Genomic DNA, 56,094 nt, shown 5'->3' with positions numbered 1-56,094 from the left:
CCGAAGCCCGTGCCCGCACCGTGGCCGACTTCCTGGTCGGCAAGGGTCTGCCGGCTGGCAAGGTCGCCATCGAAGGCCATGGCGAAGCCAATCCGGTCACCGGCACCCAGTGTGACGGCGTCAAGGGCAAGAACGAGCTGATCGCCTGCCTGGCGCCGGATCGTCGCGTCGAAGTGCGCGTCACCGGCGTGCAGGAAGTCAAACAGTAAGTTCAGCTGCATGCGGTCAATCCGCACCTGAAAAAAAAGGGGCCGTACGGCCCCTTTTTTTGTTGTCCTCCCCGCCAGCCCAGGGCGGCGTCCAAGGCGCCACTCTTGCCTGCTTCCTCACAAATTCTCCATATAGATGCGCCACTTAAGTGGTTAAACCTCTCATATCGCCTATACATAATGGTGGCTATACATAGCAAAGGGCTGGGAGCCCTATAACACCCAACATCGACGAGGATACGCGATGAACATAAGATTGAAACCCGTGTGGATTGCATTGGCATTGGCGGCGAGTGGCGCCCAGGCGGCGCCTGTTCACGACTGGTATATAGGGGCTGGGGGAGGCTGGGCCATTGCCCACGACATCAATGATTTCAGTCAGGATGTCGACAAGGACGCCACCGCCATCGACGCCTTTGTCGGCTACAACTTCACCGAGAACCTGGGCGCCGAACTCGGCTATCTGTCGACCGGTGACTGGGACATCGCCGGCAACGACTTCAACAGTCAGGGTGCCACCCTGTCGGTGATAGGCAGACTGCCCCTTGGCGACATCTTCTCGGTGTTCGCCGAAGGTGGCGGCTATCTCTACCACGTCGACTCCGTCAACGGCGGCGATGACAACCTGGCCCCGCTGGCAGGTCTGGGGCTGACCGCCAGGCTCACCGACTGGGTCGACATCCAGGCGCGCTACCGCTATCTGGTGCGGGTCGGGGACGATCCTGACAACGACAAACTGGGCAGCGGCACCCAGCGCTGGGTCAGCGACATCAGCACCGCCACCATAGAGCTGGTGCTGCACCCCAACCGCACCGTGGCCGCAGTGCCGGTGGCCGCCCCCCTGGTGGTGACCCCGCCGCCGCCCGAGCCGGTGGATCAGACCTTCAACCTGAGCTCTGATGTGCTGTTTGCCTTTGGCAAGGCCGAGCTCAAGCCGGAAGGCATGGCCGCCCTGGACGACCTCTACCAGCAGATAGTCGACGTCAAGCCCAAGGATGGCAACGCCCTGGTGATGGGCTATACCGACCGCATCGGCTCGGATGCCAACAACCTGACGCTGTCCGAGGCCCGCGCCAGCACGGTCGCCAACTTCCTGATCGGCAAGGGCCTGCCCGCCGACAAGGTGAGCATCCAGGGCAATGGCGAGAGCAATCCGGTCACCGGCACCCAGTGCGATGACGTCAAGGCGAGAGCCGCCCTCATCGACTGCCTGGCCCCGGATCGCCGGGTCGAGATCCGGGTGACCGGCGTGCAGGCCGCCGCACCAGCGGCCACCGAGCCCGTGGCCGAACCCGCTGCCGAGCAACCGGCACAATAACCCCTCATCCGCCTCTGCCGTGCACAAAAAAAGGGATGCTTGCGCATCCCTTCTGCTTTTGCGGCCTCTTCGCTCAGAACGAAGTACGACGATAGCGGCGGTATTCCGGCCGCCAGAAGTTCGCCTCTATGGCCTGGTCTATCACATCATCGGGGGTCTGTACCGCCTTGCCCTGCAGCATGGCGGTCTTGGCCACCATCTTGGCGATGTAGCGGGACACCCGATGGATATCCGCCAGATCCGGCAGTAAGGAGCCCTCCTCTCCCTTCACCAGGGGGGAGCACTCCGCCAGCGCCCGGCTGGCGGACATCAGCATGGCGTCGGTCACCCGGGTGGCGCCCGAAGCGATGACACCAAGGCCTATGCCCGGGAAGATGAAGGAGTTGTTGCACTGGGCGATGACGTAGCGCTTGCCCTTGTACTCCACCGGTGCGAACGGGCTGCCGGTGGCCACCAGCACCTGGCCGTCGGTCCAGCGGATGAGATCCGCCGGTGTCGCCTCCACCCGGGAGGTGGGGTTGGAGAGCGGGAATATGATGGGGCGGCTGCAGTGCTTGTGCATTGTCTTGACCACCTCTTCGGTGAAGAGGCCAGGCTGGCCCGAGACCCCGATCAGGATGTCCGGACGACCGTGCTCCATCACCTCCAGCAGGGAGATGTTGTCCCCCACCGGCCACTCCTTGATCCGCTCCAGCGGCTGGGAGAGCTTGCGCTGGAAGTCGAGCTGGTTGGGGATCTTGTCGGTGATGAGGCCGAACCTGTCCACCATGAAGACCCGGCCGCGAGCTTCGGCATCATTCAGTCCTTCGGCCTTCATCTGCGCCACTATCTGCTCGGCGATGCCGCAACCGGCGCTGCCCGCGCCGAGGAAGGCGACCCGCTTCTCGGAGAGCTTGGCTCCCGAGGCCTTGCAGGCAGCAATCAGGCTGCCGAGCGTAACGGCGGCCGTGCCCTGGATGTCATCGTTGAAGCAGCACAGCTCGTCCTTGTAGCGGTTGAGCAGCGGGGTGGCATTGCCCTGGGCGAAGTCTTCGAACTGCAACAGGATCTCGGGCCAGCGGCGCTTGACCGCCTGGATGAAGGCATCGACGAACTCGTCGTACTCCTCCCCGGAGATGCGCGGATGGCGCCAGCCCATGTAGAAGGGATCGTTGAGCAGTTGCTGGTTGTTGGTGCCCACGTCCAGTACCACCGGCAGGCAGTAGGCGGGGGAGATGCCGCCGCAGGCGGTGTAGAGGGAGAGCTTGCCGATGGGAATGCCCATGCCGCCTATGCCCTGATCCCCCAGTCCCAGGATCCGCTCGCCGTCGGTGACCACTATCACCTTGACGTTCTGCTTGGTGGCGTTTTGCAGCATGTCATCGATCCTGTCCTTGTCCGGATAGGAGATGAAGAGGCCACGGGCACGGCGGTAGATGTTGGAGAACTCCTCGCACGCCTTGCCCACGGTCGGGGTGTAGATGACCGGCAGCATCTCGGTCAGGTGGTTGGTCAGCAGGCGATAGAACAGGGTTTCGTTGGTGTCCTGGATGTTGCGCAGATAGATGTGCTTGTCCATGTCGTTGCCAAACGCCATGAACTGGCGATAGGCGCGTTCCACCTGCTCTTCTATGGTCTCTATGTTCTGGGGCAGCAGGCCTTCCAGATTGAAGCTGCTGCGCTCCTCGCTGGTGAAGGCACTGCCCTTGTTGAGCAGCGGGGTCTCCAGCAGGGCCGGGCCGGCGTAGGGAATGTAGAGGGGACGTTTCTGATTATTATCTTCAAACATGGATCTGTACCTTGACTGTGTGGCCCGCCGATCCTATGGGCTTGGGCCAACAATTTCAAAGGGTTTGCACATCAGTGGCAACAGGTTTGCGACCCAGGCGACGAAAGGCGCCGGGGGTCTGACCAGTGAGGCGGCGAAAACGGTTCGCAAAGTTGGCGCCGTCACTGTATCCGACCCGGGCCGCCAGCTCGCCGAGAGGCCAGTTGGTATAGAGCAGCAACTGGCGCGCCTTGTTCATTCGAAGCCCAGTCAGCCAGGCCATGGGCCCCATGCCGAACACCTGCTGGCAGAGCCGATGCAGATGGGGCACAGAGCAGGCCATCTGGCTGGCGAGCAGGGCCACGCTCCAGGGCTCATCAAGGCGCGCCTCCACCCGGCGAAACAGCGCCTGCAGCCTGAGCTCAGGGGTGCCACGCACCTCCCCCTGCAGGGTTCTGTCCAGCAGGGCCAGCAACAGACTGAGCAACTGGGGCTGCAAGGGAGATCGCACTCCTTCCCCCTGCATCAGGCTGAGCAGATGGTAGAGCTGCTCCCCCTCCTCCCCCTGCCAGATGCGGTGGCCGAGCCGGTGCAGGTGGCGCCAGCGCGGCACATCATCGAGCAAAATCCAGCTGATCTGCCAGCGCTCGCCGATGAGCCTGATCCCCCCCGGCACGGCCGCCGGCAGGAAGATGAGCGAGCCCGCGGGGATGGGCTGCTCCCCCTGATCCGTCAGCAGGGCCCCTCCCTCGTCGTGGCTCACCATCAGGATGTGGAACTCGGGTCTGTTGCGGCGAATGAGGTAGTGATCCCGCAAGCGGGAGAGGCCGGTCAGGAAGATGCCCGCCTCTCCCAGCAGGGGCAAGCCTTCGCGCCCCAGCATCCGCTCCTCGCAGCCGGGAGCTATCTCAAGACACTCGTTGACAAATGTCATAACGCCTCAACATGATAGTTTTGAACAAGAAAGCAGAGAGCTGCTCACAGTGAAGCCTCTCGTATCAGCCCCTATCATACCCATGACAAACCTTGCTTTTCACATACCCGGTTAACATAAATGAATTATTGGCAAGCGATTTTAAAACAAACCACCGATCGTGAGTTCATGACCCGACTGTGGCGACTGGCCCTGCCGGTGTCGCTGCAATCCATGATGTTCTCCCTGCTCGGTCTCATCGACATCATGATGGTGAGCCAGCTTGGCACCACGGCTGTGGCGGCGGTCGGCTTGGGTAACCGGGTCTTCTTCTTCAATCTGCTGGTGATAGCGGGGCTCTCTGGCGGGGTCTCGGTGTTGGCGGCGCAATACTATGGCCGGGGCGAGCTGGCCGGGGTGCGCCGCTCCCTGGCGCTGGCCCTGGTGGGTGCCCTGCTGGTGAGCCTGCCGTTTGCCCTCATCTATGTGCTCTCGCCGGGCAGCGTGCTCGGCTTTGCCAGCCAGGATCCCGAGCTGCGCCTGCTGGCCGACGAGTTTTTGATGATCACAGGTGCCACCATCCTCTGCACCGCCATAGTCGTGCCCCTGGAGGCGGCCCTGCGCTCCGTGGGCAACGCGGCGGCGCCGACCCGGATCGGCATCATTGCCATCATCGCAAACGTCATCCTCAACTACGCCCTCATCTTCGGCAACTTCGGCTTCGAGGCCATGGGGGTCGCGGGATCGGCCTGGGGCACCACGATTTCACGGCTGCTGCAGACGGCGCTGCTGCTTGCCTATGTGTGGCGCCAGGAGCCACGTCTGGTGCCGCGCCTGGCGGACTGGCTGGCGGCCTTCAAGCGCAAGGAGGTGGTGCGCTTCACCCTGATCGCCCTGCCGCTCTTGTTCCATGACGGGCTCTGGGCCTTCGGCATGCTGCTCTACGGCTTCCTCTATGCCCACCTCGGCACGGATTCCCTGGCCATCATGACCACGCTTGGCACCCTGGAGAGCATCCTCATCTCCCTCTTCTTCGGGCTGGCGGTGGCCTGCTCCACCCTGCTCGGCCACCGGCTCGGGGCCGAGGAGTACGAGGCGGCCTGGCAGCACTCCCAGCTGTTCCTGCTGCTCGCCCCCATAGGCGCCCTGCTGGTGGGGATAGCCGTCTGGCTGCTGCAGACCAACCTGCTGCAGTGGGTCGGCAACCTGCCGGGCGAACTGATGGGAGAAGCGGGCCAGGTGCTTGCCATCATGTGCCTCGGCATGTTGCTCAAGGTGTTCAACATGGTGGGCATAGTCGGGGTGCTGCGCTCGGGGGGGGACGTGAACTACAGCATCTTCATCGACATAGTCGCCATGTGGTGCATAGGCCTGCCGCTCGCCTGGGTGGCAGTCAGCCTGCTGGGCTGGCCCCTCTCCTGGGTGGTGGCCGTGGTGCTGCTGGAGGAGCTGTGCAAGGTGCTGCTGGTGCAGCGCAGGATCCGCCAGCGTCACTGGCTCAAGAATCTGGTGATGGGGTGACGGCTGCCCGCAGCCGGGCAAAAAGCGGGGTCATATCAATGACAGAAAATCCCCCCTTGCAGTATGCTAACCGCCTCTTCAATCAGCGGCGGGGCACACCACGCCCTGCCAGTAGTCGTTTAAGGAGACGCACATGCAACCACAAAAAGAGCTGATCACCGAGACGGCTCTGCTGGAGATGGCCAACGGCATCATCAAGAGCCACGAAGACTTCATCCACGGCATGCGTGCCGATTCGGTGGAGCAGAAGGGGGAGATCCTGGTGTTCAAGGGGGAGTTCTTCCTGGCCGAGGATGGCACCCCGACCGGCAAGACAATGGCGGTGTTCAACATGTTCAAGCTGCTGGCCCAGCAGTTGTCAGGCAAGTACCGGCTGAACTGATATAGCCCTCCAGACAAGATGCCGCCCTCAGGCGGCATCCGTCTTTGTGGGCCCGGGCTTGCCCGGCGTCTTCGCCAGCTCGCCCACCACGCAGTTGCGCCCCGCCATCTTGGCCATGTAGAGGCACTCGTCCGCCCGGTTGAGCAGCTCCTCGACGCTCTCCCCGCGCAGGGACAGGGTCAGGCCTATGCTCACAGTCACCTCCAGCAGCTCATCCGACGTCGGGCTCTTCACCAGCCGCGCCTCCACCGCTACCCGCAGTCGCTCGGCGACCCGTTTCGCCTGGGCCAGATCGGCGCAGTTGGGCAGCAGTATGGCAAACTCCTCGCCACCGTAGCGACCGAGCACCATGCCAGGCTCCAGCTGCTCCGCCAGAGTCGCCGCCACCTCTTTGAGCACGGCGTCCCCCGCCAGATGGCCGAAGCTGTCATTGATGCGCTTGAATCTGTCCAGATCCAGCAGCAGCACGGCAAAGGATGCCTGCTTGCGGATCATGGTGACCCTGGCCTTCTCGAGCTGCTTCATCAGCAGGCGGCGGTTCATCATGCCGGTCAGCTCGTCCGTGGTGGACTCCCGATAGAGCTGCAGCAGCATGTTGAGCTGGCCGCACTGCACCCAGGCACTCGCCACCGTGAAGAGCCCCAGCAGCCAGACCTGGTTGAGGGTCTGCACGCTCAGCAGCGGCTGGCCCACCAGCAGCCAGTTGCCCGCCAGCATGGTGATCAGAATGCCCCCCGCCAGTTGCAGGCTGAGAGAGAGCGGTATGGGGAAGATGGCAAACAGGCTGATGAGCAGATAGGGGAAGGCCATGTAGCCCGCCTGCAGCTCCTGATCCGTCCCGAAGCTGTGCAGACAGATGAGGGAGAACAGCATCATCACCGCCATCAGGTAGCCCAGCGCCAGCCTCATGCGCTCGCGCTTGAAGTGGATGAGATACGAAAGAGGGATCAGGGGAGAGAGGGCCAGCAGGCAGAAGATCCTGACCTGAAACAGTTCGTCGAACTGGGTGGCGGGCAGGGTCAGCCAATCCACCAGCGCCCAGGCGGGCAGTCCCACCATCAGCAGGCAGGTGAGCAGGCGCAGACGCACCGTCATAAAGCCCATGCGGGTCAGGGTGAAATCTTCGGAGTGGGCACGGGCACTCCAGAACTCCGACAGCTTCAGCATCCAGAGCCTCCATTTTACAACTGAGGGCTCATTCTACACCGTCCCTCCCTGGATGCATCAGCATGTCCCCTATTTATAACGAGAACTGCCTCACACAAACCGGCGGATCATAATCGCCGCGCGCAAACGTTTCAACCCATCAAAAAATAAACCCTTTATTGCTCCAATTAGCGCTGGTCAGCCCAGACTCAGCCACTAGAATAGCGCCCAATTTTCTCCCCCTCCCCACACTTAGAGGTATTTATGGAACAGGCTGCCGCCGTGCGCGCGACCCCAGAGACCCACCCCCCCAGGCGAGCCCACAGCGAACTCATCTACGGCATTGACGAAGTCCCACCCCTGCCCCAGACCCTGTTCGCCGCCCTTCAGCACATGCTCGCCATGTTTGTCGCCATCATTACCCCGCCCCTCATCATCGCCAATGCCCTGGGCCTCCCGGCCGCCGACACCCGCTACATAGTCTCCATGTCCCTGGTCATGTCCGGCATCGCCTCCTTCATCCAGACCCGCCGCTTCGGCCCCCTCGGCTCCGGCCTGCTCTCGGTGCAGGGCACCAGCTTCAACTTCCTCGGCCCCATCATCGCCTCCGGCCTCGCCCTCAAGCAGGCCGCCATGCCCACCGAGGATCTGCTGGGCACCCTGTTTGGCACCATGCTGGCGGCAGCCCTCACCATAGTGGTGATGAGCCGCTTCCTCCATCTGGTCAAGCGCATCATCACCCCCCTGGTGACCGGCATAGTGGTGCTGCTCATCGGCCTGACCCTGATCAAGGTGGGCCTCATCAGCATGGGGGGCGGTTATGCGGCCCTCTCTGACGGCAGCTTCGCCAGCCACACCAACCTCTTCCTCTCCCTGCTGGTGCTCGGCCTCATCGTACTGCTGCAGCGCAGCCGCAACCCCTGGCTGCGCCTCTCCGCCATCATGATCGCCATGCTGGCGGGCTATGCCGTCGCCCTGCTGCTGGGCAAGGTCAGCCCTCCCACCTTCGAGGGCCCCCTGGTGATGGTGCCCATTCCGCTTCACTACGGCATCGGCTTTGACTGGCAGCTGTTTGTGCCGCTCGCCATCATCTTCGTGGTGACGGCGCTGGAGGCCATAGGCGACATGACAGCCACCTCGGACATCTCGGGCGAGCCGCTGGACGGACCCGTCTACATGGCGCGAATCAAGGGGGGCGTGCTGGCCGATGGCGCCAACTCCATGCTGGCGGCTCTCTTCTCCACCTTCCCCATGTCCACCTTCGCCCAGAACAATGGCGTCATCCAGCTGACCGGGGTCGCCAGCCGCCACGTCGGCCTCTTCATCGCCGCCATGCTGGCCCTGCTCGGCCTCTTCCCGGCGGTCGCAAGCCTGGTGCAGCAGATCCCCGAACCCGTGCTGGGTGGCGCCACCATCGTCATGTTCGGCACCATAGCCGCCGCCGGGGTGCGCATCATCTCCCGCGAGGAGCTGGACCGCCGCGCCCTGATGATACTGGCGGTGTCGCTCGCCATGGGGCTGGGGGTCGCCCAGGTGCCCGAGGTGCTGCAGCACCTGCCGGAGCTGGCCCGAAGCGTGCTCTCCTACGGCGTCGCCACCGGCGGCCTGACCGCCATCATCATGAACCTGCTGCTGCCCAAGCGCGGCGGCGTACAGGCCTGACTCTCTCGTCAACAAACAGGTAGCGCCCCGCCGTGCGGGGGGCTTTACCTTGTTTACCGCCCCGGGTACTGTGCAGGGCAGCCTCTGCTCAGGATGCCCTTGATGCCCTATACCCTGCTTCCCCCCCTGCCCACCCGCCACACCCCGGATCAGATACTGGCCGAGGAGCAGCGCTGGCTGCGGGACTGCGCCCATGACGGCCTGCCCCGCGCCCACCTCTGGCAGGCGCCCCAATGCCTGATTGTCACCCGCAAGGACATGCGTCTGCCCCGCTATCAGGCGGCCTGCGAGCAGCTAACCGCCGAAGGCTGGCCCGTTCATGTGCGTGACAGCGGCGGCACAGCCGTGCCCCACGGGGCCGGCATCCTCAACCTCTCCCTGCTGCTGCCCCGTACCACCACGGATCTGGCCCACTACTACCGACTGCTGGGGGCGCCGCTGCTGGCCCTGCTGGAGGAGCACGGCCTTGAGGGAAACTATGACTTCGTGCCCGGATCCTTTTGCGACGGCCAGTACAATCTGGTGATCGGGGGTCGCAAGGTAACAGGCACCGCCCAGCGCTGGCTGGCGCCGGGCCAGGATCATGGCGGCGCCGTGCTGGCGCAAGCCATGCTGCTGGTGGCGGGGGATGTGGATGAGGGCACCCGGATGGCGAGCCGCTTCTACGAGCTGGCGGGCGGGGAGCTGCGCTTTGCACCCGGCACCTCTACCACCCTGGCGCACTGCATTGGCTGGCAGGAGAGCGATGAAAAGCTGGTAGACAGGGTGCGAGCACGTCTGGATAGCCTGCTGAGCGAGGGACTATCTCCCTCACCCTGACCCTCTCCCGGAGGGAGAGGGAAAACGCCCGTCCATGGAAATAACGCCGCGCACAAAAAAGCCACGACCCGAGTCGTGGCTTGTTCTTTTCAAGGCGAACGTAAAATGAGCTGAGGAGTTCAGGCCGTCTGCGGCTCGGGCTCGGCTTCACTATCCAGATCCCGGTTGAAGTAGGCCCGGGTCTCGGCGATCACCACGTGACGCAGGCCGATGAGGCCGATGAGGTTCGGCACCGCCATCAGGCCGTTGACGATGTCGGCCAATAGCCAAATCATGTCCAGATGGAGGAAGGCACCGCTCGCTACCAGCACCAGATAGATGAGGCGATAGGGCTTGATCGCCTTGACCCCGAACAGATACTCGGTGCAGCGCTCGCCGTAGTAGTTCCAGCCGAGGATGGTGGTAAAGGCGAAGAACAGCAGCCCTATGCTCACCAGATACTGACCTATGTGGGCATCCAGCCCCTGGGCAAAGGCCTGGCTGGTCATGGCGGCGCCGCTCAAGTCCCCGCTCCACACCCCGGTCACCACCAGGGTGAGGCCTGTCATGGTGCAGATGATGATGGTGTCGATGAAGGTGCCCGTCATGGAGACCAGCCCCTGCTCCACGCACGAATCCGTCTTGGCCGCCGCCGCGGCTATGGGGGCCGAGCCCAGCCCGGACTCGTTGGAGAAGACCCCGCGCGCCACCCCGGACTGAATAGCCAGCATGATGCCAGCACCGACGAAGCCGCCGGTGGCCGCATGGCCGGTAAAGGCACTCTCGATCACCAGCATGACGGCATCGGGCAGCGCGCTGGCATTGTTCACCAACACACCGGCGCAGGCGAGTATGTAGAAGATGGCCATGAAGGGCACCACCTTGCTCGACACGCTGGAGATGGACTGGATACCCCCCAGGGTCACCAGGGCCACTATCAGGGTCAGCACCACGGCGGTCGCCTCACGGGGCACCGAGAAGGAGAGGCTCATGGCATCTGAGATGGCGTTGACCTGGGGGAAAGTGCCGATGCCGAAGAAGGCCACACCTATGCCGAACAGGGCAAACAGCTTGGCGAGCGGCTTGGAGCCGAGCCCCTTCTCCAGATAGTACATGGGGCCGCCCGCCATCTGGCCGTTGGCATCCTGCTCGCGATACTTGACCGCCAGCAGGCACTCGGCGTACTTGGTGGCCATGCCGAACAGGGCCGCCATCCACATCCAGAACAGGGCGCCGGGGCCGCCGAGCTTGATGGCGGTGGCAACCCCGACTATGTTGCCGGTACCAATAGTGGCGGAGAGAGCGGTGCAGAGGGCGGCGAAGCTGGAGACATCCCCCTGCTTGCCCTGGCCCTGATCCCGGCCAAAGACCAGCTTGAGGGCGAGCGGCAAGCGCACCACCTGAAGCAGACCCAGACGCAGGGTGAGATAGATACCGGTCCCGACCAGCAGGATCAGCAGGGGCGGCCCCCAGACAAAGCTATCGATGGCGGCGAGCGCCGATTGAATTGATGACATGCATCCTCCTTAAAAAACAACGATTAAGGAGGAGAAGGATGATCTTCCCATAGGTGTCGCGATCCCCAGAGGCGATCGGATGCGGGCCAAGAACGTGTTCACACTCTTACTGCGAGGCCGTGATCAAGGCTCATGCGCTGCTCGGAATCCTCACGTATGTCTATACGCTCCAGTTCCTGCGCTGCTCTTTACCTTGCTGACGGCCTCTCGTTACAGATCGTGAACAGTTCCAAGCTCAGGTACAACCATCCCATCCCCTCTGTCCTTTTGCCTGAGAGTTTCCGGCGCCAACCAGCCCTTGCGGGTCGTCATGGTGCCTTGCTCCTTCGGCGCCCGATCTAACGGGTCTCTCCAGAGTATCGTCCAGTAGCAGTCCACACCGGTTGCCCGGTACCTGAAAGATTCACTTCTTCGGTGGATGGTCCCCCATCGCTCTCCTGCTACCTTCATCCGAACTAGTTTGGATTAGGAAGCGGGCATGTTAATCCAAAAAATGTGAGCTGTCTCCCACTCGGCCAGCCTCAGCGCCGCTTTTTTCTGCCCCGACCATGAGCGGAACACATGTTAAATGTTCGTTAACTATCAATGGCTTATGAGGACTTCTCAGCCAATGGCGCGCACAAGCAGGGACAGGCTGCTCCATATCAAGATGATGTTTCGTCTCGACCAGAAATACTTGCCAACATATCCAATCAAAATGCTTGCACACAAACTCAATAAGTCGATAATCCCGCGCATAACTAAGCACTTTGCAAGGGAGTTATGCATTGTGCCTGGTCGGTCCCTCCGGACCACTCGCCTGAGCCGGCCGTCGCCGGTTCAATCGCATATGGCTTGGGCATATCACGCCCCCTAAGGATGATCAAAAGAGAATGAACGAGACCCTGGTCGCACAAGATTACCGTCAGCTGGTTGAACAATTTGGCTCCCCCCTGCTGCTGCTCGACAAGGCAGCCGTCCGCAAACAGTATCGGGCCCTGGCCGCGGCCCTGCCCGATGTGCGCTTGCATTATGCACTCAAGCCCCTGCCCCATGAGGCTGTGGTCTCTGTCTTGAAGGAAGAGGGGGCCTGTTTCGATCTGGCCACCAATGGCGAAGTGGATCTGGTGCGCAGCCAAGGGGTTCGCCCGGGACGCTGCATTCACACCCATCCCATCAAGCGCGACAGCGACATCCGTTATGCGCTGGAATTCGGCTGCACAGTGTTTGTCTATGACAACCCGCTGGAGCTGGAGAAGTTCCTGCCCTACAAGGACGAGGTCAAGCTGCTGCTGCGCGTCAGCTTCCCGAATCCCGAGACCAAGGTCGATCTCTCCAAGAAGTTCGGCTGCACCCCGGAGCAGGCACTGCCGCTGCTGCAACTGGCGCAGGCCAAGGGGATCAAGGTGATGGGGCTGTCGTTCCACGTCGGCTCCCAGGTGCCCCACGCCCGTCGCCACGTGCAGGCCATCGACGCCTGCCGCGAGATCATGGAGCAGGCCTGGGATCTGGGGCTCAAGCCCTGGGTGCTGGACATCGGTGGTGGTTTCCCGGTGGATTATGACGGCGGCGAGTTCGACATCGACGGCTTCTGCGCCCCGATCCGCGAAGCGCTGGCCAAGCTGCCCGCCACTGTGCAGAAGATTGCCGAGCCGGGCCGCTTCATCAGCGCGCCAGCCATGACTTCTGTCTCCAGCGTGATGGGCAAGGCCCACCGCGGCGACAAGATCTGGTACTACCTGGATGACGGCCTCTACGGCAGCTACAACGGTCAGCTCTATGACCACGTCACCTACCCGGTGAGCACCCCCTACGCCCAAGGCCCGCTGCACAATGCCGTGCTCTCCGGCCCCACCTGCGACAGCGTGGATGTCATTCGCGACGGCATCATGCTGCCGGATCTGGCCATCGGCGAGCTGGTCATAGGCCGGGTGATGGGTGCCTACACCTGGGCGTCGGCCTCCACCTTCAACTTCTTCCCCAAGGCGAGCATCCTCATCCTGGACAGCGCCCAGAAGCAGAAGCTGGTGGCAGTGGCCTGAACGCTTTGACCACGCCAGCAGCATAGAGAAGGGGAGCCATTGGCTCCCCTTCTTGTGTGTATCGTCGTGCCTGAATCAGAACTGGCTGGTCAACAGCCAACCTGTATAGGCGACGAAGATGCAGAGCAAGATGCCCCCTTCCACCCTGTTGATGCGGCCCTGTCCCTTGCGCCCCAGGCACATCACCAGCAGCAGCAGGGTCAGCCCCATCATCAGGCTCCAGTCGCGAGAGAGCACCGCAGGATCCACGTCCAGGGGCGCTATGCCGGCGGCGATACCGACCACAGCCAGGGTGTTGAACAGGTTGGAGCCGAGCACGTTGCCGAGGGCCAAGTCATGTTCCTTCTTCTTGATGGCCATCAGGGAAGAGGCGAGCTCAGGCAGCGAGGTGCCCACCGCCACTATGGTCAGACCGATGACCAGATCGCTGATGCCAAATGCCTGGGCTATGGTCACGGCGCCCCACACCAGCAGGCGTGAAGCGCCGACCAGGAGAACCAGGCCCACGATCAACCAGAAGATGGCCTTCTTGAGCGGCATGGCTTCGCTGTCGATCTCCACATTCACATCGGCGTCCAGGGCGTCTCCCTTGCCCTTGATCCCGGTCCAGATGGACCAGCCCAGCAGTACGATAAAGACGCCACCCAAAATGAGGGCGTCGCCACGCCCCAGGTGACCATCGATGAGCAAGGCACCGGTCAGCAGGGTGATGCCGAGCAGTATGGGGATCTCCTTGCGCACCACCTGGGAGGAGACGGCGATGGGGCTGATGAGGGCTGTCAGACCGAGAATAAGGGCGATGTTGGTGATGTTGGAGCCATAGGCATTGCCCAGGGCCAGGCCCGGGTTACCCTGCATGGATGCCAGGGCCGAGACCACCATTTCGGGAGCCGAGGTACCAAAACCGATGATCACCATGCCGATCAAGAGCGGCGGCATGCCGGCATAACGGGCGGTGGCGGCGGCGCCGTCCACAAATTTATCCGCACTCCAGACCAGCAACGCCAGTCCGGCAATCAGGGCAACAAAAGCCAGGGTCATATTCTTCCATCTCATCGGCTGCAAACACGAGAGCCAGGGGTCAGCCTGGCTCCATCCAAAGGTGGCTCAGTGTAGCGAGCCGCCTTGCTATTTCAAGCTGAAATCAAACGATGATTAACAATTCACAAGGCGGCCAGCAGACTCTGCGCATCAGACACCTCGAACTTGCCGGGGGCCTCCACGAACAGCTGCTCGACCACGCCATCATTGGCAATCAGGGCAAAGCGCTGGGCACGCAGACCGCCAAAGGCGCCTGTCTCCTTTGCAAGGCCCAGTGCCCGGGTCCAGCTGCCGTCGCCATCCGCCAGCATGGTGATGGCGTCGGCATTCTGGGCAGCCTGCCACGCCTTCATCACGAAGGCATCGTTGACCGAGAGACAATAGAGGGCATCGACGCCCTTGGCCTTGAACTGATCCGCCAGCACCACATAGCCCGGCAGATGGGCGTTGGAGCAGGTGGGGGTGAAGGCCCCCGGCACCGCGAACAACACCACCTTCTTGCCCGCAAACAGGGCCTGGCTGTCTTGTACCTGCTTGCCCTCGGCGGTGATGAAGGTAAATTCCCCCGCTGGCAGGGATTGTCCGACCGTGATCATGATGTCTCGTCCTTAAGTGACTGAAAGAGGCCCAGTCTACTCCAACCCGGAAAGAGACGACACCGGCTCCCCTGTCGCCGCCCGCACCTCGCCTTTATTGCGAGCGCCGCGCCTGCCAGGTGGCCATAACGAACAGGGAGTTCAACCTGCATTCGGCGGCCCGCACCTCGCCCTTATTGCGAGCGCCGTGCCTGCCAGGTGGCGATGGCGAGCAGGAAACCCAGGGTGAACTCGACGTCTCACGTCGCTCCCTCACCCGTGCCGCCGTGCCTGCCAGGTTGCGATGGCGAGGAGGGAATCCGGCGTGAACTCGGCGGCCCGTTCGGCTATCTCGGCCAGGCTCATCCAGTGCACCTCGCTCACCTCCTCCGCCTGGAGTTGCAGCGGCCCCTGATATTGGCAGCTGAACAGACCGCCCCAGACCCGATAGCCTCCCCCGCTCGCCTCCCCCTCGGCGTAGAAGGTGCCGAAGTCTTGCAGGGGCACATCAAAGATACCCAGCTCCTCGGCCAGCTCGCGCCGGGCGGAAGGCTCCATCGCCTCCCCAGTTGTCACCACGCCACCGGCGCAGGCGTCCAGCATGCCGGGGCAAAAATCCTTGCTCGGGGTGCGCCGCTGCACCAGGATTCGACCGGCCTCATCGAGCACCAGGATGTAACTGGCGCGATGGCGCAAATTTTCCTGACGCACCCGGGCGCGCTCGGCCACCCCGATCACCCTGTCATGCTCGTCTACTACGTCCACCCACTCCACGTGCGGTCCCTTTGTCCATACAGCGATGGCCGCAGTATATCGGGGCCGAGGCCAGGGGCTGCACTACTTTTTCAACGCCGGGAACAGGACGCCAGCCCGCCATAACAAGGATTCATACAAACCTTTATAAAGTGTCACATCAGTGTCACGGTGAGGCGGCATAGTGTGCCCTGTCCAAACAACAGGGTGTCTTGCCATGAAGGTGTTCAAGCAGTTGTCTCCTCGTCGAATTGCCCGCTATATCAAAAGCTTCCATCACGGCAGCTTCATGATCGAGGCACTGGGACGATTCGAGTTTCAAGGGGGAGTCATCGATGTGAAGACGCTGGACTGCCGTCAGGCGCTAAGCCTGGCCCGGCAGATCAATCTGGCCGTGCGCGATCTGCGCACCACCACCCTGTTGCCGGGCTGACATACTCCTTTCCGTTTGTAGTCTGCTTTCATGCATGTCTTTGCCCGCAGCTCACCGAGCGTGCGGGCTATTTTCCATGGGACGGGCCGCGTCTTATCCGCATCAGTGCTGCAGGATCTGGGAGAGAAACAGCTTGGTCCGCTCCGACTGGGGATGGTCGAAGAACTGGTCCGGCACGTTCTCCTCGATGATCTGGCCGCGGTCCATGAAGATCACCCTGTCCGCCACCTGCTTGGCAAAGCCCATCTCGTGGGTGACGCAGAGCATTGTCATCCCCTCGTGGGCCAGCTCCACCATGACATCCAGCACCTCGCGCACCATCTCGGGATCCAGCGCCGAGGTCGGCTCATCAAACAGCATCACCTGGGGATTCATGCAGAGACTGCGGGCGATGGCGACCCGTTGCTGCTGGCCACCGGAGAGCTGGCCCGGGTACTTGAGGGCCTGCTCCGGGATCCTGACCCGGCGCAGGAAGGTCATGGCGATCTCCTCGGCCTCCTTGCGCGGCAACTGCTTGACCCAGATGGGGGCCAGGCAGCAGTTCTCCAGCACCGTCAGATGAGGGAAGAGGTTGAAGTGCTGGAACACCATGCCCACCTCGCGGCGTACCGTCTCTATGTTCTTGAGATCCGAGGTCAGGGCCGTGCCCTTGACCAGGATGTCACCGCTCTGATGTTCCTCCAGCCGGTTGATGCAGCGGATCATGGTGGACTTGCCCGAGCCCGAGGGCCCGCAGATGACGATTTTCTCCCCCCTGCCCACCTGCAGATTGATGTTGCGCAGCACATGAAACTCACCGTACCACTTGTTGACGTCCTTGAGTTCTACCACAGCGTCCGTTTTCATCTCGAAACTACTCCTAATGCTTGTGACCGGTGTTGAGTTTGCGCTCCAGATAGATGGAGTAGCGGGACATGCCAAAACAGAACATCCAGAAGATCATGGCGATAAACACATAGGCCTCGGTGGAGAAGCCCAGCCAGGCCGGATCCGCCAGCGCCACCTTGGAGATGGCCAGCAGATCGAACAGCCCTATGATCAACACCAGGCTGGTGTCCTTGAACAGGGAGATAAAGGTGTTCACCAGGGAGGGAATGGTGATCTTGAGGGCCTGGGGCATGATGACCAGTCCCATCACCTTCCAGTAGGAGAGCCCCAAGGCTTCACCCGCCTCGTACTGCCCCTTGGGGATCGCCTGCAGCCCCCCTCTGACCACCTCGGCCACATAGGCCGCCTGGAACAGAATGATGCCGATGAGCGCCCTCAGCAGCTTGTCGAGCTCCACCTCGCTGGTCATGAACAGCGGCAGCATGACGGAGGCCATGAAGAGCACTGTAATGAGCGGCACCGCCCGCCAGAACTCGATGTAGACGGTGGAGAGGCTGGAGATGACCGGCATGTGGGAGCGGCGCCCCAGCGCCAGCAGGATCCCGAATGGCAGGGCAACCACTATGCCCACCACCGCCAGCACCAGGGTCAGCATCAGGCCGCCCCAGCGGTTGGTTTCCACCACCTCGAGACCGGCTCCGCCGTGGATCAGCACGAAGGCGATAATGGGAAACACCAGCAGGGTGAAAAGCGCCAGCCAGCCCTTGCGCGGGGTGCGCGGCCAGATCAGCAGCGCCAGCAGCACGGCCAGGCCGGCGAAGGCCAGATTGATGCGCCAATACTGGTCGACTGGGTAAAAGCCATAGAGGTATTGCCCCAGACGGCTCTCGATAAAGACCCAGCAGGCCCCGCCCTGGGTGCAGTCGGCACGGCTGCTTCCCTGCCAGTTGGCGGAGAAGATAGCCCAGTCCAGCGCCGACCAGAGCAGTGGCAGCAGCAGATAGGCCAGCACCAGGGTCAGCAGGCCGTTCCACCAGTTGGGGAAGAGGTTCTGCCTGATCCAGGCGACCAGCCCCCGGCGATGATTGGGAGGCGGCAACGCCTCCTGCAACTCGTTCACAAACATGACAGCTCCCTAGCGCTCGACCAGCGTCATCCTGCGGTTGTAGATGTTCATCAGGACTGAGGTGGTGATACTGATGATGAGATAGACCCCCATGGTCATGGCGATCACCTCGATGGCCTGCCCGGTCTGGTTGAGGGTGGTGCCCATGAACACAGAGACCAGATCCGGATAACCGATGGCGGTGGCCAGCGAGGAGTTCTTGGTGAGGTTCAGGTACTGGCTGGTCAACGGGGGAATGATGACCCGCATCGCCTGGGGAATGACCACCAGCCGCAGCGTCTTGGTGGGCGAGAGCCCGAGGGCGGAAGCGGCCTCGGTCTGCCCCTTGCTGATGGCCAGTATGCCGGATCTCACTATCTCGGCGATGAAGGCCGCCGTATAGATGGTGAGCGCCAGCAGCAGCGCCGCGAGCTCGGGCAGTACCGTCAAGCCGCCCCGGAAGTTGAAGCCTTGCAAAATGGGCACACTCCAGGAGAGCGGGCTGCCTGCCAGCAGGAAGGCGATGGCGGGCAGCAGGATCACCAGGCCGGCCACACAGCGCCAGAACGGGAAGATCCTGCCGGTCAGCGCCTGACGGCGCCTTGCCCAGCGGCTCAGCCCCCAGCTCAGGACGACTGCCAGCAGCAGGGCACAGATCACATAGCCAAATCCCTCTTCAAACAAGGGTTTGGGCAGATAGAAGCCCCGCACGTTCAAGAAGGCGAGCCCTCCCAGCTCCACGCTCTCACGGGGAGACGGCAGGGTGCGCAGCACCGAGAAGTACCAGAAGAAGATCTGCAGCAGCAGCGGAATGTTGCGGAAGGTCTCTATGTAGACGGTGGCTATCTTGGCCACCAGCCAGTTGCGGGACAGACGCGCTATCCCGAGCACGAAGCCGAGCAGGGTGGCAAACAGGATGCCGAGCACCGAGACCAGCAGGGTATTGAGCAGGCCGACCACGAAGGTGCGACCGAAGGTATAGGTCTCGTCGTAGGGGATCAGGCTCTGCAAGATGCCGAACCCGGCGGTGTTGCCCAGAAAATCGAAACCTGTGGTGATGCCACGGGTTGCCAGATTGGTCAGGGCATTGTTGATGATGTAGAACAGAAACGCGAGAACGGCCGCAATGGCCAGGCACTGGAAGATCTGCGCCCGCACCTTAGCGTCATACCACCAGCGGCCCTGTTCTTTCCTATGGTTTGATGCTTGTATCGCCATGAGGATGACTCCGACAAAGCCAGGGCAAGGGGGAAATGGGGGGCCAGGCCCCCCGACTGCAGTCTATTTAGCGGATGGGCGGGGCATACATCAGGCCACCCTTGTTCCAGAGCGCGTTGATGCCACGGTCGATCTTGAGGGGGGAGCCGGCGCCGACGTTGCGATCGAAGGACTCGCCGTAGTTGCCGACCTGTTTGACTATGTTGTAGGCCCACTTGTCATCCAGCCCCAGCACAGCGCCCTTGGGCTCTTCCAGCCCCAGCAGGCGACGGATGTCCGGGTTGGTGGATTTGAGCATCTCGTCCACGTTGGCGCTGGTCACACCGGCCTCTTCGGCGTTGAGCATGGCGTAAAGACTCCAGCGCACCACCTTGAACCACTGCTCGTCACCCTGGCGCACCGCCGGGCCCAGCGGCTCCTTGGAGATGACCTCGGGCAGCACCACGGCATCCTCCGGCTTGGTCAGCTTGATCTTGAGGGAGTAGAGCTGGGATTGATCCGAGGTCAGCACGTCGCAACGCCCCGCCTCGAAGCCCTTGACGGTCTGATCCGAGGTGTCGAACACCACTGGGGTATATTTCATGGCGCCATTGGCGCGGAAGTAATCCGCCAGGTTGAGCTCGGTGGTGGTGCCGGACTGGATGCAGACGGCGGCTCCGTCCAGCTCCTTGGCGCTCTTGACCCCGAGGGACTTGTTGACCAGGAAGCCCTGGCCATCGTAGTAGTTCACCCCGGCGAAGGTCAGGCCCAGCGAGCCGTCCCGGGTCAGGGTCCAGGTGGTGTTGCGCGACAGCAAGTCCACTTCACCGGATTGCAGGGCGGTGAAACGCTCCTTGGCGGTGAGGGAGACATACTTGACCTTGCCGGCATCCCCGAGCACGGCCGCGGCGACGGCGCGGCACACATCCACATCCAGCCCGGTCCAGGTGCCCTTGGCGTCCGGATTGGAGAACCCGGGCAGGCCATCACCGACCCCGCACTGCACGAACCCCTTCTTCTTCACGGCATCCAGAGTACCCTCTGCCCAGACATTGGCTGCCGCCAGCGACAGCACTATCACCATACCCGCCTTGTGTATCTGCTTCATGTCACTCTTCCCTGTGGTTTGATTCGAATTGGCACCCAAACCGAGCAAGATGCCATCGTTTCCCTGCTTTTTTGCAGCTTATCCAGCGCTTCAAAAACCTGTCAATCGGTGCAACCCGGCACAACAGTGGTGCAACAGCACAAAATGTTCGCGCGGGGCGATATGCACTCTCAGAATCAAAAGTAGACCCTTATTCACCAAATAGCCTGCTGTTAAAAGCCATTCCCACTGTGAGGATTATTTTCGCAAAAAAATGGGACGCACCGGGATGGGGCAGCGAAATCGGACTCCAACTGACTCATCAGGCTCACTTTTCTCTCGGCAAGCCCCAACGCGGGGAAGCTGGGGCAAATATTGGGCGGCGTCGACATGGTGCTATGGCGGGGGGCGATCAGGCTCCAGCAGCCTATCTTCTGGCGGGAAACGAGGCCGGGATGAGGAGCCTCAAGATCGGGGCGCCGACCCTAGATCGGTACGCGGTTCAACCGCCGCGGGGGCCGTCTTCAATCTCGGTGATGACGCCGTTTTCGACGGTGACGAACTGCATGAATTCGCTCCTGCCGAAGTTGTAGGTCCAGCGCTCGGCATACTTGACCGTCATCCGCGCCCCGAAGCCGTTTTCCTCGTAACGGGTCAGATCCTCCTTGAGCATCGGCTGACCGCAGCGGATCAGCAGCTCGGCCGTGGTGTCCCCCTCGGTCAGCAGGGCACTCTTGCAGCGCAGGGTGCCGGCATCCACCGGCAGCGTCGCCACCAGCAGCAACCACAGTATTGGCTTCATTTTGCGCTCCATTTGAATAACGCCGCCCCTAGCGTGATGCACACCAGGGCAAACACCATGACCTGGGCCAGCATCCCCGCCACCGCCTGCCAGCCCGCCCCTTCCAGCATGACGGCGCGGGCCGCCTCTATGATCTGGCTAAGGGGCAAGCGGGCTGCCACGGCCTGCAACCAGGGGGGAGACCCTTCCAGCGAGAACCAGACGCCAGATAAGAACATCATGGGCAAGCTGATGAGATTGAGCAAACCGCTCGCCAGCTCCTCGTTCTGAATGCGGGCGGCGATGAGCAACCCGAGGGAGGCCATGGCGGTCCCGCCGACCAGGGCGATGAAGAGCAGCAGCCAGCCGGAGCCGAGCAGGGGCACATCCAGCAGCCAGTAAGCCACCAGGAAGACCAGCAGGCTCACCACCAGGGTGATCAGCACCCGCGACAGCAACTGGGCGCAGAGAAACTCGGCCGCCGACAGCGGGGTGGCTCGCAAGCGCTTGAGCACACCGTTCTTGCGATAGCGCACTATGACGAACCCGACCCCGAACAGGCCGGAGAACATCAGGTTCATGCCGATCACCCCGGGCAGCAACCAGTCGCCATAGCGAATGGCCCGTCCGCTCAGGGCCTCTCTTTGCAAGGGCTCGTGCACCGCCTGGCGCAGCAGGTATTCGGCCATGGCCCCCTGGGGCGCATCCGGGTTGACCCAGTAGTGGCCGCGAGCCGGTGACAGCAGCAAGTCCAGCTGATGATGGCGCACCTTGAGGACGCCCCTCGCCTCGTCGTCATAGGGGATGAGCTTGAGCAACGGGATATGGGTCAGGGGCTGATAGGCCGTCGTCAGCTCCCCCACCACCCCTATCTGCACCAGCGGCTTGGGGGGGCCGGAGAAGATGAGGGAGAAGCCGATCACCAGCAAGAGCGGAAAAAGCAGGTTCCAGACCAGGGCCGCCCTGTCGCGCACGAATTCCAGGGTGCGGGCGTAAAAGAGGGCACCTATGCGCTTGAGTGCTCCCTTCATGTTCCGCTCCCAGGTCGAGATGACAAACCCAGTGGCCATGGCAAGGCTCGCGGGTAACAGAGCGCGACGACATTGCGCTTGATGACGCCCTTCATGTTCCCCTCCTCGGGCTCGAACCCAGTCGAGATGACAAACCCAGTGGCCATGACAAGGCTTGCGGGTAACAGAGCGCGACGACACTGCGCTTGATGGGATTTTTCATGCTCCGCTCCGGAGGCTATGGCCGGTCAGGTGCAGGAAGAGATCCTCCAGGTTGGGGGAGCGCACCTGCATGCCGGTCAGCGGTACCCCCAGACTCAGCAGCCGTGGCAGCAAGGCCGCCACGTCGGGACAGTTCAGCTCCACCTGATCCCCGTGGGGCAGCAGCGGATAACCCAGGCTGGCGAGGGCCGGGTGATCGGTCAGGCGCACCAGCACGCCGTCGAAGTGCCGCGCCAGCAGGGCCGCCGGCGTGTCCAGGCTGAGCAGATGACCGTGATCCACGATGGCGATGCGATCGCACAGTTGCTGCGCCTCGTCCATGTAGTGGGTGGTGAGCACCACCGTCTTGCCCTGGGCCTTGATCGCCTCGATCCGCTGCCAGAAGTGGTGACGGGCCTGGGGATCCAGCCCTGTGGTGGGTTCGTCCAGAAACAACAGTTCGGGGTCGCCGAGCAGGGCCAGGGCCAGCAGCAGGCGCTGACGCTGGCCGCCGGAGAGCTTGCGGCTGTCCCTGTCGATGAACTCGCCAAGGGCGCACAACTCGATGAGCAGCTCCCGTGGCAGGGGGTTGGGATAGAGGCTGGCGAACAGGCGCAGGGTGTCGCGCACCGTCAGAAAATCCTGCAGCGCCGTGTGCTGGAACTGGATGCCGATGCGGGAGCGATAGTCGGGGCCACGGGGGGCGCCATGAAACAGGATCTGGCCGCTGTCCGGGGTGAGGATCCCCTCGAGCAGCTCTATGGTGGTGGTCTTGCCCGCCCCGTTCGGGCCGAGCAGGCCGAAACAGCTACCGGCGGGAATGGCAAAGCTGAGTCCGTCCACTGCCCTGACACCGGGAAAGTGCTTGATGAGATCGACGACTTCGATGATGGCGGCCATGGCCTGTCTCCCTGGGTGGCCGAGAGTGCGACGTCCTGACTATATCCAAATCTCCCGAGAAGACCATGGCTCATCCACCAGGGCGTGGCGGCGCGCAAAAACAAACGGCGACTCAGGGGTCGCCGTTTGCATCACACCAGCCGGATCACAGGATGTCCAGCAGCTCCACTTCGAATACCAGTGCGGAGTAGGGCGGGATGGAGCCGGCGCCACGGGCACCGTAGGCCAGATCCTGCGGAATGTAGAGCTTCCACTTGGAGCCAACCGGCATCATCTGCAGCGCTTCCACCCAACCGGCGATGACGCCGGTGACCGGGAACTCGGCAGGCTGGCCGCGGGCGACAGAGCTGTCGAACACGCCACCGTGGGTGAAGGTACCGTGGTAGTGCACGCGTACGGACTGACCGGCCACCGGCACGGCGCCGTTGCCTTCTACCATGACTTCGTATTGCAGACCGGAGTCGGTCACTTTCACGTCGGCGCGCTTGGCGTTGTCGGCCAGGAAGGCTTCGCCATCGGCGGCGGCGGCCTTGGCAACGGCTTCCTGCTCTTCCTGCATGCGGGCGGTGATGACCTGGAAGGCATCATTGATATCGTCACGGCTGACCGCGAACTCCAGGCCGTTCAGGGCATCTGCCAGACCTTGTTGCAGGGCAGGGATATCCAGACCTGCGAAGGCTTGCTGCGCCAGCTGATCACCCATGTTGCGGCCGATGCCATAGCTGGCCTTCTGTTCGATAGAGTCGTATTGGGACATTGAGATGTTGCTCCGGGTCCTGAGAGTAAAAGAGTCGAGATAATATCAGACTTTTTGGCGAGGTGCTGCCGGCTGCCGTTCTGATTTCCCCGCCCGTGGGAGAGACTTCACATCCCCCTCATCCCCGGCCCTTCTCCCGCGAGAGGAGAAGGGAGAGGAGACGACAACCACAGGCTGACTCAGGCGCGATCCAGCAGGGCCCGCACCGCTGCCACCTTGGCGCCGTCGGTGATATTGACCCGGCCGTCGTCCGAAGTGCCCATGTTCACTCCGTGGGGCACCATACCGCCGCGCCAGCCCATGCCGGACATGTGCACCTCGCTCACCCCGGTGAACTCGAGAATGGTTCGCACGTTGTCCGCATTGACCCCGGCGCCGGGCATCAGGCTGGCGCGGCCCGCCAGGGTCTGTTGCATCGCCTGCAGTGTCTCCAGACCCGCCAGGGCGGTCGGGGCATGGCCGGAACTCAGGATACGCTCACAGCCGGCCGCCACTATGGTCTCCAGATCGGCGCGCCAGTTGGAGCTGAGATCGATGGCGCGATGGAAGGTGACCCCCAGGGGACCGGCCGCTTCGACCAGTTGTTGCAACTGGGTGGCAGGCACCCTGCCCCCCTCGTCCAGCAGACCCACCACCACACCTTGCAAGCCTGCTGCCCGGGCGGCGGCGATGTCCAGCAACATGAGTTCGAACTCGGCGGCACTGAAGCAGAAATCCCCGGCACGGGGGCGGATCATGGCGTAGACGGGAATGGTGGCGTGGCGCGCCACCTGCTGCATGAAACCATAGGAGGGGGTGAGACCGCCCAGCCCCAGCGCAGAGCAGAGTTCGATGCGATCCGCCCCGGCTTGCTGGGCGGTGAACAGGGATTCCAGGTTGTCGATGCAGATTTCAAGACGGGTCATGATGACTCCTTATCCAGGGAGATCAGACCCAGTGCCTGATCTCATAAATTCAGCAGGGCGGCGCCACGCACGCCACCGGCGCCGCCGAAGCGGGCCTGGCGGATAGCCGGCAGGGCGACGCCGGGCAGCAGGTGGCCGGGCAGACGCTTGGGCAGCTCTTCATACAGGGCAGGCAGCCCGCTGAGGCCGCCCCCCAGCACCACCACCTCGGGGTCTATCACCGAGATGGCGGTGGCGAGCCCGGCGGCCAGGATCTCCAGCCAGCAGTCGATGGCCGAGAGCGCCGCGGGTTCCCGGGCCTCGGCACGGGCGACTATCTGGTGGCCGCTGGCGCGCTCGCCGTTGAAGTGGTGATAGAGCCGCTCCAGGCCGGTGCCCGAGGCATAGGTTTCGAAACAGACCAGGCGGCCGCAGCCGCAGCGGGGACGGGGCAGATCGGGATACTTCATCAATATGGTGGCCGGCAGCGGGTAATGGCCTATCTCCCCCGCCAGCCAGTTGCGGCCCTGGATGAGCTTGCCCGCCAGATAGACGGCGCCACCTATGCCGGTGCCAATGGTCACTCCCAGCGCACTCTCGGCCACGGCGGCGGCCCCCTGGTGCACTTCGGACCAGAGGAAGCAGTTGGCGTCGTTGTCGACGCTGACGGTGCGTGCCAGTCGTGCGGCCAGATCCGCTCCCAGATGACGACCATGAATGGCGGGCAGGTTTGCCGCCACTATGCTCCCATCCAGGCGATTGATGATGCCGGGAAACCCGATGCCGACGGCGCCTTTCGCGCCGAAGCGGACGTCCGCCGCCTCCACCCGCGTCAGGATCAGCTGCAACAGCCCCTCGTAATCATTGCCGGGAGTGCTCATGCGCTCTTCGTGACAGAGATTCAGGCCACCGTCATACACCGCGAAGGCAATCTTGGTGCCACCAATATCAAATCCGTAATACATGCCACACTCCCTTGCCGGTGAACCGGGTCACCTCAGTCTGTCCAGATGGGGCACATTGTATTAATTCGCCAAAAAAATAAAGTGACCATGGGCGAAAAACGGGAGCCAGCTCAAAGCAAACGGAACATTTGCCGCTGCAGACAGGGTTGTCCCAGGCTCGTCAGGGTGCGCTCCTGGCCGTCAAACACGAAGCCGCGGCGCAGGTAGAACCCCTCGCCGATGTGATTGCCATCGAGCAGCCATAGCCTGACGCACTCGCAACCGGCCCGGCGCATCTGCACCGCCACCGCCTGCCACAGCCGCTTGCCATGGCCCCGACGCCAGTGATCCGGGTGCAGATAGAGCGCCCGGATGCGCGCCGTCATCAGCCCCTCCTCATGGGCCGGGTGCCAATAGAGCAGGCCGATGACGACCTCGTCCTGACAGAGCAGCATGGGGATGGGGGCCGGTTCGGCGAGCCGACGGCGCCAGATCTGCAGATGCTCGGTGACCGCCAGCTGGGCCAGCAGATCCTCACCGAGCACGCCACCATAGGCCGCCAGCCAGCTGGCCCGCTGCATCACCGTCATGGCGGCAGCATCGGCGGGACGGGCCAGACGCAGTGTTATGCCTTGCACTGGGGAGTCAACCCAGCGGCACGGGCCTGCCGATACAGGGGCTCTGCCTGAGCCTGTTGGGCCTGCAACTCGGTAATGCGGTTCTCATCGCTCGGGTGAGTAGAGAGCAACTGGGGCGGCGCCTTGCCCCCGGCGGCGGCACTCATGTTCTGCCACAAAGGAATCGCCTCGGCCGGGTTGAAACCGGCGCGAGCCATCAGATCCAGCCCCAACCTATCGGCCTCGCTCTCCTGAGCCCGGCCATAGGGCAGGGCGATCCCCACCTGGACCCCGAGCCCGAGCGCCGCCATGGTGGCACCGCCCCCCTGGCTGCTGCCGATGGCGGCATCGGCCACCGCCAGCCCTATGCCGGTCAGCTGATCCCGGGAGAGGCGTTCGTTGGAATGCTGTGCCAGCACGTGGGTCAGCTCGTGACCGATGACGGTGGCGAGCTGATCCTGATTCTTGGCGACCTTGAGCAGGCCGCTGTAGACGCCGATCTTGCCCCCGGGCAGGGCGAAGGCGTTGACCTCCTTGGAGTCAAACACCACCACCTCCCAGCTGGTGATGCCATAGCTGGCAGGCACCTGGGCGGTGACCGCCTTGGCCACGCAGGAGACATAGGCATTCACCTTGGCATCCTTGCTTACCTTCTCCTGCTTCTTCATCTGCTCGAAGGAGTCGGCCCCCAGCTGGTTCATCTGCTGGGGGGAGAAAAGCAGCATCTGGCTGCGGCCGGTCGGCGACTGGGCACAACTGGCCAGCAGGGCGCTGCACAAGGCCGCCAGGCCGAATTTGGACAGGGAAGATGCACGCATGAGAGGGTCCTTTACCGTGGAGTTGCCCTATTCTCGGGAATGCCGCCGTCCGGTGCAAGCCAGGCGCCACCCCATGCGACCAAAAAGATCCCGTGGCGCCAAAATAAAAACGAGCCCGCTTGGGCTCGTTTTGGAGGCTCGTCTGTATAGAGTGCGAAAGCGGGATTACATGATACCCAGCTTCTTCAGGTCGGCCTGGACAATCTTGGCGGGAACCGGCACATAGCCATCCTTCGCCACTATGGTCTGACCGGCCTTGGAGAGCATCATCTTCACAAACTCTTGCTCCATCGGGGAGAGCGGCTTGTTCGGAGCCTTGTTCACGTAAACGTACAGGAAGCGCGACAGCGGGTACTTGCCGGTCAAGGCGTTCTCTGCGGTCGCTTCAACGAAGGTCTTGCCATCCTTGGAGAGCGGTACGGCACGCACGCCTGAGGTGACGTAGCCGATGCCGGAGTAGCCGATGCCGTTCAGGGAAGCGGAGACGGATTGCACCACTGAGGCGGAGCCCGGCTGCTCGTTCACGCCGCTCTTGAAGTCACCGTTGCACAAGGCGTGCTCCTTGAAGTAGCCATAGGTACCGGAGACCGAGTTGCGACCGAACAGTTGCAGGTCCTTGCTGGACCAGTTGCCATCCAGACCCAGATCGGACCATTTGGTGGCGGCCTTGGCTTCGCCGCACTTGAGGGTGCTGGAGAAGACGGAGTCAACCTGCTCCATGGTCAGCCCCTTGATGGGGTTGTCCTTGTTCACGAACACCGCCAGGGCATCGACCGCGACGCGGATGGCGGTCGGCTTGTAGCCGTAGCGCTTCTCGAATGCTTCCTCTTCACCGGCCTTCATGGCACGGCTCATGGGGCCAAACTGGGCGACGCCCTCGGTCAGTGCGGTCGGGGCAGTGGAAGAACCGGCGGCCTGGATCTGTACGTTGACGTTGGGGTAGACGCGCTTAAATTCTTCGGCCCACAGGGTCATCATGTTGGCCAGGGTGTCCGAGCCGACAGAGGACAGGTTGCCCGAGATGCCACTGGTCGGGGTATAATCCGGCAGATCTTTATCCACACCGGCAGCCAGGGCGCTGACAGAAAACAGGGTTGCTGCGGTGAATCCGATTACACCAGCCAGTTTGTTGAGTTTCATCCAATCTCTCCAAAGTTACAGAAGGCAATTGCCAATACATGGCGCCGATTAACACTGTCTTGCGGTGATCAAGCTGACTGCGTCAGTCAGCTTGTTGAGTTGTATTCCGTCCCCTCTTTCCCAAGGTGACGCTGGGTCTGTTCTTAAGACGGCGCCAGTATCTGACCTGGCAGTGACAAATTTATGGAATTTATATGACACTTTGATGACATGGGCCCAGCGCGGAACAAATGCCAAGGGGGCCGCTCTCGCCGCCCCCTTTTTTATTGCTAACCAGTTGTCAATAAAGACTATTTTACCACCACCATCCTGGCAGGAATGAGGAAGCTGAAACGGCTGCCCTGGCCGACCCGGCTCTCTATCTCGAGCTGGGCATCGTGATGGCTCAGGGCATGCTTGACGATGGCGAGGCCAAGGCCGGAGCCGCCGGTGTGGCGGGATCTCGCCTTGTCGACCCGATAGAAGCGCTCGGTGAGCCGCGCCAGGTGCTCCGGGGCTATCCCCTCCCCCTGGTCCTGCACCACAAAGAGCGCCATGGCCCCCTGCTTGCGCCACTCCACAGTGATCTTGCGACCGGCGGGGGTGTAGTGAATGGCGTTGTAGACCAGGTTGGAGACGGCGCTGCGCAGCTGGTCCCTGTCACCCTTCACGAACAGATTGGATTGCACCTGAAACTCGATCTGATGGGCACTCTCTCCCGACAGGGCCCGCGCCTCCTGCTCCAGCAGCCCCAGCATGGCGGGCATGTCCACCAGATGGGAGAGATCCACGGTCGGGGCCGCCTCGATGCGCGACAGGGTGAGCAGCTGGTTGACCAGGTTGTCCATGCGAATGGTCTGCTCCATCATCACCTTGTGCGCCTTGGCCCACATGGCGGGGGGCGGCGGCTCCTCGGTCATCTCCAGGTACCCCTTGAGCACGGTAAGCGGGGTGCGCAGCTCGTGGGAGACGTTGGAGACGAAGTGCTTGCGGGTCTTCTCGAGGCTGCGCAGCCGGGTCACGTCCCGCACCACCAGCATGGCCTGATCCTCGGCATAGGGCATGATGCGAAACTCGAGAAACTTCTCCTCGTTGATGGGGGAGCTCATCTCGAACGGCTCGTCATACTGCCCCTTGCCGAGGTAGGCGACGAAACCGGGATGACGGATGAGGTTGCCTATGTGCTGGCCGGCATCCTCGGGCCAGCGAAAACCGAGCAACTGCTCCGCCAGCCGGTTGCACCAGAGGATGCTGCCGTCGGTGCGAAACACCACGGCGGCATCGGGCAGGGCCTCGGCCCCCTCCCGGAACCGGCGGATGAGACCCGCCAGCTCGCGGCGCCGGGCACGGTGGCGCTGCTGCAACTTGTAAATGCCATTGAAGATGTATTCCCAACTGCCGCTGCCATGGGGCGGCACCAGGCTGCGATCGTGCCACAGCCAGTCCGACAGCCGCTTCTGGAAGCGGTAGTGCCAGCCCAGGTGCAGCACGGTCGCCACCAGCAGGCAGAGGGAGAGGTGTTCTATCAACCAACCTACCAAGACGAAGGGGGCGTAGAAGAACGCCATTCGCCACAACTGTCGCCGCCAGGCGTAAGGTTGCAACATGTTATCCCCTAGAGACGGGTTGAGAAGCGGTATCCGGCTCCACGCACCGTCTGGATCAATCTGTCGTGCCCGGTCTCTTCGATCGCCTTGCGCAGACGACGGATGTGCACGTCCACCGTTCTGTCTTCCACATACACATTAGTGCCCCAGACGTTGTTGAGCAGTTGCTCGCGGCTGTAGACCCGCTCGGGATGGGTCATGAAGAAGTGCAGCAGCTTGAACTCGGTCGGCCCCATGTCCAGCGCCTTGTCTTCGGCGCTGACCCTGTGGGAGACAGGATCCAGCTTGAGCCCCTGCACCTCGATCACCTCGTCCACCGAGGTGGGGGAGACCCGGCGCATCACGGCGTGCAGACGGGCGGTCAGCTCCTTGGGAGAGAACGGCTTGGTGATGTAGTCGTCGGCGCCCGCCTCGAGGCCGCGCACCTTGTCCTCTTCCTCACCACGGGCGGTCAGCATCACCACGGGGATCTGGCGGGTCACCTCGTCCTGCTTGAGCTGCTTGATGAACTGGATGCCACTGCCGCCTGGCATCATCCAGTCCAGTACGATGAGCTCGGGGTAAGGTTCACGCACCTTCGCCAGTCCATCGGCATAATCTTCTGCCTCAACCGTCTCATATCCTTTTTGCTCAAGCACGAAGCAGAGCATCTCGCGGATTGGTGCCTCGTCCTCGACCACCAGAATTCGCTTAGCCATATCCCTTCTCTCTCCTCTGTGAAGATGGGTGCGCCAATTATTAGAACTTTCTGTGACACTTTTATGACTTTATGACAGGCGGGATGATAAACGTTTTCAGATTCAGTTGGCAGCAATGCGTTGCAGCAGGTCCCAGCGGTTGCCACTGATGTCCTCGAACACCACCACAGTGCCATAGGGCTCGTGGCGGGGCTGTTCACAAAAATGCACGCCGTACTGCTGCATGCGCTGGTAGTCGCCCCAGAAATCGTCGGTCTCGAGAAACAGAAAGACCCGGCCGCCCCCCTGCTGGCCGATGGCGGCCTGCTGCTGCGCATTGGCAGCCTGGGCCAGCAGCAGGGCCGACCCTGGGGCACCTTTAGGGGCAACCCGCACCCAGCGCTTGCCCGGTTTGCCCGGCTCGTCGAGGGGCGTGTCTTCCAGCAGCTCAAATCCGAGCCCCTCGGTAAAAAAGCGAATGGCCTGATCGTAGTCGGCCACCAGCAGGGTCAGGGCACCTAGGTGTTGGGACATGGGAAACTCCTTGACTGAAGAGGGGGCCCGCGCCCCGGCTGGCGCGCATCATAACGGCTGGGAGACCGGGGCTCCAGCCGCAATCACCTTAGCGAAGGCAAGGCCCTTAGTCGGTGGGCAGGGCGGCGCCCTAACCCACCTCGACCCGGTTGCGACCCCGTTCCTTGGCCTGATAGAGCGCCTCGTCCGCTCGCTTGAGGGTCAGCTCAAGGGAGTCCCCGCGCCGCTCCGCCACCCCGAAGGAGGCGGTGATCCTGAGCCCGAGGGGCCACTCCCTGTAGGCCTCCAGCGCCCCCCTCAGTCGCTCGGCCAGCCGCTCGGCCCTCGCCTGCTCATGGTGCAGGCAGACCAGCACGAACTCCTCTCCTCCCCAGCGCACCAGGCGGCACAGGCTGTCACAATGGCGCAGCAGCTCGCTCACCATGTGCTTGAGCACCTCGTCCCCCATGGGGTGCCCGTGGGTGTCGTTGACCCCCTTGAAGTGATCGATGTCGATATAGATGAAGGAGAGCGGCATCTCCCCCAATTCGCTCAAGAGCTTCTCGCCACCGAGCCGGTTGAGGGCCCCGGTCAGGGGATCGTAGCGGGCCTCCTCCTCGGTGCGGCGGTACTGCTCGGACAGGCTCTGGCTGAGCGCCTCCGCCGCCAGCCGCGCCTCGCGAGCCTTGCGCAGCTTGTCTCCCATCAGCAGGTACTGGGTCAGAAACAGCAATATTCCGTATATCAGCCAGCCCAGCAGCAGCTGGCGGTAGAAGTCCCCCGGCTTGCCCCAGCGGCCATAGAACTCCAGCTTTTCCAGGATCAACCTGTAGTCCCCGGGCTGCATCCTGTCGTCGGTGGCAAGCTCGATGGCATAGACATGGTGCAGATCCGCCCCCTGCTGCGCCAGCGGGATCCGGTACTGCTGCACCCACCAGGAGCTGGGGGCGAACACCTTGAGGGGGATGTCCTGGATGCGGCCGTAATCGTCGGGACGAAAGAGCACCTCGTTGAACTTGTGGGAGATCTCGTCCCCGGCTATCGAGTAGGCGGGATCATAGTTGCGCAGATAGAGGCGCCAGCTCTGCGGCTCGCTCCCCTCCACCCTCAGCTTGACCCGCACGCCGTTGAAGTGGGAGAGATCCAGCCCCCACTCGGGGGCAGACAGGGTCAGGATCAGTTCACAGAAGGGGGAGCTGTGGCCCGCGCGCAGCTTGCAGTCGATGGCGGGCTTGTCACCCACAGGGATCAGCGTGGTGACCGATTGGCCCCCATTGGCGCGATCATCCTGGGCCCTGACGGCCAGGCTGGCCTGGCTCAGGATGTCCAGCCGCCGCTCTGGCCCGAACTCGAACACCAGTATGGCCAGCAGACTGCCGAGCAGCAGGCTCCAGAACAACATATTGGTCACGCGGGAATAGGATGGGGTCATGACGATCACACCTGAAAAAGAGCTTTTACTCTACACCTTGAAATTCTGCACCGTGCTGATCCAGATCCAAGGTTATTACACGCGCCCTCACGGGCGCCGGGGCATTGGTCGGCTCAGCCCGCGAGCAGGGCGTCGCCTGCCATCCGCCGGGCTGAGTCCTGTCGGCATTGCACCGCAAGAGGCGGACGCCAGCTCCTGGGGAAACGGGTTCCCGATGTCATCATTCCTTTCACCACTGAGCGCTCCATGCCATGGAAAAATAAAGAAAAATCATCGCAGAGCCCCAGTCTACACAAGCAAGCGGTGTGGCAACACCCCTATCCCTCTTCCCGCAGCGCCCGGTAGAGGGTGGTGCGGCTGATGCCAAGGCGGCGCGCCGCCTCGCTCACGTTGCCGCCGCACTCCGTCAGGGTCTGCTGCACCCGCAGCCGGCTCTGTTCGCGCAAGGTGGTGGCGCCCCGGGGAGCCGGCATGGCGGCCACCTCGGGCAGATGCAGGTGGGCGGGTTCAATCCAGCCCTGCCCTTCCGCCAGCACGCAGGCCACCTCCAGCGCCTGCTTGAGCTGGCGCACGTTGCCGGGCAGAGGATGGGCCAGCAGTTGCCGCTCCGCCTGCGGCGTCAGTTGCAGGGCCGGGTCCATCTCGAGGAGCAGCCGCCGGATCAGCCCCAGGCGCTCGCCCTGGGGCCAGGCCCGCAGCGGCGCAAGCTGCTGGCGCCAGCCACAGATGCGGTAATAGAGGTCTTCGCGAAAGCCGCCATCCTGCACCATGGCCGCCAGATCCCGGTGGCTGGCGCTGACCAGCCAGAAATCCACCGGCTCGGGTTTGTGGCTGCCAACCGGGGTAACGGCGCGCTCCTGCAACACCCGCAGCAACCTAGTTTGCGCCTGCAGCGGCAACTCGCCGATCTCGTCCAGCATCAGGATGCCGCCGTGGGCGGCGCGCAGATACCCCTGGCTGCCCTGGCTGCGGGCGCCGCTGAAGGCCCCGCCCACATAGCCAAACAGCTCGGCCTCCACCAGCTCGGCGGGCAGGGCGCCGCAGTTGACGCAGACCAGGGGCTTGTCCCGTCGGCTCGACTGACTGTGCAGGGCACGCACCAGGTGCTCCTTGCCACTGCCGGTCTCCCCTTCGATGAGCAGGGAGATGCCCCGCTCCAGCATCTTGAGGGGCACCCCGGCGGTAACGGCTGGCTGAGGCTGGTTTTCGGTTTGAATCACCACAGGCTCGGGCTCCAGCCGCAATCCGCGCCGATCCCGCAGCAACTGCCGGCCATCGAAGGAGTGCTGGCCGAGCCAGAGCCGTCCGGCCCGGTTGGCGCCGAGCAGCTCGCCCCCCTCCCCCAGCAGCAGGCGGGCGGACCAGAGACTCTGGGGATCGAGATCCACCAGCCAGCCCGGCTGACGCGCCAGCAGCGCGTTTTCCAGGGTCATGGCCAGGAGCCGCACAGTGCCCAGCATGTCGCCGTCGTGGTGGGCCGCATCGGTGGAGATGTCGAGCACCCCCAGCAGTTGCCCGTCCGGCCCGAGCAGGGGGCAGGCGCTGCAACTGAGGAAGCTGTGCTGGGCGAAGAAGTGCTGGGCCCCCAGCACCTGCACCTCGCTCTGCTCGGCCAGCGCTGTGCCTATGGCATTGGTACCCTTGCTCGCCTCCCCCCAGCGGGCACCGCTGCGCAAAAAGATCCGCTCGGCGTGGCGGGCGAAGCCATCGTCACCGCTGGCAGCCAAAATGGCCCCCTCGCCGTCACACAGCAGCAGGCGACAGGGCCTGCCCGCCAGCAACTGGGCAAACAGCGGCAACACGAAGCGCTGGAAGCAGGTGATAAGGGTTCTGTGCTGCTCCTGGCGGGCCGACAGCTCCCCCTGGGGCAGCAGATCCAGCTCGGCGCTCTGCTGGCGGAGCAGGCCCTGATGCAGGCAGCGCTGCCAGGAGCGCTGGATCGGGCTGGGGCTGGGACTGGGAATGGACTGAGGTAACTCGCTCATCACGCCTCCTGTTCACAAAGGGCACAGTGTCACGACCACTGTCCAGAAACGGCACAGTCTCATCGCCACGACCGGGGTCACTGGTTAATCAAGATACGCCGCCGCACCCCGTTTGATAACGTTTTATTAACTTTCGTCGCTCTGGTCAGACCCTCTGGCACGGCCCTTGCGATAGCAGCTGGTCACCGGCCCCGGCCGGTCAGGACCACACACATAAGGATGATGAGATGATTTACACCGCTCCCGGTCAGGCAGGCGCCCTGGTCAGCTTCAAGTCCCGTTACGACAACTTCATCGGTGGCGACTGGGTGGCCCCCCGCGCCGGCCGCTATTTCGAGAACGTCTCGCCGGTGGATGGCCGGGTGTTCTGCGAGGTGGCCAGATCCGACGCCGCCGACATCGAGCTGGCGCTGGATGCCGCCCACAAGGCGTTCGCCAGCTGGAGCAAGACCAGCGTCACCGAGCGCAGCAACCTGCTGCTGCGCATCGCCGATCGCATCGAGCAGAACATAGAGGTGCTCGCCGTCGCCGAGACCTGGGAGAACGGCAAGGCGGTGCGCGAGACCCTGGCCGCCGACCTGCCGCTGGTGGTGGATCACTTCCGCTACTTCGCCGGCTGCATCCGCGCCCAGGAGGGCTCGGCCGCCGAGCTGGATCAGCACACCGTCAGCTACCACTTCAAGGAGCCCATCGGCGTGGTCGGCCAGATCATCCCCTGGAACTTCCCGCTGCTGATGGCGGCCTGGAAGCTAGCCCCTGTGCTGGCGGCCGGCTGCTGCAGCGTGCTCAAGCCCGCCGAACAGACCCCGGTCACCATCATGCTGATGATGGATCTCATCAAGGACATACTGCCCCCCGGCGTGGTCAACGTGGTCAACGGCTTCGGCGCCGAGGCAGGTCAGGCGCTGGCCACCAGCGACAGGATCCAGAAGCTCGCCTTCACAGGTTCGACCGAAGTCGGCGCCCATATACTGCGCTGCGCCGCCGACAAGCTGATCCCCTCCACCGTCGAGCTCGGCGGCAAGTCCCCCAACATCTACTTTGCCGACGTGATGCAGCATGAGAGCAACTACATCGACAAGGCGGTGGAAGGCATGCTGATGACCTTCTTCAACCAGGGCGAGGTGTGCACCTGTCCCTCCCGCGCCCTGGTGCAGGCCAGCATCTATGACGACTTTATGGATCGGGTGCTGGCCCGCGCCCGCACCATAGTGCAGGGCAACCCCCTGGACACCGCCACCCAGGTGGGCGCCCAGGCGTCCCGCGAGCAGTTTGACAAGATACTGAGCTACATGGAGATTGGCCGCGGCGAGGGGGCCAAGATGCTGATAGGCGGCGGCCCGGCCAAAGTGAATGGCCTTGAGGGGGGCTTCTACATCCAGCCCACCATCTTCTCGGGTCAGAACAAGATGCGGGTGTTCCAGGAGGAGATCTTCGGGCCGGCGCTCGGGGTCACCACCTTCAAGGACGAGGCGGATGCCCTGGTCATTGCCAACGACACCCAGTATGGCCTGGGGGCGGGGCTCTGGACCCGGGACAGCAACCTGGCCTGGCGCATGGGGCGCGGCATCCAGGCTGGCCGGGTCTGGGTAAACTGCTACCACGCCTACCCGGCCCACGCCGCCTTCGGCGGCTACAAGAAGTCAGGCATAGGTCGCGAGACCCACAAGATGATGCTGGATCACTACCAGAACACCAAGAACCTGCTGGTGAGCCACGACATCAACCCGCTCGGCTTCTTCTAGGCGGGCAGTCGCTCATCCCAACCGACAAGGGCGCCTTAGGGCGCCCTCCCTTTATCCGTCGATCTCATCCCGACTGACGCCAGCCCGGGCTCAGCCCCCTGGCTGGGCTAGCTGCTGACGATAACGCTGGGGGGAGCAGCCCAGCTCCCGGTTGAACATGGCGATGAAGGCCGAGGTGGAGCCGTAGCCGAGCCGCCAGCCTATCTCCTGAATGGGCAGCTCCCCCTTGAGCCAGGCCAGCGCCTTGAGCAGCCGCAGCCGGGCCCGCCACTGACCGAAGTTCATGCCGAGCTCGCGCACGCAGCGCCGGGCCAGGGTGCGCTCGGTGCTGTGCAGTTGCTCGGCCCACTGGGCCAGGGTGCGGGGATCGGCGGGATCACTGCGCAGGGCCGCCAGCATGGGGGCCAGCAGCTTGTCCTGGCTCATCGGCAGGTAGCTCTCCTGGCAGCGAGTCCGGCTCAGTTTTTCTACCAGCAGCTCAGCCTGGCGCCTGTCCCACTCGTCCTCCATGTGCCCCAGCCGCCGATCGCAGAAATCCGCCAGCAGGGCCCGGATCAGCGGCGTCATCTCCAGCAGCCTGGGCTCGGTGGGCAGCCGGGCGGCCAGGCTGTCGTTGACATAGATGGAGGTGTAGTCGAGGGCCTGCTGGTTGTAGGAGGCGTGCTCCAGCCCGGCCGGCACCCAGATGAGGTAGTCCGCCGGGGCCAGCAGCCGCTGCTCGTCCAGCACTATCTCCATCACCCCCAGGCTTATCATGCTGAGCTGACCCCAGGGGTGGCTGTGGGAGGCGCAGGCGCTGTCGGCCTGGATCTGCTGATAGCGCAGGTAGAGCGGATTGGGCTCGGCCAGTTCGGCATCCTGGCGCTGATGGGGACGCGGCTGCATGGGTTGTCCTTTCTGCGGGATAGATTGTCAGTTTTACGTTACTTGCCAACAAAAAGACAAGAGTAGACTGATGGCCTGATGCTAAGGAGTCTTTAATGCGTATCTTCTCCCCCCTCCTGTTCCCCCTGATGGCGGTGCTGATCTGGGCCACCAACACCGTGGTCTCCAAGGCCGCGGCCGGTGTCGTCGATCCCGCCGCCATCTCGTTCTACCGCTGGGTGCTCGCCGCCCTGGCGCTCTCCCCCTTCTGCCTGCCGCAGCTGTGGCGCCGCCGCGCCGAGGTCCGCCTCTGGCTCGGCAAGCTGCTGGTGCTCTCCCTGCTCGGCATGGTGCTCTACCAGTGCCTGGCCTACTACGCCGCCCACAGCACCTCGGCCACCAACATGGGGGTGATCGGCTCATTGCTGCCGCTGCTCACCCTGTTGATCGGCGCCTGCTTCTTCGGCCAGCGGCCCGGCAAGCAGGCGCTGGGGGGCATGAGCGTCTCCCTGTTCGGGGTGTTCTGGCTGCTGAGTCAGGGCCAGCCCCTGGCGCTGCTGCACAACGGCATCAACCCGGGGGATGGCATGATGCTGCTGGGGGCGGCCAGCTATGCGCTCTATGGCCTGCTGATCCGCCGCTGGCAGCTGCCGTTCGGCCCCTGGCTCAACCTCTATGTGCAGATCCTGCTGGCGGTGCTGCTGCTGATCCCGGTCGCCCTCAGCGCCGACTCGCTGGCAGTGCCGCGGGAAGGCTGGAGCATGGTGCTGTTCGCCGGGCTCGCCTCCTCCCTGCTGGCGGCCTACTGCTGGATGCGCGGCCTGGCCAGCCTCGGACCTGAGCGCACCTCGGTGTTCATGAACCTGATCCCGCTGTTCACCGCCATGATCGCGGTCAGCAGCCTGGGGGAGCCCATCCACGGCTATCACCTGCTCGGCGGCGGCCTGATCCTGGGGGGCGTCATGTGTTCCCAGTTCAAGCCGAGACGGCGCGCGCCCCAGCTGGAAGGGGCCTGATCCCCGGCCGCACCAAGGGTGCAGGATGCAGATAAACAACAAGGGAGCCGAGGCTCCCTTGTTGTTTATCCTGCTCGCCTCAACCGGGGCGGCGCCAGTGATAACGCCGCTCGGGGCGGCCGCGCTGACCGTAGTTGAGATCCACATCCAGCTTGTCTTCGGACTCCAGAAACTCCAGATAACGGCGCGCCGTGGTGCGGCTAAGCGACAGGCGCAGCGCCACTGTGTCGGTAGAGAAGGCCTGGTCCGGCTCCCCTGCCAGCAGCTCCAGCACCTGGCGCAGGGTGATGGCATCTATGCCCTTGGGGGTGTCGCGCACCTCCCTCGGCTGAATTCGCCCCTTGCCCATCAGGCGATCGAGATCGCTCTGCTCCAGCAGGCCGCGCTCGCACAGGCGGCGATGCAGGGTCAGGATCTCGTCCAGGCTCTGCTGGATGCGAAACAGCCGCAGCGGCTTGATGATGTAGTCCTGCACCCCGAGATTCAGGGCCTGCTGTATGGTCTCCACGTCGCAGGAGGCGGTCACCATGACCACGAAGACCTCCCGATTGTGGCTGCGTAGCCGGTTCACCCACTCAAGACCCGAGCCGTCCGGCAGGGAGATGTCCACCACCAGCAACTGGGGTTCGGTGGCACGCATCATGAGATCGGCCTGGGCCAGGCTCTCGGCCCGCCCCAGCAGGGAGTAGCCCGGGGTCGAGGAGATAAGCTCCGCCAGGATGGCGCCGATCCGCTCGTCGTCCTCGATAACAAGAGTGAAAATTGGCTTCATGACTCACACCAATTGGTTTTTATTCAAATAGATACCGAACAAGGTGGTCTGTTCGGCGGTGCGGCGCCATTCTATCACACCCCCACGGCGGGCCACCGTCTTCTTGACCAGGAAGAGGCCTACGCCATGATCGCCGGTCTGGCGACTGATCCCATAGTCGAACAGGTGATCCGCCAGCGCCTCGTCCACCCCTTCGCCGCTGTCCTCCACCTCGATCACCAGCCGGCGCCCGAAGTCATCCACCGAGATGAGCACCTGGGGCGCGCACCGCTGGCGGTTCGCCCAGGCGGCCCTGATACCGTTGTCCAGCAGATTGCCGATGCAGGTGATGAGATCCGCCGACACCTCGGCCGGGTACTCCCCGAGGGCCGAGCCGGGATCCAGCACCAGCTCGACTCCCAGCTCCCGCGCCCGGCTGAACTTGCCGAGGATGAGACCGGCCACCGGCTTGTTCTCGATGGAGCGCAGCAGATCCTGCAGCATGGTCTGGCAGGCCTCGTTCTCCTGCTGGATCAGCTCCACCGCCTGATCCACGTGACCGAGCTGCAGCAGGCCGGAGAGGCTGCTCAGCTTGTTGGCGAACTCGTGGGTCTGGATCCGCAGCATCTCGGCATACTGGCGCAAGTGAGTCACCTGCATCCCGAGGCTGCCGGTGCCGTCCGGTCGGCTGAAGATCAGCATGCGGCCCGGCTCGCGGCCGCTGAGATCCTGCCAGTGGCCGACAAAGGCCTCCCCCTGCACGGTGAAGTTCACCCCCCCCTGCTGGTTCAGGGCCGGCAGAAGGCTGGGGGCCAGCTCGGCCAGGGATTGCCCCAGCAGGGCGTGACGGCCGGTGCCCGGTAGCCGCAACTGGTAGAAGGCCGCGCTGTTGAGCATCTTGATGCGATGGTTGCCATCGAGGGCCACTATCCCCTCCGAGATGCCCTCCAGCACCAGATCCTGCTGGGCGAAGCGGTTGACTATGGTCTCCGGCTCCAGATCCAGCAGGGTGCGCCGCAGCCGGTGCTGCAACCAGAGCGCCAGCAGCAGGCCGCAGCCCAGCACGGCGCCGATGGCGCTGATGAGCAGGGCGATCCGCTCCAGATAGATGCCCTCCACAGTCCGCATCAGATAACCCACCGCCACCGCGCCTATGGCGCGCCCGTCCGCCCCTATCACGGGCGAGAAGCAGCGGATGGCCGGGCCGAGCGTGCCTTTGTCCCTGGAGCAGTAGCTGCGCCGCTCCTGGATCGCCGGCCAGATGTCCTCGCCACGGAAGGTCGCACCGACCAGCTCGGGAGAAGGGTGGCTCAGGCGGCGGGCGTGCTCGTCCGTCACCACCATGTAGGCGGCATCGGTGCGGCTGCAGATCCCCTGTACATAGTCCCGCAGGCCGGGATCATTGCCCTGCTGCAGGGCCTGCACCACCCGGCTGTCCGCCGCCAGCACCCGGGCCAGATCGCTCCCCTTCTCCTCCAGGTTGCTCTCCAGCAGGTGGCGGATGAAGAGGGCGAGCAAGCCACCCAGGATCAGGATCAGCAGCAGTGACAGCCCGAGGGAGAGGGTGACCAGTTGGTGGCGCAGTTTCATCGATTAACCTTGCAAGCTCAGGAGGCGGACCAATAGTGCGGGCGCCACCAGGTCTGGTCAATGAGCGGCGCGGGATCACCGTCAAAATCCGCCAACCCCTCCTCACGGGCGGTCAGGGCCACGGCCCTGGCAACCGCGCGGGCCACCTCTCCCACCTGTTCGATAGGGGGCAGCAGCCGACCCGTCACCAGCGGATAGGCACCCACAGCTCGCACCGCGGCCAGCAGCATGCCATCGCTGATGCGCCGCGCCTTGACCGCGCAGGCCCCCAGGCCAATGCCCGGGAAGACATAGACGTTGTTGCACTGGGAGACCACCCGGGCCTCTCCCCCTACCTCGACCGGGGCGAAGGGGCTGCCGGTGGCGAGCAGGGCACGCCCCTCGGTCGCCCGCCACACCTGCTCCGGGGTCGCCTCGGCGCTGCGGGTCGGGTTGGAGAGCGGCAGTATCACAGGGAGCTCGCACGCCTCCCCCATGGCGCCAAGCACCTGCTCGGTGAAGAGTCCGCCCTGGCCGCTCACCCCGATCAGCACCCCGGGGCGCAGCCGGGAGATGAGCTCGGGCAGGGAGCCGCAGGCCTCCTCTGCCGGGCGGGCGAAGGGCTGCTGGGAAGGGGTCAGGTTGGCCCTGTCCAGGCAGACCAGGCCGTCCTGATCGAACAGCTGCACCCGCTCTGGGCTGCCCGCCAGCCGGGCCAGCATGGCGGCGATGCCGCAGCCCGCCGAGCCCGCGCCGACGATGAGCACCGGCGTGTCGGCAAGGGTGCTTCCCGCCTGTTGCAACCCCGCCAGCACGCAGGCGGAGGCGACCGCCGCCGTGCCCTGGATGTCGTCGTTGAACATGCAGAGCTCGTTCCGGTAGCGGGCCAGCAGGTTGGCGGCATGCTTGCCGGCGAAGTCCTCGAACTGCAGCACCACCTGGGGCCAGCGTTTATGGATGGCCGCCACTACCTTGTCCATGAAGTGGTAGTAGGTCTCGCCGTCGATACGCGGGGCCTGCCAGCCGAGGTAGGAGTCATCCTCCAGCAGGGCCGGGTTGTTGGTGCCCACATCCACGCACAGGGGCAGGGTGCGGGCCGGGTTGATGCCACCGGCGGCGCTGTAGAGCGCCAACTTGCCGATGCAGATCCCCATGCCGCCGATGCCGAGATCGCCGAGCCCCAGCACCCGCTCCCCGTCGGAGATGACGATGACGTCCACCTCCTGTTCGACCGCAGCGAAGATGGTGTCCAGCTCGTCCCTGTCGTGCCAGGAGAGGTAGAGACCGTGGCTGCGCAGGTAGAGATCGCTGTGGCGCTGGCAGGCCTCCCCCACCACTGGGGTGTAGATGATGGGCAGCAGCTCGGGCAGATGGTGGCGCACCAGATCGTAAAACAGCACAGGGTTGTCCTCCTGCAACTGGCGCAGCAGCAGGTGCTGATCGAAGGGGCTTTGCATGGCCGAGACCAGGCGGTAGATGCGGCGGCGCTGCTGGGAGAGGGACTCCTCCTTGTGAGGCATGCGCCCCATCAGCCCCTGACGCTTGCGTTCGGCATAGGGCAGGCTGGTGCCCATCATGATGTCGTTCATGTCGTTTTCCTGTATCCGGTCGTCACGCGAGCAGAGAGATGAGGGCGGTGGCCAGGATCAGCATCACGGCCCCGCCGAGGCGAGAAGAGATCTGGGCGAAGGGCATCAGCTTCATGCGCTGGGCTGCCGACAGCACGGCCACATCGCCCGTACCGCCCATGTTGGCCATGCACAGGCCACCGGTGATGGCCGCCTCTATGGGATAAAAACCTATCATGCGCCCCACCAGGGCCGCCCCCAGGGCGCCGCCGACCACAGTGGTCAGCACCATGATGAAGTAGTTGACCGAGAAGGCGCCGATGAGCTCGGGGATACTGGTGTAGGCCACCCCTATGCCCACCAGCAGGGAGGGGGTGAGGTTGCTCACCACGAACTGGTACCAGTCGGCGGCCGCCTGTTCATAACGACGGGGCAATACACCACTCACCTTGATAAAGGCCACCGCCAGTATCATCAGGGCGAAGGGGTGCATGGGGATGAAGTTGCCGAGCAAGGATCCCAGCACGAACATGCTGGAGCTGATGAAGAGGCCGAGACCCAGGCTCTGCAGGGTCGGCGCCTCAGCCTGCTCGTCGGCGACGCTCTGGCTGTCTTCCTTGACCATCAGCTTGCCGTTACCGGTCAGGGAGGGGTAACGACGACCGAGGCGCGCCAGCAGGGAGCCCACCAGTATGGCCAGGGTGTTGGCGATCACCACGGCGGGCACCATGCGCGACAGCAGGTCTGCGCTGGACATCTGCAAGGGGCCGGAGAGGATCTCCACCAGGGGCACGGCGCCAGCGCCCATGCCGCCACCCATGATGGGCAGACCGATGAGCAGCACCGCATTCTTGAAGCCGTATCCCATCAGGGAGCCGACCAGACCGACGCTCAGCAGCGCCAGGGCCACGCCCCCCAGGATCACCGGCAGGTAACGCATGGCGGCGTTTTTGAGCAGGGCGCCGCTCATGCCGAACACAGACCCTGTCACCAGGCTGGCGATGAAGAAGTTCAGAAAGCCCCCCTCCTTCATGAAGCGGGTGATCACCTCACCGGCCTCGACCGGCAGAATCCGGTACTCGAACAGCGCGGCGCCGCCGAAGATGGCGAGTATGGTGCCGCCCCCCAGGTATTCCCGTATGGGGGGGATCCGCTCGCCCAGCTCGCTCAGCAGGGTGCCGAGCACGAACATCAGCGCCAGGGCGCCGACCATGCCGAGCGGCAGGGAGCCGTTCCAGCCGGCGTAGAGGACGCAGGTGGCAAGCCCAAGGAAGATCATCATGGGCATGCCGGCGATCTGCTGGTCGCTCCAGGCGCCCTTCATCTGTACTTCGGGGGTAGAGAGGTTTTTCATTGTTATGCTCCAGCTTGTGGTGTGGCGCCACTCTACGTATCCCCTCCTCTGCTGTCGGTTAGCGGGCCTGCAAAGCCATATAAAAACATTGAAACCTTAAGCACCATTGCCCTCCCCGCGTCCCCTGCCCCCGAAACTGAATGTGAGCTGAATCACGCTTTACTTAGCCTGCGAAATAAATATAATGCTTAGCAGGCTAAGTATATGAGGTATCTGCCATGAAAAAGGATCTGGAGATGTTGCGCGAGCTCTCCCTCGCCGAACAGCTGGGGCGACTGCACCGGCTGTGGCGCACCGTGGCCGATATCGAACTGGCCCCCTTGGGTTTGACCCATCCGCGCTGGACCGCGCTCTGGAAGCTGAGCCGCCTCGGCGGCCACCTCAGCCAGAAGACCCTGGCCGAGGCGCTGGAGATAGAGCTGCCCTCCCTGATGCGCACCCTGGGTCAGCTGGAAGAGCTGGCTCTTATCGAGCGCCACTGCTGCAGCCAGGACAAGCGCGCCCGCATCGTCACCCTGACCCCGGCCGGCAAGGCGCTGCTCGACAAGATCGAGGATCGCATCATGGAGGTCCGCCGGGATCTGCTGGCGGGTATCAGCCAGCAGGAGCTGGCCCAGTTTGAAGAGATAGTGCACCGCATCTCCGCCAATGCCCTCGGCAAGATTGGTGCCCAGCATGAAGAGAGAGAATAAGATGACCCCGGATCAACAATTCAAACGCTGGATCAAGTGGGCCATGGCCTGCTTCATCCTGGTGTTCGGCTACTTCCTGCTGGCCGACATCAAGATGCCCCTCACCCCCCAGGCCATGGCCACCCGGGTCGTCACCAAGATGGCGCCCCAGGTTAGCGGCAAGGTGGTCGAGGTCGCAGTGGTGAACAACCAGCACGTCAAACAGGGGGATCTGCTGTTCGTGCTGGATCCGGCCCCCTTCGAGCTCGCGGTCGAGCAGGCCAGACTCGCCCTGGATCAGGCCGAGCAACAGAATCGCCAGCTGGATGCGACCCTGAACGCCGCCGCCGCCGACTTCAGCTCGCTGCAGACCCAGACCGCCCAGAAACAGCGGGAGGCCGAGCGCATCGATACCCTCTATCGCCGCCACATGGTCTCTGAACAGCAGAAAGATGATGCGGACAGCGCAGCCCGCACCGCCCGTGCCAACCTGCTGGCCAGCCAGGCCCGCATGGAGCAGGCTCGCGTCAACCGTGGCCTGGCCGGTGATGACAACCTGCTGCTGCGCCAGGCGCGCAACCGCCTCGCCCAGGCAGAGCTCAACCTCACCTACAGCCAGGTCCATGCGAGCCAGGATGGCATCATCACCAACCTGCAGCTCAAGCCCGGCAGCGTGGCCACTGCGGGCTCTCCCCTGCTGGCCCTGGTCTCGGAGCAAGTGGACGTGATCGCCGATTTTCGCGAGAAGAGCCTGCGTAACATCACCCCGGAAAGCCGCGCGCTGGTCGCCTTCGACGGCGAGCCCGGCCGCCTCTATGCCGCCCGGGTCGCCAGCCTGGACGCCGGGGTCAGCGCCGGCCAGTTCGACGCCAACGGCCTCTTGGCCAACCCCATCGAGTCCGATCGCTGGGTGCGGGATGCCCAGCGGCTGCGGCTGCACCTGACCCTGGATCAGTTGCCCGCCCATCTGCCGGCCGGGGCCCGCGCCACCGTCCAGCTGCTGCCGGACAACGCCCTGAGCGCGCTCTTTGCCCGCGGCCAGATCCGCCTGCTCAGCCTGCTGCACTACATCTACTGAGATGACGACCATGAACCTGTGGCACAGACCCCTCACCGCCAACGAGCTGCGCCAGTGTTTGCGCATCGCCTTCGGCTGCACCCTGGGGTTTGTACTGTGCAAGATCTTCGGCTGGAGCAACGGGGTCTTCTTCACCGTCACCCCGGTATTGCTGCTCGGCATGATCCCGGTGATGAACGGCCACGCCGCCCGCCAGCTTATCGCCTCCGCCGCCATGTGCGGGCTGGAAGTCGGCCTGCTGGGCGGCCTGTTCGGCAGTCATCCCGGGCTGATGACCCCCCTGGTCTTTTTGCTGTTCCTCTACCGCTTCGCCGCCATGTCCCGGGGCAGCCTCTTCCTGTTTGGCGCCAACGGCGTGCTCAGCCTCAGCATCATGCTGCACTTTGCCAGCTATCCCGGAACCGATCTGAACGATCTCATCTTCAGCAACCTCTGGGCCAGCATACTGTCGGTGCTCATCGCCTACCTGATGACGGCCCTGATCCCGGATGTGGAGGCGCGGCCCGCCCCCACCCCCTCTCCCAAGGCGCCCCACCGGATGCGCCACGAGGCCCTGCTCGGTGCCAGCATCGCCACCCTGTCGTTCCTGGTATTCCAGCTGTTCGATCTGCGCGACTCCATGTCCGCCCAGGCGACCACACTGCTGGTGCTCTTTCCCATGCACTGGGACGGGGCCCTGAGCTATGCCCGCAAGCGCGCCATGGGCACATTGCTGGGGGTGAGTTTCGGCATCCTGGGGCAGCTGGTGCTCTATGACTGGTCTGGTCTGCTGCTGCTGGTCACCCCCCTGCTCTGGCTCGGCGCCATGCTGTTCAGCCATGCCCATGTGAAGGAGGCGAGCGGCTCCGGGGTCGGCTTCGGCGCCCTCACCACCCTCGGCATACTGTTTGGCCAGTACCTGACCCCGGGCAACGATCTGGTGTTCAGCGCCCTCTACCGGGTCAGCAGCATCCTCTTTGCCATCGTCGCCACCCTGCTGGCCTGCTACCTGATCCACCGTCTGCTCAACCGTTTCGAGGCAACCCGCTTCGGTTATTGATCCCCTTTCCAATGGCCAAGGATGTGCTGTCTTTCGCCCCGCAACCCTGCGGGGCGTTTTTTTGTGACAAAGGTGCTGGCCTGCGAGACTGCGGTGAATATGGAGAGCAGATCTTGGCTCCATTGAGTGACGATTTGCCGCACAGGCGATAAATGCCGAACCTGGCCAGAACCGTGCTACTGTGGCCCCTCACTCACCGGCCGATTGCGCTCTGCACCTGATGACAGGCTTGTCATGCAAAAGAGTCGCCAGCCAGGGCAGCCCTTGCCCACCTCTCACCCTCAACCTGATGTCGCCAGACCCGCTGTATTGACCCGATGCCATAAGGCGCATCCCTCCCTGTCGCAGCCTGTTCTCACTGTTGTTATCTGCTATCCACTCTTTTTTACTGCGACAGCGGCCATCCCGACGGGAACCAGCTTCAAGCCATCCGCCTGAGGCACTTTCTGTTTGGCGCAGCCCTGCCGCCCACACAGGACACATAGACATGATTGCCTACCTCATTCTGGTTCATCGCTATCCCGATCAGTTCAAGCGCCTGTTCAAGACGATTTACCACCACAGCAACCACTACCTGATCCACGTGGACAAGCGCTCTGGCCCCGAGCTGCAGCAGGAGATAGCCGACTTTCTGGCCGATTACCCCAACGCCGCCATGCTGCCCAGCAAGAATGCGCTCTGGGGCGGTTACAGCCTGGTGGATGCGGAGCTGCGCGGCATAGCGGCGCTGCTGGAGCAGAACCAGGAGTGGGAGTTCTTCATCAACCTGAGCGCCCAGGACTTCCCGCTGCGCTCCCAGCGCGACATTCACGACTTCCTGCGCGATCACAGGGGCAAGGATTTCCTCAAGGTCGCGGATCAGCGCCAGCACAGACCGGACACCCTGCACCGCATCGATCACTATGTGACCGAGACCGCCCAGGAGTTGGTGTGCAAGCCGGTGAAGACCCGCCCCTATCTGGACAATGTGACCCCCTACATTGGCAACCAGTGGATGATACTGAGCCGGGCCTTCTGCGAGTTCGTCAGCCACAGCCCCGAGGTCGATCGCTTCAAGGCCTTCTACCGCCACACCCTGATCGCCGACGAGGGCTTCTTCCAGACGGTGATCATGAACACCAGCTATCAGGGCCAGATAGTCAACGATGACAAGCGCGCCATCGACTGGATCCCCATGGGTGACATCAAGCTGCGCCCGCGCGACTACACGGTGGATGACGCTGACGCCCTGCAGCAAAGCGAGCACCTGTTCGCCCGCAAGTTTGACGAGACCATAGACAGCGACATCCTGGATATACTGGAGCGCGCCATGATGTGCCCCCTCGCCACACCGGACATCCGCCAGCCCGTACCGGCCTGACTCATAGATGCATCCGGACACTTACCGACGCGGCCAGCACTCATCAAGATTGCGACGCTGGCCCAAACTGTTAGGCTCAACGCCATATGACGCCGATTAAGGAGACAACATGAAACAGGCCAATTTGGCACTACTGGGTCTGGGTACCCTGACCCTGCTGAGCGGCTGCGATCTGGGCGCTGGCAAGCTGGGGGTCACAGGGGGCGATCCTGTCACCTATCTGTGCGAGCAGAACCAGAAGGTGCAGGTGCGCTACTTCTCCCTCTCGGACGAGAGCCTGAACTTCGTCAAGCTCTCCCTGCCCGATGGCAAGGACTACACCCTGCCTCAGGCTGTCTCCGCCTCCGGGGCCCGCTACACCGACGATCACGAGGTGGTCTGGTGGAACAAGGGGAAGGAAGGCTTCGTGGAGATGCGCGATGAAGCCGGGGAATGGCAGAGCCGCTACAACGACTGCAAGGAGCAATAAGCCCCGACAGCAACAGCTCCCCCGCACAATGACAAAGACCCCGGCCAAGGCCGGGGTCTTTGTCATTGGGGAGTCCCCTTGAGCCGGAAGCGCTGCACCACCTGGACGGGGATAGCCTCCGGATTCTGCTCGGCGACCCGATAGCGCATCTTTGACAGTGCCGTCAGGGCGGCCAGCTCCAGCATCCCAGCCGGCTCCGCCGCCAGTATCTCGGGGCTGAACAGATTGCCGTTGGAGTCGATGAGGTAGCGAATATCCACGACCCCCTCAACCGGCGCCTTCATAGGCCGTTTGAGGGGCAGGTTGAATTGCGTCACCTCCCCTTCCTGCACCCAGTAGAGACACAGATCCTCCTCGGAGACCTCCCGTGGCGGCTGGTTCAGCTTCACGGTGGGACTGGGGCTGGCGCAGCCCCCCAGCATCAGGGCGGCCCCCAGCAGCACTATCTTCAAGTTCATTCAACACTCCTTGTCCTGTGACCGCTCGGCTCCCTGAACGGTCGGCTTGACCAGGGGGCAGTGTCAACCAATCAGCCTCATTCAGGAATCCCCCATCTGGCGGGCGAGTCTCGCACGCAATAAAAAGGCCAACCCTAAGGTTGGCCTCTGCGGCAAGGGGATGCCTCAGGCGCGCTTGTCGCTGACTACCAGCCAGAGCGCGTGGACCATGCCGGGCAGGCCGCCGAGCAGGGTCAGCACTATGTTGATGAAGAAGTGCAGGCTTAAGCCCACCTGGATAAAGGCACAGACCGGCGGCAGGAAGATGGCCAGCAGGATCTTGAGCAAATTGTTCATCTCATGGTTCCTCATGAAAGATGTCATGTGATTCGGATGGGCTAACCATAAACAGCCTTGCCCACAACTGCAAACCACAGCGGACACCTTTCGCGCCTTTATCACCCGGGATTGAGCCAGGGTTCAGCTGACGGAGGTCGGCGCACCCAGGAAGCGCAATCATCAGGCCAGCAGTTGGCAGGGGATCCGGCTCTTGTGCTCCCGCTCCCGCCAGGCGTCGAGGTCGTGGATGATCTGGTTGCCGCTATCGTCACGCCAGCAGCTGGCAGGGGATCCGGCTTTTGTACTCCTGCTCACGCCAGGCGTTGAGATCGTGGATGATCTGGTTGCTGCTGCCGCGCCAGAGCAGGCCGGGGTCGGCCAGCTCCTTCTCGAACTTGCCATCCACCAGCACATCCAGTAAGCAAACCAGCTCGCGCTGGGCCGGGCTGAGCTCGCCAAGCAGGTAGCCGGTCCAGCACCAGATGTCCTTGCCGGGGCACTCTGCCCGCACCCGTTTCACCAGCGCCAGCACCTGGGGCACATTGGCAGGGTGAAGCGGATCGCCGCCGGAGAGCGACAGACCTCGCCGCTTGATGCGCGTGTCGTTGAGGTCGCTAATGACGCGATCGCTCATCGCCTCATCGAACGGCTTGCCCCCATCGAGCCGCCAGGTGCTCTGGTTGTAGCAACCCGGACACTGGTGCTCGCAGCCCGACACGAACAGGGTGGCCCGGGTGCCGGGGCCATTGATCACATCGACCGGATAGTATTGGTGGTAGTGCATCTTGTCTCTCGGTTCACTGTTTGGCAGGCAAGTGATGATGGATTTTCAGCCCTCTCATCCCCAGCCCTTCTCCCACTCTTTTCAACGTGAGCGGGAGAAGGGGGCAGAGCGACGTATTGCGGATAGTCCCGAGGAAACCAGCTTGCCAATCAGAACAAGAGATGACTGTCGCTCTTCGGCCCCCACAGCTCTGCTATCGGTTCCCTCTCCCTCTGGGAGAGGGCCAGGGTGAGGGCTCGGCTTACATATGCTTGACGCGGCGCTTCACTTCTTCCTGCTTGCCCGCATTGAAGGGGCGCGCATCCGGGCTGCCGAGGTAGCCGCAGACACGGCGGGTCACGGACACCTTGGCCGGATCGTGGTTGCCGCAGCGCGGGCAGGTGAAGCCCTTGGAGGTGCACTCGAACTCGCCGGTAAAGCCGCAGTCGTAGCACTCGTCGATGGGGGTGTTGGTGCCGTAGTAGGGCACCTTGTCATAGCTGTAGTCCCAGACGTTTTCGAGCGCTTCCAGATTGTGCTGGATGTTGGGGTACTCGCCGTAGCAGATGAAGCCGCCGCTGGCGATGGGCGGATAGGGCGCCTCGAAGTCCAGCTTGTCGTAGGGGTTGACCTGCTTCTCCACATCGAGGTGGAAGCTGTTGGTGTAGTAACCCTTGTCGGTCACCCCGGCCACCACGCCGAACTCCTTGGCGTCGATGCGGCAGAAGCGGGTGCAGAGGTTCTCGCTCGGGGTGGAGTAGAGGCTGAAGCCGTAACCGGTCTCCTCCTTCCACTCGTCGGTGGCCGCCTTGAGCCGCGCTATGATGGCGATGGCCTTCTCCCGCAGCACATCGCTATCGAACAGATGAGTCTGCGTGCCGAACAGGGCGTTGATGGTCTCGTGCACCCCGATATAGCCCAAGGAAATGGAAGCGCGGCCATTTTTAAAGATCTCGCTGACGTTGTCGTCGGCCTTGAGCCGCACACCGCAGGCCCCTTCCATATAGAGGATGGGGGCGACCCGCGCCTTGACGCCATCCAGTCGCTCGATGCGATACATGAGCGCCTGCTTGGCCACTCGCAGGGCCGCATCCAGCTTGTCCCAGAAATCCGCCTCGTCACGGGATTTGAGGGCGATGCGCGGCAGGTTGAGACTGACCACCCCTATGTTGTTGCGCCCTTCATGAATGAGCTCGCCATCCTCCTCATAAGCGCCGAGGAAGGAGCGGCAGCCCATGGGGGTTTTGAAGGAGCCGGTCACCTTCACTACCTGGTCATGGTTGAGTATGTCCGGATACATCCGCTTGGAGGCGCACTCCAGCGCCAGCCGCTTGATGTCGTAGTTGGGATCTCCCGGCTTGTGGTTGAGGCCATCCTTGATGGCGAACACCAGTTTCGGGAAGACGGCTGTCTTCTTGTTCTTGCCAAGGCCGGCGATGCGGTTGCCGAGGATGGCCCCCTGGATCATCCGCGACTCCCAGCTGTCGCCCAGGCCGAAGCCGAAGGTGACGAAGGGGGTCTGGCCGTTGGCGGTGTGCAGGGTGTTGACCTCGTACTCCAGGGACTGGAAGGCGTCGTAGCACTCCTTCTCGGTGCGGGCCATGGCGTAGGCGTCCACGTCGCTGATGCCCCACTCCTCGGCCACTTCCCTGTGTTTCTGCCAGCTGATGGTCACATAGGGGGCCAGCACCTCGTCGATGCGGTTGATGGTGGTGCCGCCATAGATGTGGCTCGCCACCTGGGCGATGATCTGGGCGGTCACGGCGGTGGCCGTGCTGATGGATTTGGGGGTGTCTATCTCCGCATTGCCCATCTTGAAGCCGTGGGTCAGCATCCCCTGCAAGTCGATCAGCATGCAGTTGAACATGGGGAAGAAGGGGGAGTAGTCGAGATCGTGGAAGTGCAGATCGCCGCTCTCGTGGGCCTGCACCACCTCGCGGGGCAGCATGTGGCTGATGGCGTAGTGCTTGGCGACTATGCCCGCCAGCAGGTCGCGCTGGGTCGGGATCACCTTAGAGTCCTTGTTGGCGTTCTCGTTGAGCAAAGCCGCGTTGGTCTGCTCCACCAGGCCACGGATCTCCTGGGCCAGCCGGCCGCGGGCCTCGCGAGCCTGATCCCGGTCGTGACGGTATTCGATGTAGGCACGGGCGATGGCCTTGTCGTCGGAAGCCATCAGGTGGTTCTCGACCCGGTTCTGGATCTCGTGGATATCCACCTCACCCCGCCCTTCCAGCTCCTGACTGACCGCGCTTGAGATACGCTCGGCCAGCGCCGGATTGGCCTGATTGACCGCTTCCGCCGCCCGGCTCACCGCCTCGGCGATCAGCTGGCCATTGAATGGTGCGCGACATCCATCACGTTTGATCACTACCGGTTTCATCGATTTTCCCCGCATTAAAGGCCTGGCAGCCACCCTGGGCTCACCCTTGTTGAGTCCCCTTCTCCACACCCAATCCCCGGCGCACATGCATTCAGCCGAGGCCTGAGAGGCCCGGGCTGACGCTGAGAGGAAGACGACTTATGCACAGCTTGATAACACTATATATGGGTATTTTTATTATGCTAACCCCTATATGTGGTAGCTATTAGGCCCCAAAGCGATTGCCCGTTTCTTGATCCAGGACAGGTTTTGGAAGGAGTGGCGCAGTTCACAACCAGCTCCAAAAGAGGCTATTTCTGTGCATCCCAGACGGGGTGCGGGCTGGCGCCCGATGAGGGGTGCCAAGAAAGAATGGCACCATCTGACAACAATTGACTAAGACATCAAGGAGCCGGAACGCACATAATGGGTGCAGTGTCCTGCCAATGGAAGATGAACGTGACCAAGGTGTTGCTCCTGCTAGCCCTTTTCCCGCTCCAGTTGATGGCCGCAGAGATCCTGGTGATCAGCAGCTACCATCAGGCCAATCTGTGGGATCAGAGCTACAGCGCCGGCCTGAAGAAGCACCTCAAGGGCGAGCATCACATCAGCCACTTCTACCTGGATACCAAGCGTCAGCCTCACCAGACCCGGGAGCAGCTCGTCAGCCAGGGGATGGCGGCCTATCAGGCGCGTAAACCTGCCCTGGTGGTGCTCGGCGATGACAACGCCATCAACGCTCTCGCCCGCCCCATCGCCGCCCTGGGCACCCCTGTGGTGTTTCTCGGCATGAACGAAAACCCGCGCCCCAAGGGACTGGTCGGCCATCCCCAGATCACAGGCGTGCTGGAGCGGCCCCTGCTCAAGCGCAACATCAGCGAGATGAGCCAGCTGATGGGGGGGCTGGGCAAGGCGCTGGTGCTGTTCGATGCGAGCGAGGTGTCGCGCACCGCCATCGAGGATGAGTTCACGACCCCCGACGAGCAGCGGGTCGGCCAGACCAGGGTCAACAACCAGCAGATCGATGACTACCGGCGCTGGCAGGAGGTGGTGCTCGCCAGTCGGCAGAACGGCTATGAAGCTATCTTCCTCGGCCTCTATCACACCCTCACGGACGAGCAGGGGCTCCATGTGAGCGAGCAGCAGGTGCTGGCCTGGACCAGCGCCAACAGCCCTGTGCCCCTGTTCGGTTTCTGGGAGTTTGCAGTGGGGCCGCACCGCACCATAGGCGGCCTGGTGCTCGATGGCCACACCCAGGGGGAGAAGGCGGCCGAGCTGGCCAATGCCATACTGGCGGGCACGGCGCCACAGGCTCTTTCACCCCGCGCCGCCCAGCGTGGCGAATACCTGTTCAGCAAGAGCGAGCTGGCACGCTGGCAGCTTGAGGCACCATCAAGATGGCAGGGGCGGGTAACCTATGTCGACTGAGCCCGAAAACGACAGACCCGGCCAGATGGCCGGGTCTGTTTTATTGTGCGCCTGCCGACTCAGGGCTGGAGTGCCGCCTGCAACTCGGCTTCGGTCCAGACGGTGATGCCGAGCTCCTGCGCCTTGGCAAGCTTGGAGCCGGCGGCTTCCCCTGCCACCAGCACATCCGTCTTGGCCGACACCGAGCCCGCCACCTTGGCCCCCAGGGCCTGCAGCGCCGCCTTGGCATCGTTGCGCGACAGGGTGGTGAGGGTACCGGTCAGCACGAAGGTCTTGCCGGCGAAGGGCTGATCGCTTGCCTCCTTCTTCTCGATGGCCGGCCAGTGGATACCGGCCGCCAGCAGGGCCTCCAGCACTTCGATGTTGTGAGGCTGGCGCAGGAAGTAGTAGACATGCTTGGCCACTATGTCGCCCACGTCGGCCACCTCGAGCAACTGCTCCACCGAGGCGGCACGCAGGGCATCCAGGGTGAGGAAGTGGTTGGCGAGATTGAGGGCGGTCGCCTCCCCCACCTCGCGAATGCCCAAGGCAAACAGGAAGCGGGGCAAGGTGGTGCTGCGGGCCTTGTCGATGGCCGCCACCAGATTGAGGGCAGATTTTTGCCCCATCCGCTCGAGACCCGCCAGCTGGATGGGGTTGAGGCTGAACAGATCCGCCGGTGTCTTCACCAGCCCCTTGTCCACCAGCTGCTCCACTATCTTGTCACCGAGGCCATCCACATCCATGGCGCGGCGAGCGGCGAAGTGCTTGATCGCCTCCTTGCGCTGGGCCTCGCAAAACAGGCCGCCGGAGCAGCGGGTCACCGCCTCCCCATCCAGCCGCTCCACCGCCGAGCCGCACACAGGGCACTGGGTGGGGAAGAGGATCGCGCGAGCATCCGTGGGGCGCTGGGCCTCTACCACGGCCACTATCTGCGGGATCACATCCCCCGCCCGGCGCACTATCACGGTGTCGCCGATCATGACGCCGAGGCGTTCAATCTCGTCGGCATTGTGCAGGGTGGCATTGGAGACGGTGACGCCGCCGACAAACACCGGTTTAAGCTTGGCCACCGGGGTCACGGCGCCGGTACGGCCCACCTGGAACTCGACGTTCTCCAGCAGGGTCATCTCCTCTTCTGCCGGGAACTTGTGAGCCGTGGCCCAGCGAGGGGCCCGGGCCACGAAGCCCAGCTCCTGCTGCAGTGCTATGTCGTCCACCTTGTAAACCACGCCATCGATCTCGTAGGGCAGCTCGCTGCGGCGGGCCAGGATGTCGTCGTGGAAGGCCTGGCAACCGGCCGCCCCCTCCTTGAGCTTCACCTCGGGACTGAGCGGCAACCCCCAGGCCTTGAGCTGGTTGAGGCGAGCGAAGTGGGAGTTCCCCAGCTCGTCGCCGCCCACACCCACGCCATAGGCGTAGAAGCTCAAACGGCGACGAGATGTAATACGAGAATCCAATTGTCTTAGACTGCCAGCTGCAGCATTACGTGGGTTAGCAAAAACTTTCTCACCTGTAGCTAAAGCCCGTTCGTTCAGATCATTGAAGTCCTTCTTTTTCATGAAAGCTTCACCACGAACTTCCAAACGTTGAGGCCAATCCTCCCCCTGGAGAGCCAAGGGAACAGATCTAATCGTTCTCACATTATCAGTAATGTTCTCCCCAACTCGTCCATCCCCACGAGTCGCAGCCTGAACCAGTATCCCATTCTCATAGAGCAGACTAACCGCAAGCCCATCCAACTTAGGTTCACAACAGAATGTTAACTCACGACTAGACCGTAAACGTCCTTCAATTCGATGGACAAAGTCAGCAAGATCTTCATTATTAAAAACATTATCCAAGCTAAGCATAGGGATTTCATGCTGAACTTGTCGGAATTCCGTCGATGGGGGACTACCAACACGCTGGCTCGGTGACATAGAAGTTCGCAGAGCTGGTTGTTGTCTTTCTATATCAATTAGCTCTCGCATTAGACGATCATATTCAATATCAGGGATCGTTGGTTCGTTGAGCGTATGGTATTGATAACCATAAAGAGTAAGCCGTCGGCTTAACTCACGATGACGGGAATACGTATTACTCATTGGTATATCTCGTAATTTAGTTAACAGATACACAAACAAAAATGCGGTACCTGGGTACCGCATTGTTATTCTCAATCGACCGCAGGCTGCCTTAGTCGCGGCTGGCCTCGTAGGCCGCCAGCTCATGGCGATAACGGGCAATGTCGTCGTCGCTCAGCGGGCTGCGCGAGGCATCGGTCAGCATGGCATCGAGATCGCTCGCCAGCTGATCCGCCGCCTGCAACATGTGCTCGAACGCAAAGGCCGCGTTGCTGCGCAGGGGCAGTTGCATGAAGAGGGACACACCCGGGGTGCTGAACTGCTCCATGCGATAGGGGTTGAAGGTACCCGGCTTGACCATGTTGATCATGGAGAAGAGCACTTCACCCTTGCCGTTGAGATCTTCATGGCGGTGGAAGATATCCATCTCGCCAAACTTGAAGCCCAGCGCCAGCAGGGAGGAGAGCAGGGTAGCCCCTTGCAGATCGTGGCCAGGACGGGCCATCAGGTTGATGACATAGACGTCCTGCCAGATCTTCTCGACCGGCGGCAGCTCCTGGACGGGCTCGGCCACCTGGACCGGCTCTTCGTAGGCGGGCTCGTCATCATAATCGGGCTCTTCATACGCAGACACGGGCTGGGCATAGCGGGCTTGCTGCTGCGGCGCGGGCTCGCGGGCACCGAAGGTCGGCGCCTGGGCGTAAGCCGGCTCCACCAGCGGCTCGTCGTCCAATGGCTGCA

General features: G+C 63.1%; 52 protein-coding genes and 1 riboswitch (2 of these 53 only partly in view). Of the genes, 16 read left to right on the top strand and 36 right to left on the bottom strand.

Annotated elements, in window-relative coordinates:
• On the top strand, positions 1-209 hold the final stretch of the coding sequence (gene ompA, locus Aeroheme_RS05850; protein ID WP_106886139.1) for a porin OmpA. The gene continues 790 nt to the left of window position 1, outside the view; only the last 209 of its 999 coding nucleotides appear in the window; its start codon lies off the left edge, out of view; the stop codon is at positions 207-209.
• Positions 210-453: 244 nt separating this feature from the next.
• The gene (locus Aeroheme_RS05845) at positions 454-1,527 is read left to right on the top strand and encodes an OmpA family protein (RefSeq protein WP_411166857.1); all 1,074 of its coding nucleotides are present in this window, start codon (positions 454-456) and stop codon (positions 1,525-1,527) included.
• Between the two features lie 73 nt (positions 1,528-1,600).
• Here Aeroheme_RS05845 and Aeroheme_RS05840 read toward each other — a convergent pair whose 3' ends face one another.
• Complete coding sequence (locus tag Aeroheme_RS05840; protein WP_106886137.1) at positions 1,601-3,295, bottom strand: NAD-dependent malic enzyme; 1,695 nt, start codon at positions 3,293-3,295, stop codon at positions 1,601-1,603.
• 55 nt (positions 3,296-3,350) lie between these two features.
• Positions 3,351-4,208 (bottom strand): helix-turn-helix transcriptional regulator, encoded by an 858-nt coding sequence (locus tag Aeroheme_RS05835; RefSeq protein WP_411166856.1) that lies wholly within the window; start codon positions 4,206-4,208, stop codon positions 3,351-3,353.
• Positions 4,209-4,328: 120 nt separating this feature from the next.
• Here Aeroheme_RS05835 and Aeroheme_RS05830 point away from each other — a divergent pair, with 120 nt between their 5' ends.
• The gene (locus Aeroheme_RS05830; protein WP_411166855.1) at positions 4,329-5,708 is read left to right on the top strand and encodes an MATE family efflux transporter; all 1,380 of its coding nucleotides are present in this window, start codon (positions 4,329-4,331) and stop codon (positions 5,706-5,708) included.
• Positions 5,709-5,841: 133 nt separating this feature from the next.
• Positions 5,842-6,090, top strand: a complete 249-nt coding sequence (locus Aeroheme_RS05825; protein WP_025327828.1) for a DUF2498 family protein — start codon at positions 5,842-5,844, stop codon at positions 6,088-6,090.
• A gap of 27 nt (positions 6,091-6,117) precedes the next feature.
• On the opposite strand, the gene Aeroheme_RS05820 is transcribed toward Aeroheme_RS05825, so the two are convergent.
• Positions 6,118-7,257: a sensor domain-containing diguanylate cyclase gene (locus tag Aeroheme_RS05820; protein ID WP_111909983.1), complete on the bottom strand. Its 1,140-nt coding sequence runs from the start codon at positions 7,255-7,257 to the stop codon at positions 6,118-6,120.
• A gap of 243 nt (positions 7,258-7,500) precedes the next feature.
• Between Aeroheme_RS05820 and Aeroheme_RS05815 the strand changes: the two genes are divergently transcribed.
• Together Aeroheme_RS05815 and Aeroheme_RS05810 are read left to right on the top strand one after the other, a co-directional pair.
• Positions 7,501-8,898, top strand: a complete 1,398-nt coding sequence (locus tag Aeroheme_RS05815; protein WP_290027631.1) for a nucleobase:cation symporter-2 family protein — start codon at positions 7,501-7,503, stop codon at positions 8,896-8,898.
• A gap of 102 nt (positions 8,899-9,000) precedes the next feature.
• Positions 9,001-9,717 carry a lipoyl protein ligase domain-containing protein gene (locus Aeroheme_RS05810; RefSeq protein WP_408779570.1) on the top strand — a complete coding sequence of 239 codons (717 nt, stop codon included), beginning with the start codon at positions 9,001-9,003 and terminating at the stop codon, positions 9,715-9,717.
• 119 nt (positions 9,718-9,836) lie between these two features.
• Here Aeroheme_RS05810 and Aeroheme_RS05805 read toward each other — a convergent pair whose 3' ends face one another.
• Entirely contained in the window at positions 9,837-11,213 is a 1,377-nt protein-coding gene (locus Aeroheme_RS05805; protein ID WP_408779568.1) for an alanine/glycine:cation symporter family protein, read from the bottom strand.
• 249 nt (positions 11,214-11,462) lie between these two features.
• A riboswitch (glycine riboswitch) is annotated at positions 11,463-11,578 on the bottom strand.
• A gap of 507 nt (positions 11,579-12,085) precedes the next feature.
• On the opposite strand from Aeroheme_RS05805, the gene Aeroheme_RS05800 reads away from it, so the two are divergent.
• Positions 12,086-13,234: a type III PLP-dependent enzyme gene (locus Aeroheme_RS05800; protein ID WP_025327832.1), complete on the top strand. Its 1,149-nt coding sequence runs from the start codon at positions 12,086-12,088 to the stop codon at positions 13,232-13,234.
• 75 nt (positions 13,235-13,309) lie between these two features.
• On the opposite strand, the gene Aeroheme_RS05795 is transcribed toward Aeroheme_RS05800, so the two are convergent.
• The 3 genes from Aeroheme_RS05795 to yfcD form a co-directional block, all read right to left on the bottom strand.
• Positions 13,310-14,275 carry a calcium/sodium antiporter gene (locus tag Aeroheme_RS05795; protein ID WP_408818622.1) on the bottom strand — a complete coding sequence of 322 codons (966 nt, stop codon included), beginning with the start codon at positions 14,273-14,275 and terminating at the stop codon, positions 13,310-13,312.
• A gap of 122 nt (positions 14,276-14,397) precedes the next feature.
• Positions 14,398-14,871, bottom strand: coding sequence for a peroxiredoxin (locus tag Aeroheme_RS05790; protein ID WP_234571029.1), 474 nt, complete (start codon positions 14,869-14,871; stop codon positions 14,398-14,400).
• A gap of 252 nt (positions 14,872-15,123) precedes the next feature.
• Positions 15,124-15,624 carry an NUDIX hydrolase YfcD gene (gene yfcD, locus Aeroheme_RS05785; RefSeq protein ID WP_111909976.1) on the bottom strand — a complete coding sequence of 167 codons (501 nt, stop codon included), beginning with the start codon at positions 15,622-15,624 and terminating at the stop codon, positions 15,124-15,126.
• 196 nt (positions 15,625-15,820) lie between these two features.
• Between yfcD and Aeroheme_RS05780 the strand changes: the two genes are divergently transcribed.
• Entirely contained in the window at positions 15,821-16,036 is a 216-nt protein-coding gene (locus tag Aeroheme_RS05780) for a DUF1107 family protein (protein WP_111909975.1), read from the top strand.
• A gap of 102 nt (positions 16,037-16,138) precedes the next feature.
• On the opposite strand, the gene Aeroheme_RS05775 is transcribed toward Aeroheme_RS05780, so the two are convergent.
• From Aeroheme_RS05775 to Aeroheme_RS05690, 18 genes are all read right to left on the bottom strand, one after another.
• Entirely contained in the window at positions 16,139-16,882 is a 744-nt protein-coding gene (locus Aeroheme_RS05775; protein WP_005328952.1) for an amino acid ABC transporter ATP-binding protein, read from the bottom strand.
• A 13-nt stretch (positions 16,883-16,895) separates the two neighbouring features.
• On the bottom strand, positions 16,896-17,990 hold the full coding sequence (locus Aeroheme_RS05770) for an amino acid ABC transporter permease (protein WP_411166854.1): 1,095 nt from the start codon (positions 17,988-17,990) through the stop codon (positions 16,896-16,898).
• 9 nt (positions 17,991-17,999) lie between these two features.
• Positions 18,000-19,187 carry an amino acid ABC transporter permease gene (locus Aeroheme_RS05765; RefSeq protein ID WP_411166853.1) on the bottom strand — a complete coding sequence of 396 codons (1,188 nt, stop codon included), beginning with the start codon at positions 19,185-19,187 and terminating at the stop codon, positions 18,000-18,002.
• Between the two features lie 67 nt (positions 19,188-19,254).
• Positions 19,255-20,274: an amino acid ABC transporter substrate-binding protein gene (locus Aeroheme_RS05760; RefSeq protein ID WP_106886125.1), complete on the bottom strand. Its 1,020-nt coding sequence runs from the start codon at positions 20,272-20,274 to the stop codon at positions 19,255-19,257.
• Positions 20,275-20,755: 481 nt separating this feature from the next.
• Entirely contained in the window at positions 20,756-21,055 is a 300-nt protein-coding gene (locus tag Aeroheme_RS05755; RefSeq protein ID WP_139438182.1) for a DUF2845 domain-containing protein, read from the bottom strand.
• Positions 21,052-22,065, bottom strand: a complete 1,014-nt coding sequence (locus Aeroheme_RS05750; RefSeq protein WP_111909972.1) for an ABC transporter permease — start codon at positions 22,063-22,065, stop codon at positions 21,052-21,054. The genes Aeroheme_RS05755 and Aeroheme_RS05750 overlap by 4 nt, the downstream gene beginning before the upstream one ends.
• Before the next feature lie 198 nt (positions 22,066-22,263).
• Positions 22,264-23,145: an ABC transporter ATP-binding protein gene (locus Aeroheme_RS05745; RefSeq protein ID WP_262111119.1), complete on the bottom strand. Its 882-nt coding sequence runs from the start codon at positions 23,143-23,145 to the stop codon at positions 22,264-22,266.
• 145 nt (positions 23,146-23,290) lie between these two features.
• Complete coding sequence (locus tag Aeroheme_RS05740; RefSeq protein WP_005324672.1) at positions 23,291-23,902, bottom strand: FKBP-type peptidyl-prolyl cis-trans isomerase; 612 nt, start codon at positions 23,900-23,902, stop codon at positions 23,291-23,293.
• 179 nt (positions 23,903-24,081) lie between these two features.
• Positions 24,082-24,807: a copper homeostasis protein CutC gene (locus Aeroheme_RS05735; RefSeq protein WP_139744977.1), complete on the bottom strand. Its 726-nt coding sequence runs from the start codon at positions 24,805-24,807 to the stop codon at positions 24,082-24,084.
• Positions 24,808-24,848: 41 nt separating this feature from the next.
• On the bottom strand, positions 24,849-25,751 hold the full coding sequence (locus Aeroheme_RS05730; RefSeq protein ID WP_411166852.1) for an ROK family protein: 903 nt from the start codon (positions 25,749-25,751) through the stop codon (positions 24,849-24,851).
• Between the two features lie 110 nt (positions 25,752-25,861).
• Positions 25,862-26,368: a GNAT family N-acetyltransferase gene (locus Aeroheme_RS05725; protein WP_042648621.1), complete on the bottom strand. Its 507-nt coding sequence runs from the start codon at positions 26,366-26,368 to the stop codon at positions 25,862-25,864.
• Positions 26,356-27,165: a M48 family metallopeptidase gene (locus Aeroheme_RS05720; RefSeq protein WP_042648620.1), complete on the bottom strand. Its 810-nt coding sequence runs from the start codon at positions 27,163-27,165 to the stop codon at positions 26,356-26,358. Before Aeroheme_RS05720 ends, Aeroheme_RS05725 begins: the two co-directional genes overlap by 13 nt.
• A gap of 165 nt (positions 27,166-27,330) precedes the next feature.
• A complete protein-coding gene (locus Aeroheme_RS05715) occupies positions 27,331-28,305 on the bottom strand; it encodes a PstS family phosphate ABC transporter substrate-binding protein (protein WP_025327848.1) in 975 nt (324 codons plus the stop codon).
• 290 nt (positions 28,306-28,595) lie between these two features.
• Positions 28,596-29,891 (bottom strand): phosphate regulon sensor histidine kinase PhoR, encoded by a 1,296-nt coding sequence (gene phoR, locus Aeroheme_RS05710; RefSeq protein WP_111909968.1) that lies wholly within the window; start codon positions 29,889-29,891, stop codon positions 28,596-28,598.
• An 8-nt stretch (positions 29,892-29,899) separates the two neighbouring features.
• A complete protein-coding gene (gene phoB, locus Aeroheme_RS05705) occupies positions 29,900-30,589 on the bottom strand; it encodes a phosphate regulon transcriptional regulator PhoB (RefSeq protein WP_043134568.1) in 690 nt (229 codons plus the stop codon).
• Positions 30,590-30,691: 102 nt separating this feature from the next.
• A complete protein-coding gene (locus tag Aeroheme_RS05700) occupies positions 30,692-31,102 on the bottom strand; it encodes a VOC family protein (RefSeq protein WP_163147730.1) in 411 nt (136 codons plus the stop codon).
• Between the two features lie 130 nt (positions 31,103-31,232).
• Positions 31,233-32,513 (bottom strand): GGDEF domain-containing protein, encoded by a 1,281-nt coding sequence (locus Aeroheme_RS05695; RefSeq protein WP_411166851.1) that lies wholly within the window; start codon positions 32,511-32,513, stop codon positions 31,233-31,235.
• A gap of 317 nt (positions 32,514-32,830) precedes the next feature.
• The gene (locus tag Aeroheme_RS05690; protein ID WP_411166850.1) at positions 32,831-34,498 is read right to left on the bottom strand and encodes a sigma-54-dependent Fis family transcriptional regulator; all 1,668 of its coding nucleotides are present in this window, start codon (positions 34,496-34,498) and stop codon (positions 32,831-32,833) included.
• A gap of 227 nt (positions 34,499-34,725) precedes the next feature.
• On the opposite strand from Aeroheme_RS05690, the gene Aeroheme_RS05685 reads away from it, so the two are divergent.
• A complete protein-coding gene (locus Aeroheme_RS05685; RefSeq protein WP_411166849.1) occupies positions 34,726-36,243 on the top strand; it encodes an aldehyde dehydrogenase family protein in 1,518 nt (505 codons plus the stop codon).
• Positions 36,244-36,333: 90 nt separating this feature from the next.
• Here Aeroheme_RS05685 and Aeroheme_RS05680 read toward each other — a convergent pair whose 3' ends face one another.
• Complete coding sequence (locus Aeroheme_RS05680; protein ID WP_218289896.1) at positions 36,334-37,128, bottom strand: AraC family transcriptional regulator; 795 nt, start codon at positions 37,126-37,128, stop codon at positions 36,334-36,336.
• Positions 37,129-37,223: 95 nt separating this feature from the next.
• Between Aeroheme_RS05680 and Aeroheme_RS05675 the strand changes: the two genes are divergently transcribed.
• A complete protein-coding gene (locus tag Aeroheme_RS05675) occupies positions 37,224-38,123 on the top strand; it encodes a DMT family transporter (RefSeq protein WP_218328925.1) in 900 nt (299 codons plus the stop codon).
• 79 nt (positions 38,124-38,202) lie between these two features.
• Here the strand turns inward: Aeroheme_RS05675 and Aeroheme_RS05670 are convergent, their stop codons facing one another.
• The 4 genes from Aeroheme_RS05670 to Aeroheme_RS05655 are packed head-to-tail and all read right to left on the bottom strand — an operon-like array spanning position 38,203 to position 43,365.
• On the bottom strand, positions 38,203-38,895 hold the full coding sequence (locus Aeroheme_RS05670; protein WP_411166848.1) for a response regulator: 693 nt from the start codon (positions 38,893-38,895) through the stop codon (positions 38,203-38,205).
• A gap of 3 nt (positions 38,896-38,898) precedes the next feature.
• Positions 38,899-40,464 (bottom strand): ATP-binding protein, encoded by a 1,566-nt coding sequence (locus tag Aeroheme_RS05665; protein ID WP_411166847.1) that lies wholly within the window; start codon positions 40,462-40,464, stop codon positions 38,899-38,901.
• Positions 40,465-40,481: 17 nt separating this feature from the next.
• Positions 40,482-42,032, bottom strand: a complete 1,551-nt coding sequence (locus tag Aeroheme_RS05660) for an NAD-dependent malic enzyme (RefSeq protein WP_411166846.1) — start codon at positions 42,030-42,032, stop codon at positions 40,482-40,484.
• A gap of 22 nt (positions 42,033-42,054) precedes the next feature.
• The gene (locus Aeroheme_RS05655) at positions 42,055-43,365 is read right to left on the bottom strand and encodes a 2-hydroxycarboxylate transporter family protein (protein WP_408776996.1); all 1,311 of its coding nucleotides are present in this window, start codon (positions 43,363-43,365) and stop codon (positions 42,055-42,057) included.
• A gap of 218 nt (positions 43,366-43,583) precedes the next feature.
• Between Aeroheme_RS05655 and slyA the strand changes: the two genes are divergently transcribed.
• The 5 genes from slyA to Aeroheme_RS05630 all read left to right on the top strand — a co-directional run bounded on the left by slyA (position 43,584) and on the right by Aeroheme_RS05630 (position 47,982).
• Positions 43,584-44,057, top strand: coding sequence for a transcriptional regulator SlyA (gene slyA, locus Aeroheme_RS05650; RefSeq protein WP_042040713.1), 474 nt, complete (start codon positions 43,584-43,586; stop codon positions 44,055-44,057).
• Between the two features lies 1 nt (position 44,058).
• Entirely contained in the window at positions 44,059-45,114 is a 1,056-nt protein-coding gene (locus Aeroheme_RS05645; RefSeq protein WP_411167222.1) for an HlyD family secretion protein, read from the top strand.
• 10 nt (positions 45,115-45,124) lie between these two features.
• A complete protein-coding gene (locus Aeroheme_RS05640) occupies positions 45,125-46,153 on the top strand; it encodes a DUF2955 domain-containing protein (RefSeq protein ID WP_262111158.1) in 1,029 nt (342 codons plus the stop codon).
• Between the two features lie 487 nt (positions 46,154-46,640).
• Positions 46,641-47,513, top strand: coding sequence for a beta-1,6-N-acetylglucosaminyltransferase (locus Aeroheme_RS05635; protein WP_411166845.1), 873 nt, complete (start codon positions 46,641-46,643; stop codon positions 47,511-47,513).
• 109 nt (positions 47,514-47,622) lie between these two features.
• Positions 47,623-47,982: an MliC family protein gene (locus tag Aeroheme_RS05630; RefSeq protein ID WP_111909957.1), complete on the top strand. Its 360-nt coding sequence runs from the start codon at positions 47,623-47,625 to the stop codon at positions 47,980-47,982.
• 62 nt (positions 47,983-48,044) lie between these two features.
• On the opposite strand, the gene Aeroheme_RS05625 is transcribed toward Aeroheme_RS05630, so the two are convergent.
• From Aeroheme_RS05625 to nrdD, 4 genes are all read right to left on the bottom strand, one after another.
• The gene (locus Aeroheme_RS05625; RefSeq protein WP_411166844.1) at positions 48,045-48,440 is read right to left on the bottom strand and encodes an energy transducer TonB; all 396 of its coding nucleotides are present in this window, start codon (positions 48,438-48,440) and stop codon (positions 48,045-48,047) included.
• Between the two features lie 165 nt (positions 48,441-48,605).
• On the bottom strand, positions 48,606-48,776 hold the full coding sequence (locus Aeroheme_RS05620; RefSeq protein ID WP_025327864.1) for a YqaE/Pmp3 family membrane protein: 171 nt from the start codon (positions 48,774-48,776) through the stop codon (positions 48,606-48,608).
• 250 nt (positions 48,777-49,026) lie between these two features.
• Positions 49,027-49,542 carry an anaerobic ribonucleoside-triphosphate reductase-activating protein gene (nrdG, locus tag Aeroheme_RS05615; protein WP_411166843.1) on the bottom strand — a complete coding sequence of 172 codons (516 nt, stop codon included), beginning with the start codon at positions 49,540-49,542 and terminating at the stop codon, positions 49,027-49,029.
• Positions 49,543-49,783: 241 nt separating this feature from the next.
• Entirely contained in the window at positions 49,784-51,901 is a 2,118-nt protein-coding gene (gene nrdD, locus Aeroheme_RS05610; RefSeq protein ID WP_411166842.1) for an anaerobic ribonucleoside-triphosphate reductase, read from the bottom strand.
• Between the two features lie 432 nt (positions 51,902-52,333).
• On the opposite strand from nrdD, the gene Aeroheme_RS05605 reads away from it, so the two are divergent.
• Positions 52,334-53,308, top strand: coding sequence for an ABC transporter substrate-binding protein (locus tag Aeroheme_RS05605; protein WP_106886106.1), 975 nt, complete (start codon positions 52,334-52,336; stop codon positions 53,306-53,308).
• 59 nt (positions 53,309-53,367) lie between these two features.
• Here Aeroheme_RS05605 and ligA read toward each other — a convergent pair whose 3' ends face one another.
• Entirely contained in the window at positions 53,368-55,374 is a 2,007-nt protein-coding gene (ligA, locus tag Aeroheme_RS05600; protein WP_411166841.1) for an NAD-dependent DNA ligase LigA, read from the bottom strand.
• A gap of 91 nt (positions 55,375-55,465) precedes the next feature.
• Positions 55,466-56,094 carry the 3' portion of a cell division protein ZipA gene (gene zipA / locus Aeroheme_RS05595; protein ID WP_106886104.1) on the bottom strand. 499 nt of this gene lie beyond the right edge of the window, so 629 of the gene's 1,128 nt are visible here — the last part of the coding sequence; its start codon lies off the right edge, out of view; the stop codon is at positions 55,466-55,468.

This window comes from Aeromonas sp. DSM 116730 (genome assembly GCF_046581335.1).
Taxonomy (GTDB): Bacteria; Pseudomonadota; Gammaproteobacteria; order Enterobacterales; family Aeromonadaceae; genus Aeromonas; species Aeromonas rivipollensis.
The sequence above is the reverse complement of the archived record's forward strand: the minus strand, read 5'-3'. Positions and strand labels throughout refer to the sequence as shown.

What these genes read in the sequence shown, in the direction of transcription:
- Aeroheme_RS05765 (WP_411166853.1), bottom strand. Translation starts at nt 19,187, where the DNA reads ATGGCGATACAAGCATCAAACCATAGGAAAGAACAGGGCCGCTGGTGG.
- Aeroheme_RS05770 (WP_411166854.1), bottom strand. Translation starts at nt 17,990, where the DNA reads ATGTTTGTGAACGAGTTGCAGGAGGCGTTGCCGCCTCCCAATCATCGC.
- Aeroheme_RS05695 (WP_411166851.1), bottom strand. Translation starts at nt 32,513, where the DNA reads ATGACCCCATCCTATTCCCGCGTGACCAATATGTTGTTCTGGAGCCTG.
- Aeroheme_RS05775 (WP_005328952.1), bottom strand. Translation starts at nt 16,882, where the DNA reads ATGAAAACGGACGCTGTGGTAGAACTCAAGGACGTCAACAAGTGGTAC.
- Aeroheme_RS05820 (WP_111909983.1), bottom strand. Translation starts at nt 7,257, where the DNA reads ATGCTGAAGCTGTCGGAGTTCTGGAGTGCCCGTGCCCACTCCGAAGAT.
- Aeroheme_RS05715 (WP_025327848.1), bottom strand. Translation starts at nt 28,305, where the DNA reads ATGAAACTCAACAAACTGGCTGGTGTAATCGGATTCACCGCAGCAACC.
- Aeroheme_RS05780 (WP_111909975.1), top strand. Translation starts at nt 15,821, where the DNA reads ATGAAGGTGTTCAAGCAGTTGTCTCCTCGTCGAATTGCCCGCTATATC.
- Aeroheme_RS05740 (WP_005324672.1), bottom strand. Translation starts at nt 23,902, where the DNA reads ATGTCCCAATACGACTCTATCGAACAGAAGGCCAGCTATGGCATCGGC.
- Aeroheme_RS05730 (WP_411166852.1), bottom strand. Translation starts at nt 25,751, where the DNA reads ATGTATTACGGATTTGATATTGGTGGCACCAAGATTGCCTTCGCGGTG.
- Aeroheme_RS05680 (WP_218289896.1), bottom strand. Translation starts at nt 37,128, where the DNA reads ATGCAGCCGCGTCCCCATCAGCGCCAGGATGCCGAACTGGCCGAGCCC.
- Aeroheme_RS05665 (WP_411166847.1), bottom strand. Translation starts at nt 40,464, where the DNA reads ATGAAACTGCGCCACCAACTGGTCACCCTCTCCCTCGGGCTGTCACTG.
- Aeroheme_RS05835 (WP_411166856.1), bottom strand. Translation starts at nt 4,208, where the DNA reads ATGACATTTGTCAACGAGTGTCTTGAGATAGCTCCCGGCTGCGAGGAG.
- Aeroheme_RS05815 (WP_290027631.1), top strand. Translation starts at nt 7,501, where the DNA reads ATGGAACAGGCTGCCGCCGTGCGCGCGACCCCAGAGACCCACCCCCCC.
- Aeroheme_RS05830 (WP_411166855.1), top strand. Translation starts at nt 4,329, where the DNA reads ATGAATTATTGGCAAGCGATTTTAAAACAAACCACCGATCGTGAGTTC.
- nrdG (WP_411166843.1), bottom strand. Translation starts at nt 49,542, where the DNA reads ATGCACTACCACCAATACTATCCGGTCGATGTGATCAATGGCCCCGGC.
- Aeroheme_RS05625 (WP_411166844.1), bottom strand. Translation starts at nt 48,440, where the DNA reads ATGAACTTGAAGATAGTGCTGCTGGGGGCCGCCCTGATGCTGGGGGGC.
- Aeroheme_RS05755 (WP_139438182.1), bottom strand. Translation starts at nt 21,055, where the DNA reads ATGAAGCCAATACTGTGGTTGCTGCTGGTGGCGACGCTGCCGGTGGAT.
- Aeroheme_RS05750 (WP_111909972.1), bottom strand. Translation starts at nt 22,065, where the DNA reads ATGAAGGGAGCACTCAAGCGCATAGGTGCCCTCTTTTACGCCCGCACC.
- Aeroheme_RS05645 (WP_411167222.1), top strand. Translation starts at nt 44,059, where the DNA reads ATGACCCCGGATCAACAATTCAAACGCTGGATCAAGTGGGCCATGGCC.
- Aeroheme_RS05760 (WP_106886125.1), bottom strand. Translation starts at nt 20,274, where the DNA reads ATGAAGCAGATACACAAGGCGGGTATGGTGATAGTGCTGTCGCTGGCG.
- Aeroheme_RS05690 (WP_411166850.1), bottom strand. Translation starts at nt 34,498, where the DNA reads ATGAGCGAGTTACCTCAGTCCATTCCCAGTCCCAGCCCCAGCCCGATC.
- Aeroheme_RS05700 (WP_163147730.1), bottom strand. Translation starts at nt 31,102, where the DNA reads ATGTCCCAACACCTAGGTGCCCTGACCCTGCTGGTGGCCGACTACGAT.
- phoB (WP_043134568.1), bottom strand. Translation starts at nt 30,589, where the DNA reads ATGGCTAAGCGAATTCTGGTGGTCGAGGACGAGGCACCAATCCGCGAG.
- ligA (WP_411166841.1), bottom strand. Translation starts at nt 55,374, where the DNA reads ATGAGTAATACGTATTCCCGTCATCGTGAGTTAAGCCGACGGCTTACT.
- Aeroheme_RS05720 (WP_042648620.1), bottom strand. Translation starts at nt 27,165, where the DNA reads ATGCGTGCATCTTCCCTGTCCAAATTCGGCCTGGCGGCCTTGTGCAGC.
- Aeroheme_RS05800 (WP_025327832.1), top strand. Translation starts at nt 12,086, where the DNA reads ATGAACGAGACCCTGGTCGCACAAGATTACCGTCAGCTGGTTGAACAA.
- Aeroheme_RS05620 (WP_025327864.1), bottom strand. Translation starts at nt 48,776, where the DNA reads ATGAACAATTTGCTCAAGATCCTGCTGGCCATCTTCCTGCCGCCGGTC.
- Aeroheme_RS05810 (WP_408779570.1), top strand. Translation starts at nt 9,001, where the DNA reads ATGCCCTATACCCTGCTTCCCCCCCTGCCCACCCGCCACACCCCGGAT.
- Aeroheme_RS05790 (WP_234571029.1), bottom strand. Translation starts at nt 14,871, where the DNA reads ATGATCACGGTCGGACAATCCCTGCCAGCGGGGGAATTTACCTTCATC.
- Aeroheme_RS05660 (WP_411166846.1), bottom strand. Translation starts at nt 42,032, where the DNA reads ATGAACGACATCATGATGGGCACCAGCCTGCCCTATGCCGAACGCAAG.
- phoR (WP_111909968.1), bottom strand. Translation starts at nt 29,891, where the DNA reads ATGTTGCAACCTTACGCCTGGCGGCGACAGTTGTGGCGAATGGCGTTC.
- Aeroheme_RS05670 (WP_411166848.1), bottom strand. Translation starts at nt 38,895, where the DNA reads ATGAAGCCAATTTTCACTCTTGTTATCGAGGACGACGAGCGGATCGGC.
- Aeroheme_RS05745 (WP_262111119.1), bottom strand. Translation starts at nt 23,145, where the DNA reads ATGGCCGCCATCATCGAAGTCGTCGATCTCATCAAGCACTTTCCCGGT.
- Aeroheme_RS05640 (WP_262111158.1), top strand. Translation starts at nt 45,125, where the DNA reads ATGAACCTGTGGCACAGACCCCTCACCGCCAACGAGCTGCGCCAGTGT.
- Aeroheme_RS05805 (WP_408779568.1), bottom strand. Translation starts at nt 11,213, where the DNA reads ATGTCATCAATTCAATCGGCGCTCGCCGCCATCGATAGCTTTGTCTGG.
- nrdD (WP_411166842.1), bottom strand. Translation starts at nt 51,901, where the DNA reads ATGAAACCGGTAGTGATCAAACGTGATGGATGTCGCGCACCATTCAAT.
- slyA (WP_042040713.1), top strand. Translation starts at nt 43,584, where the DNA reads ATGAAAAAGGATCTGGAGATGTTGCGCGAGCTCTCCCTCGCCGAACAG.
- Aeroheme_RS05605 (WP_106886106.1), top strand. Translation starts at nt 52,334, where the DNA reads ATGAACGTGACCAAGGTGTTGCTCCTGCTAGCCCTTTTCCCGCTCCAG.
- Aeroheme_RS05845 (WP_411166857.1), top strand. Translation starts at nt 454, where the DNA reads ATGAACATAAGATTGAAACCCGTGTGGATTGCATTGGCATTGGCGGCG.
- Aeroheme_RS05795 (WP_408818622.1), bottom strand. Translation starts at nt 14,275, where the DNA reads ATGACCCTGGCTTTTGTTGCCCTGATTGCCGGACTGGCGTTGCTGGTC.
- Aeroheme_RS05825 (WP_025327828.1), top strand. Translation starts at nt 5,842, where the DNA reads ATGCAACCACAAAAAGAGCTGATCACCGAGACGGCTCTGCTGGAGATG.
- Aeroheme_RS05840 (WP_106886137.1), bottom strand. Translation starts at nt 3,295, where the DNA reads ATGTTTGAAGATAATAATCAGAAACGTCCCCTCTACATTCCCTACGCC.
- Aeroheme_RS05635 (WP_411166845.1), top strand. Translation starts at nt 46,641, where the DNA reads ATGATTGCCTACCTCATTCTGGTTCATCGCTATCCCGATCAGTTCAAG.
- Aeroheme_RS05630 (WP_111909957.1), top strand. Translation starts at nt 47,623, where the DNA reads ATGAAACAGGCCAATTTGGCACTACTGGGTCTGGGTACCCTGACCCTG.
- Aeroheme_RS05685 (WP_411166849.1), top strand. Translation starts at nt 34,726, where the DNA reads ATGATTTACACCGCTCCCGGTCAGGCAGGCGCCCTGGTCAGCTTCAAG.
- Aeroheme_RS05675 (WP_218328925.1), top strand. Translation starts at nt 37,224, where the DNA reads ATGCGTATCTTCTCCCCCCTCCTGTTCCCCCTGATGGCGGTGCTGATC.
- Aeroheme_RS05655 (WP_408776996.1), bottom strand. Translation starts at nt 43,365, where the DNA reads ATGAAAAACCTCTCTACCCCCGAAGTACAGATGAAGGGCGCCTGGAGC.
- Aeroheme_RS05735 (WP_139744977.1), bottom strand. Translation starts at nt 24,807, where the DNA reads ATGACCCGTCTTGAAATCTGCATCGACAACCTGGAATCCCTGTTCACC.